Raw genomic sequence first — 57,671 nt, forward strand, 5'->3', positions numbered from 1 at the left:
CATTTAACTAAACTCGTTTATTTTTCATGCATTATTACCACTATTTTTTAATTTTTCAATAAAAAACCCACCTTACGGTGGGTTCCTTCAAATCAGCTCAATCTCTTATAGACGAACCAATTCAACAATTTTATCAGCTAGCTCTTCAACCGCATCTTGAGTGAATGCGACATCTGTACCGTCGACAAGGTCAGTCACCACAACCACACCTGTTTCACGTACTAGTGCAACCTGATCAGCAGTTAGACCCGCTTTCGCAATCGCAACTACACCTTGTTGAATCAACAAGTTTTCAAGTGCTTGTGCATTTTCTAGAGCTTTCGCAGAGACAGTTACCGCAGCAGGTTTTTGACCTAAACGTGCAGCACGGTCTTCCGCTGTGACAGGGTTGCTATGCGCAGACCATTCCACAGACTCTTCCACCATACCCGCACCAATCGTCACGTTGTTTAAACGGTCGATGAAGATAAACGAACCTGTATAACGGCTGTCTTGGTAGCGATCAAATACCACAGGCGCATCAAACTCAACCGTGACATTAGCAATCGCGTTCAGCTCAAGACTATCGACTTGTACTTTTTCCAATGTATTCACATTGGTACGGTAGTTAATTGCAGTCACTTTTGCAGGAACAGTTTGCGTGCCCACTTTTAAGTTATACAACTTACCAATCACCAGCGGTTGATCTGCCATCCAAACCACAGTGGCATTGACCGAACGTGAAATTTCTGGCGCAGCTTGATCCGCACGCACAAGTACGTTACCACGCGAAATATCAATTTCGTCATTCAGCGTCAACGTTACGGCTTGACCTGCAACGGCACGCTCTAAGTTCCCATCATAAGTAACGATTTCTTTAACCGTCGACGACTTGCCTGATGGTAAAGCCACGATTTTGTCACCTACCGATACATCACCCAACGCAACCGTGCCACAGAAACCGCGGAAGTCGAGGTTTGGACGGTTTACATATTGCACAGGGAAACGGAAATCATTGGTCACTGAACTGCGGTTAATTTCCACAGACTCAAGCGTCCCCATCAAAGTCTCGCCTGTATACCATGGCGTATTTGGTGATTTATTGACAACGTTATCACCATTCAATGCTGAAATAGGCGTAAAGATAATGTTGTTTGGCTTACGGTCACCCAATTGCGCCACAAAACCTGCATACTCCGTCTGAATTTCATTGAAGCGTGCTTCAGAAAATTCAACTAAGTCCATTTTGTTAATCGCAACAATAATGTTCTTAATGCCAAGTAAGCTTGCAATATAAGTATGACGACGTGTCTGAGTTTGTACACCATAACGCGCATCAATCAAGATAATCGCAAGGTCACAAGTCGACGCACCCGTTGCCATGTTACGCGTGTATTGCTCATGTCCCGGTGTGTCAGCAATGATGAACTTACGTTTTTCAGTTGAGAAATAACGATAAGCAACATCAATGGTAATACCCTGCTCACGTTCAGCTTGTAGACCATCGACAAGGAGTGCTAAGTCAGGTGCATCGCCTGTCGTACCGACTTTTTTAGAGTCACGAGTTACCGCTTGCAATTGATCTTCATAAATCAATTTTGAATCGTAAAGCAAACGACCAATTAAAGTTGACTTACCATCATCGACGTTCCCGCAAGTCAGAAAACGTAATAGGTCTTTATTTTCATGTTGTTTTAGATAGCCCAAGATATCTTGGCTAATCAGTTCTGATTGATGAGACATTGCTCAAAACTCCACATATTCTTTAGAAATCGGTTTTAATCTCTTTAATCCCTCTAAATCTCCCTTTGATAAAGGAGGACTTTCCTCCATTTATTTCGGGAGTTCCCCCTCTTTTTTAAAGAGGGGCTAGGGGGAGATTTTAGAAATAACCTTCTTGCTTTTTCTTCTCCATCGAGCCCGCCTCATCATGGTCAATCATACGACCTTGACGTTCAGAGCTGGTTGCAAGCAACATTTCTTGGATAATTTCAGGTAAGGTATTTGCCGTTGACTCCACTGCACCCGTAAGTGGGTAACAACCAAGTGTACGGAAGCGTACCGATTTCATTTGTGGAACTTCACCTTCTTTTAAAGGCATACGTTCATCATCAACCATAATCAGGGTGCCACTACGCTCAACTACAGGACGTTCTGCCGCTAAGTAAAGTGGAACCAATGGAATGCTTTCCAAGTAGATGTATTGCCAAATATCAAGCTCAGTCCAGTTTGATAGTGGGAATACACGAATACTTTCACCTTTGTTCACTTTACCGTTGTAAAGATTCCAAAGTTCAGGACGTTGGTTTTTTGGGTCCCAACGGTGTTTGGAGTCACGGAATGAATAGACACGTTCTTTCGCACGTGATTTTTCTTCATCACGGCGTGCACCACCAAATGCCGCATCAAAACCGTATTTATCAAGTGCTTGTTTTAAGCCTTGAGTTTTCATGATGTCGGTATATTTTGAGCTACCATGATCAAATGGGTTAATGCCCGCATCTTTCCCTTCTTTGTTTTGATGTACGATCAAATCAAAGCCATGGGTTTTTGCCATGTTGTCGCGGAAAGCAATCATGTCTTTAAATTTCCAACCCGTGTCTACATGTAGAAGCGGAAATGGAAGCTTGGCAGGATAGAACGCTTTGAGCGCCAGATGCAGCATCACTGCTGAATCCTTACCAATAGAATAAAGCATCACTGGGTTTTCAAACTCAGCAGCTACTTCGCGGATAATATGAATACTCTCAGCTTCAAGCTGTTTAAGATGAGTAAGTCTTTCCTCATTTAATGACATTGACAGCACCAACTCACAAAAATCGTGTACTTATTACACTTTTAAAAATATATATTCATTATAAAGATTTAGTTATACACACTATTGCTTGTTTTATTATATTTATATGCAAAAACCTCATATAAAACAAAATTGATAAGCCCTATAAGTTTTATTCAACAATTAGATATCCCCAAATAAACTCAAATATTACATCAACTTCATTCAAAGCATTAAGCCTGCTCCCCCTCCACGCTTCGATTCTTCATCCATGTTTCTGCTTGGCAATACATCTACAAATACCTAAAGTCGGTTTCATTTAGGTTCTATGTATGTGACTCACCAAACTCACAACCTAGAAGACTAAAAATAACACTCTATACAGACCACCTTGTTGATTTTATATATCAACATGATAGCAAAGAAAGTTAAGCTAATTGCACGAACCATAAAAAACCCGCAATGAATGCGGGTTCTATCACTCTCAAATATTAATAATGAAAAACGCGTTTATCCAAAGGTATTTCTATACCAACCGATGCACCAGCATCATTACCATGTAAATCAGAATCACTGAACCAACCATTAATTTTGATTGGTACAAATGGTCTTAAGTAATGTGACCAAGTTAAATCGATAGCTTTAATATCATCTGTTTCAGGAAAGGCTGCATTGGTAATACGGCCAGATTGATTAATCTTTGCAAATAATAATCGACCATTTAAACGATTCATTGGATCGAATCGAATATCCCCACCTACAGAAATCATCTCACCATCACCACCCATAGCATGCCCCAATGGGAAACCATGTTGGTAATAACCATCTGTATAAGTTGAATGATTATATGAAACCCCTAACGCGTCACGGTTGGTACGAGTATCAGCCCATTCTGTATAAAGTTGATATGGCATGTTTTTAAAAGATGACGAATAATCTACGCCAGCAAGATACATTTTTTTAGAAGGTAATCCACCAGCTTCATCTTCACCTACATATTGTCCATACAGACTCATAGGTACACTCAACAACTGCTGAAAATTCAATCGAGCATCAAAACCAGCAACTTGGTTAGATGGATCCGGTTCCCCAGTTCCACCATTGTCTTTATTTCCGACAAAAGCATCCCATAATGAACTTAAACTTTCAGGACGACCTTCTCCGCCCCATTGAAAAGCACGGGAAGCGCCTAATTCTAAATAAGGTAAAGGTTGTGCTGTAAGACGTAAACCCACTAATTTAGCATCAGGCACAGCAGAATAATCATCTAATTGACCTGCAAATGCTTGATATTGCCACGGGCCAATCCATGACAACCATTTTGTTTCAAAAGCTGATTGATCTGCACGCTGAGCGGTAAAGCCATAGACTGGGCGACTCGCATCACCTCGTAAAAGGCTCCCATCATGACCTGGTCCCCAATATGTCGGTATCTGGCCAGCAATTAACCATTGATTCCACAATTTTCCAGCTATGTAAGATCCTTCAACATTAACGTCTTGATCGTTGTCAATTTGTGGGTCTTTTTCTCCATTCACTCTAAGGCGGACATCCCAATTTTCACCACCGGCATTAAATTCCAAACCTGCTTGGTACTGTGCCTTTTCTTGATCACCAAAAGCTTGCGGAATTTGTTTTTGATCACTCTCAGCAAATAAACGTGCTTTAAACATCGTGTTCTCACGATCGAGATGAGCTCGCACTGACTCAATAACTTTTTGCTGAGCAGGAGTCGCAACTTTAGCCTGAGACAATACTCTTTGAATTTCATCACCACTCATTGGCCATGTAGATGTGCTAATTTGAATCACACCCTGCTGATTTAACCAGTTTAGATCTGTTCTTAAATTTTGATCATTTAAAACGAGACCTTGAGCAAAGATACTCGTTGTTGCACCCATTAGCACAGCGATTGCAAGTGTTTTTTTTAGAAACATTCCGTTTTATTCTCAGGACTTAAAGCTAAGTGTTACCTTATTTTTTTTATCTCTTTTTTACAAGCTTTTCTATTTAGTAATGTTGTAAAGATCAAAAAAACCCGCAATGAATGCGGGCTTTTTATGTTCAGATCAAACTTAGTTTTTATGACGCATGTGTGGGAACAGGATTACATCACGAATACTTGCTGCATTAGCGAATAACATGACTAAACGGTCAATACCGATACCCTCACCCGCTGTCGGCGGTAAACCATACTCAAGTGCTTCAACAAAGTCTGCATCGTAGTGCATTGCTTCATCATCACCTGCGTCTTTTTCTGAAACCTGTGCTTGGAAACGTTCAGCTTGGTCAATCGGGTCATTCAACTCGGAGAAACCATTCGCAAGTTCACGACCACCAATAAAGAACTCAAAACGGTCCGTAATGTGTGGATTATGATCATTACGACGTGCCAATGGCGAAGTTTCAGCTGGATATTCTGTAATGAAAGTCGGTTGGCGTAGCTGAGTTTCAACAGTTTCTTCAAATACGATGGTTTGAAGTTTGCCCAAACCAAAACCTGGTTTCACCTGCTCTTTCAGTTCTTCTTGTACAAATTTTGCCAAGAATTCACGGTCATTGACATTTTCAGGCGTGAACTGTGGGTTGTGTGCAAGAATGGCATCAAACATTGAAATTTTCTTGAATGGGCCTTTGAAGCTATACACTTCTTCACCATAAGGCACATCAGTTGAACCCAAAATGTCCAGCGCTAAGCGTTCAAGCATATTTTCGGTAAGTTCCATCAAGTCTTTATAGTCTGCATAAGCTTGATAGAATTCAATCATGGTGAATTCTGGGTTGTGACGCGTCGAAACACCTTCGTTACGGAAGTTACGGTTAATTTCAAACACACGCTCAAAACCACCAACCACCAAACGTTTTAAGTAAAGCTCAGGCGCAATACGTAAGAAAAGCGGCATATCCAAAGCATTATGATGTGTTTCAAATGGACGCGCTGATGCTCCACCCGGAATCACATGCATCATCGGTGTTTCTACTTCCATGAAACGCTGCTCAGTCAAGAACGCGCGAATGCCTGAAACCACTTTGGCACGAATTTCAAAAGTCTTACGTGTTTCTTCGTTCACAATCAGGTCAAGATAACGCTTACGATATTTAACTTCAGTGTCGTTTAGACCATGAAATTTATCTGGAAGTGGACGAAGCGACTTGGTTAAAAGCTCAAAGTGTTCGATATGTACATAAAGGTCACCCTTACCTGAACGACCAATATAACCTTTCACCGCGATAATATCGCCAAGATCTAAACTCTTAATGGTTTCTAAAGTTTCTGGTGCTAACTCTTTACGCGCCACATATAACTGGATACGACCCGTCATATCTTGGATCACGATGAATGAACCACGGTTCAACATCACACGACCCGCTACAGACACATAAACATGCTCTGCTGCTTCAATTTCTTCTTTGCTTTTGTCTGCAAATTGATCTTGTAAGTCTTGCGCATAATGTTCACGTTTAAACGTGTTTGGCCATGGGCTAGTGCCCGTTTGTTTGGCTTGATCTTCAATCTGCTTTAACTTGGCATGACGCTGTGCAATTAAATCGTTTTCGGAAATGGTTTGTTCAGAAGTCGATTGAGCGTTTTGTTGCGTCATCTCTGCCTCGTATATGTATTAAAAAACGGAAGTTGCATAGCATAGCAGAATTCCAGACGAATGAGCATCATCAAAAACCACGCGGTATATAAAAAAGTATACATCCTGTTTATTTCAGAGCTAAGACACCCACCGTATAAAAGGTCTGTCTATTTCTTAGACCAAAAGCTAACTTCATTTCACGGTCAATCTCTCTACAATGGACATTATAAATCGTGGAAAAGTAAACTTTTCTCCACTCATAAAATAATTTAGTTTTTTAATTGAATGATAAATCATGAGCAGATGCGAATCTAAAATTTTGTTTTTGCATGGATTAGACTCCTCTCGCGAGTCCACTAAGTTCCATGCCATTGATGCAAAGCAGAAATTTTGTATCGATATCGATTATCGCTATCTCAATTTTTCTACCGTAGCCAGTTTCTACGACGATATTATTGAAAAAATAAAACCTGAGATTATTGTTGGGCATTGTATTGGTGCGTATTGGGCATTGAAAATGTCGCTGCTACATCAAATTCCATGTGTGATTGCCAACCCACGCTTAGCGCCTGACTTTCGCGATGATTACCCGAGCATTAATGAGACTGACTTAGACCACAATGTACCGCAAGTGGCCTACTTGGAGCTGGGAGATGAATTAATTGATATGTATGCAGCACAGGAAATTTTAGAAAATTATATGTTGATTCAAGCAGTTGAAGGTGGACATCACCGACTACTTAAACCAGAAAATATTAATCAACTGATTGAACATCTAGAACAACAATATTTATATAAATAAAAAAAGCCTTGGATGTCCCAAGGCTTTTTAATGTGCTTATGCAGCAACAGATTCTGGTTTCGATTTGTCATCTAATACTGACCAAATCTTTAAACCTAAGTCAGCATGCAAATCAGGCAAATCAAGAAAAATACTAGCACCGAGCACTTCATGATTACATTTTGCCACTAGCTTATTAACGGCTTTTAATGTCCCACCTGTCGCTAAAACATCATCCACAATAATCACTTTTTGCGACGGGGTATTGGCTGCCATTTCTAAACGGTCTAAACCGTATTCCAAACTATAACCCACACCCACGACTGGTGGTGGCAGCTTGCCTGCTTTGCGCACCAACAATAAACCTTTACCTAAACGCTGTGCCAATAAGCTCGCAAGGACAAAGCCACGCGCTTCTACAGCAACAAAACTGTCTACTTCCGCTAACTGCTCAGCAGGAATACTTGCAATTAACGCGTCGGTTAAAGGCTCAATATTGCTCATAAACAATGGTGTTAAATCGAAGAAACAAATCCCAGGTTTTGGAAAATCTTGGACCGTACGAATGTGCGACCACAACGTTGTAGACAAGTTGTTCATAGGAGATCAATAAAATTTGAAAAGGAATAGATGAATTTTACAGCTTTATCTGTGAAAAAAACAGTCAAGCACTGGCTATGCAGCCGACTGAACAACCAAAACATTTATGTAAGTTATTGTTTTTAATTAAATCATTTATTTAATAAATATTAGGTATAGATGTACTCAATATTAAAATAGCAATTTAACTTTGAGTTTACAGCACGACCTTAGTCTATACATCAATAATTTTATAAGGCTAGCTGACTGAAAAAACGCATCTTTTTTAGATGTAATCATCTATAACCTTCACACATTCGCAAAATACGATCTGGTTTTAAATGATACGTTTTGTCCTGATTATCGCTTTTAGCCGATAGATTCAATCATTAAACTCCGATATTTACTTTACATTCGTATTAGAACTGCGTAAAAATTTAGGTTAGCGAAGTATGCTAACCACTCAAATGAATAGCAGCTTGCGTAATGGATTATTTTGCTGAACCCTTTCTTGTTCAGCGTTTTGGAGAGTCAAATGAAGAAGTATCAATGCATCGTTTGTGGATGGATTTATGACGAAGCAGAAGGTTGGCCACAAGATGGCATCGTGGCGGGAACAAAATGGGATGATATCCCTGACGATTGGACTTGCCCAGATTGCGGCGTGTCAAAAATCGATTTTGAAATGGTTGAAATCTAATTCATAGTGTTAAAGACCATGCAGCATGGTCTTTTTTTACGTCTTTAAAATAATCTCTGGAGAACCTTATGTATCCCATCGTCATCATTGGCTCAGGTATGGCAGGCTATGCTGTAGCACGTGAATTTCGCAAGCTTAACCCTGAACAAGAGCTGCTTATGCTATGTGCAGATGATGCGACTAATTATGCCAAACCAACATTGTCCAATGCCTTTGTTGCCAACAAAGCGCCTGAACAGATTGCTTTGGGTGATGCAGAGAAAATGGCAACACAACTAAAAATGCAAATTGCCACGCGTACTTGGGTGAAAGAGATTCATGCTGAACAGCAACAGTTAACCGTTATTAAAGATGGCGCTGAATCTACACAGCCCTACTCTCAATTGGTTTTAGCGGTAGGAGCAAACCCAATTCGCTTAGCCATTGCAGGTGATGGAAGCAATGACATTCAAGTTGTAAACAATCTAGATGACTATAAAGCCTTCCGTGCAGAACTTGATAAGCGTGCAGATAAGCGTGTAGTCATTTTAGGTGCTGGTCTCATCGGCTGTGAATTTGCCAATGATTTACAACATACAGGCCATCAAGCTACCGTCATCGACTTGGCAAACCAGCCTTTGGGTCGTTTATTGCCAGCGCATGTTTCAAGTGCCTTTAAAGAAAACCTTGAAGCAACGGGTATTCATTTTGTCCTTGGCACCACAGTTGAAAAAGTGTCTAAAATTGAAAATGGTGACTATGTTGTGACCTTAGCCAATGGTCAGTCTTTGGTCGCAGATGTAGTGTTATCTGCGATTGGCTTACAACCAAGCATTTCCCTTGCAAAAGAAGCAGATATTCAAACTAGCCGTGGGATTTTGACCAATGCACAACTTGAGACCAATCAGCCGCATATCTACGCGGTCGGAGATTGTGCTGAAGTGAACGGACTCTTGCTGCCTTATGTCATGCCGATCATGCAGCAAGCACGCGCTTTAGCCAAAACCTTAAATGGCGAGACCACTGCGGTGCATTACCCTGCTATGCCTGTAGCAGTTAAAACACCGGCTGCGCCGCTCACTGTTTTGCCTGCGCCAATCGATGCAGAGGTGAACTGGGAAACTGAGGAATTAGACGATGGCATGATTGCCAAAGCCCTAGACAGTCAAGGTACACTTCGCGGTTTCGTACTGCTCGGTGCAACCGCAGCAAAACAACGTTTAGCATTAACAAAACTGGTTCCAGACTTGATTCCAGCACAGGTTTAGAGTTTAAATAAAAGGACATTTATAACAATAGATGTCCTTTATGTGAGGATTACAATAATGAATAGCGCACTCCAATATAATCTTTCACCCTATACCTCTTTCATGCGCGAAACTAAAGTCGACTTAGGCAATGGCATTGAACTCCATGTCGAAATCGGTGGCGAAGACCATCATCCGACCATTGTTTTGATCATGGGCTTAGGAGCGCAGCTGTTATTTTGGCCTGACTTCTTCTGTAAATCTCTGATTGATCAAGGGTTTCGTATCATTCGCTTTGATAACCGCGATATTGGTTTATCTTCAAAAATTAAACATCAAGGTCCCCGCTTAAACACCCTCAAACTGATGGGGCGTTTTGCTTTAGGTTTAGATAACCGTGGTGCACCTTATGACTTATACGACATGGCTGACGATGTAGCACTGCTTTTAGACCGTTTAGGTTTAGATGAAAGTTATGTGATTGGTGCATCCATGGGTGGTATGATTGGGCAAATTCTAGCAGCGCGTCATCCACAGAAGGTCAAAAAGCTCGGGCTAATGTTCACCAGTAACAACCAACCTTTACTGCCGCCGCCTTTTCCAAAGCAACTCTTTAGTCTAATTGGTCGACCTGAATCGACCGATGAAGAAGGAATTGTGAGCCACTCTTTGAAAGTGTTTAAGATCATTGGCTCGCCTGATTATCACAATCCAATCGAGTCAATTCAGACTTCTCGCAAATTATATCGCCGAAGTTATTACCCTGCGGGTGTACTTCAACAGTTTTTAGCAATATTATGTACAGGTTCTTTATTGCAACTGGACAAACAGATTCAACAACCGACCCTTGTGGTACACGGTTCGCGAGACCGTTTACTCCCGCCTAGTCACGGAAAGGCCGTTGCAAAGGCAATTATGGGCGCTAAATTTGAATTAATTGATGGAATGGGGCATGATATCCCACCGCACTTCATTCCAAATCTTAGCGAATTATTTGCACAACACTTTAAATCATAATCATTAGGACACTATGGCTGCATTACCATCCTTAAGACAGCTGTCATATCTCGTTACACTGTCAGAAACGCTGCATTTTACTGAAGCTGCACGACGTTCATTTGTAACCCAATCGACTTTGTCGGGCGGGATTATGGAGCTTGAACGCCTACTCGGTGGCGTACTTGTAGAGCGTGATCGCCAAAATGTGCGCTTAACTCCTCTAGGCGAGCAAGTCGTTGCTCGTGCTCGTGTTCTACTGGCAGATGCTCAAGACCTGATGCGTTTAAGCCGAGAAATGAGCGAGCCTTTAACTGGTGATTTACATCTAGGTGTTATTCCAACCATTGCGCCATTTATTTTGGCGCAATTGTTAGATGAAGTGCATAAGCAACTCCCTAAAATTCAACTACATTTACACGAAGCGCAAAGTGAGAAAATTGTAGAAAAACTCGAACATGGTAATTTAGACATGGTCGTTTTGGCTCTACCTTTTGATACACGTGGCTTAAAAGTTGCTGAAGTCGCAAAAGAAAGTTTGTTTTTGGTCTGTAATAAATCAGATATCGCAAGCCAAGCCAAATCGCTAGATGACTTAGACCTTTCGCGTTTAATGTTGCTTGAAGAAGGCCACTGCTTACGTGACCACACTCTAAGTGCCTGCCCTATTGGTGAACGTAAGAATGACCATCGTTTAAAAGCGAGTTCTTTACCGACCCTTGTAGAAATGGTATCGGCTGATCTTGGTTTTACCTTATTACCGGAAATCGCAATTCATACCAATATGATTAAAGCGAATCCAGATTTGATGGTCAAACAAATTGAAGCTGCTCCAAGCCGTATCTTGGCTTTGGTGACACGTAAAAGTACCCCGCTACAAAGCGAATTTGATGTGCTATTACAAATCCTGCAAAAAATTACTCAAGATCTGCACTAAGCTTATTTTAGTGCATAAAAAAGGAGTCAAACATGACTCCTTTTTTTTATGCCTGAATCTTTTTTAGACCCAAGCACCCCTCTAAAGTTATTTAATCACATCTAGCAAATAACGCTGCGCATTATGCTCGGTTTCGCCTTCAGCTGGTGTCGCACGAAGCCATGTTCCATCGCCCTGTAGTAACCAAGCTTGTTGATTATCCTGCAAATAGGTCAACAAACCTTGCTGATAAATACGTTTTTTCAAAGCAGGATCTTCAATTGGGAAACAGGCCTCAACACGATTAAATAGATTTCGGTCCATCCAATCGGCACTTGAGCCATAAATACGCGCATCGCCATTATTACTAAAATAGAAAACACGCGTATGTTCTAAGAAACGCCCCACGATCGAACGTACACGAATATTTTCCGAAAGCCCTAGCAAGCCCGGGCGTAGACAACAAATTGAACGAATAATGAGATCAATTTGTACACCTGCTTGTGATGCCTCATACAGCTTATTGATCAGTTGCACTTCAGTTAATGCATTCACTTTCACAATAATTTGTGCTTTCTTGCCCGCTTTGGCATTGGCAATTTCATCATCAATAAAATTGATCAGTTGTGCATGGAGCGTAAACGGCGCATGAAGTAGCTTTTTCAGCTTCGCCATTTTCCCCATACCTGTCAATTCTTGGAAAATACGGTGTACATCTTCACACAACTCTTTATCGGTCGTGAGCAAACCATAGTCGGTATAAATACGTGCATTACCCGCATGGTAGTTACCCGTTCCCAAGTGTACATAACGAACGAGTTTATTATTTTCACGGCGTACCACAAGAATCATTTTGGCATGGGTTTTATAGCCCACAATGCCATAAACAACCACAGCACCCGCTTCTTGTAGCACATTTGCCACTTCGATATTTGACTCTTCATCAAAACGCGCACGCAGCTCAATCACCGCGGTAACTTCTTTCCCATTACGCGCCGCTTCTGCTAGGACTTGTACAATTTCAGAGTCTGCACCACTACGGTATAGGGTTTGTTTAATCGCCAACACTTGTGGGTCACGTGCCGCTTCACGCAACAAGTTAATCACAGGTGCGAAAGACTCAAACGGATGATGTAGTAAAATATCCTGCTTCTGCATTGCAGAGAACATGCTTTCCGACTTTTTCAACACTTTAGGAATAACAGGAATATGTGCGTCATACCGTAGATGTGGACGTTTAAAATTGGACAATAAACGCGCCAAGTTCACAGGTCCTTCGACTTTATACAACTGCTCCTGATGCAGATCAAATTCATCTAGCAAGTAGTTATAAATATGTTCTGGACAGTTTTGTGTAACTTCCAAACGTACTGCTCGTCCAAAACGACGTGAACTTAACTCACCTTTCAGTGCTTTGGCTAAGTCTTCAACATCTTCGTTGAGCGCCAAATCAGCATTCCGTGTGACACGGAACTGATAACAGCCTGTTGCTGTCATCCCTGGGAACAAGTCAGAAACATGCTCATGGATGATAGCTGAAAGCATCACATGATGCTCTTTTCCACCTGTGAGTTCATCCGGTAGACGAACCACACGTGGCAATGAACGTGGTGCAGGAACAACGGCCAAATCAATCTGACGACCAAATGCGTCTTTCCCTTCCAAAGTCACAATAAAGTTGAGACTTTTATTCACTAAACGCGGAAATGGGTGCGCAGGGTCAAGGCTAATCGGTGTTAAGACAGGTGCAACCTGTTCTTGGAAATATTTCTTCACCCATGAAGACTGTGCAGGCGTCAGTTCCCCACGGCGTAAGAAGCAAATGTCTTCCTCACGTAGTTTCGGCAGAATTTCATCATTGAGAATACGATACTGACGTTCAATTGCAGCATGTGCAGTTTGCGAAATTTGGTCGAGTACTTGGCGTGGGGTTAAGCCATCGGGGCTACGACTTTCATTACCCAGATCCAACTGTTCCATGACGCCTGCAACACGAATTTCAAAGAACTCATCTAAGTTACGTGAAAAAATCAGTAAGAAATTCATCCGTTCTAACAGCGGATGTAAAGGATCTACGGCTTGTTCCAATACACGTAAATGGAAATCTAATATCGATAACTCACGGTTAATATAGCGATCGTTATACGCGTATTCAGGTTGTAGTATTGGAGATGTGCTTGCTGCCGTATTCATAGCTAACCTTTGATTATTTGAATGCGTTTTATCATGATAAGTATGCTTCAATTTTGTGACAATTTCATAAAAAAAAGCCCATAAATTTGGGCTTTTTCAGATCAATCAAATTAAGGGATATCGCTATAGCGCATATACTTTCGAATCATGCGCTCACGGTTTTGCAACTTACGGTCATTTTGATGGTCTTGATAGTATTTCGGATTGGGTAAAATGGCCGCTAAAAAGACTGCCTGCTCACGGCTTAAGCTACGTGAACTTTTACCAAAGTAGTGTTGGGTTGCAGCTTCCACGCCATAGATATTATCGCCAAACTCCACCGAGTTCAGATAAACCTCTAAAATACGTTCTTTGCTCCACATCCGCTCCATCATCCAAGTTGCAACAGCTTCCTGACCTTTACGAATGAATGAACGCTTGTTATATAAAAATAAGTTTTTTGCCAATTGCTGAGAAATTGTTGAACCGCCGGCAACCACTTTGCCCGTGTCATTATTACGTTCAAGCGCCGCTTGAATCCCATCCCAGTCAAAACCATGATGTTGCATAAATTTGCCATCTTCAGCCGCAACAATGGCTTTTTTCATGTACTCACTGATCTCATCATAATCACGCCATTCGTGTTGAATGGGTTTAGATGGCTCAGACCAATAATCAATCCGCATAAACATGGTGGTTTCCACTGGCTTGTAACGCCACCACACTAGGCTTGCAAAAACCCACAACTGTACCAAAAGCACGAAGCTGACAACGACTAACAAACTACGAACAATAAAAGCTTTCATGCCAGTGGCTTACTCCAAAAATCATTTTTATTCATGCTAAGCTTGGGCAAATATAGCAAAATTTTAGCAAGAATAGCATGACCGAGCTTACACCTCCGCAAATCAAAACAAAATTCGACGTACATTTATGGTGGATTACCGCCGTCATTATTGCCGTGAATGTTGGGCTGTTTTTTTGGCAAGTCCTGCATGGCATGGATGTCAGCAATCCAAGTACGGCTGATGCTATACGCTGGGGAGCAGACTATGCACCGCTCACCTTCTTGGCTGAACCGATGCGTTTATTGAGCAGTATGTTCTTTCATTTTGGCTTGGTTCACCTGATGTTGAACATGTGGGCGCTGTATATTTTTGGCAGTGTGTTGGAGCAAATGTTTGGACGTGTCTATTTTCTTGCGCTATATGTTCTTGCTGGTCTCATGGGTAGCTTGCTCAGTGGTTATATTGCCATTCAAGACAGTTATGAAATAATTCGTGAGGGTTTAGCAAACCCTGAACTATTGCCTCGTGTCGGTGCAGGCGCTTCAGGTGCCGTCATGGGGCTGGGTGCAGCGCTGACGGTTCTATCCCTTCTGCCGATGCTCCCACAGCAACGTTTTATTTTAGATAAAAAGACGTTGCTCATCGTGATGGGAATCAACTTAGCCATGGGCTTTATGATTTCAGGGATTAATAATGCCGCACATATTGGCGGCATGTTGATGGGTGCTGTTTTGGCGGCACTTTGGTATCTCTCCCAAAAGACACAACAGCGTTGGATTATGCCGCTGAGCCTTGTTTTGGCGGCCTGCGGTTCGTATTGGTTTTACTTACACTGCCAAAACCTTGTAACCCACATTCAACCCCTATGGTCTGAAGTGTTAATGATGATGCGTCAACAGCTCAACTTCTAAGATTCAACACTTAACGTATTAAGAGATCAATCACGATTGATTGATCTCTCTCAAACTTTGTAAAGGTGGAATATCACTGAGATAACTTAAGCGATAACGCCCAATCAGCGCGCAGAGTAAGGTCATGAACAGTGGTAAAATGAACCAGATTTCCCAGTGTGGCTGAATGACCAAGCCCATGCGATAGCATGCGACCGCACTTATCACTTCAGCAAATAAACAAGAAACTACACCTGCCATAAAACCAATAAAGCCAATTTCTAGACTGAGCATGGTTCTGAGTTTTTGCTTGGAACCCCCAAATGAACGTAATAACGCCACTTCACGTTTGCGCTCATCCATCAGTAAGTTCAGGCAAGCAATTAAAACCAGAATACCTGAAATACTCACTAAAACTGCAAGGATCGTGACAATCTGCACCAGCACCGTCACGATGCGCTTAATTTCATCTAAAATTAAACTGACATCAATAAAGACAGTATTGGAAAATTGTTGAATAATATTGACCAATTTCGCTTTGTCAGACTCAGGTACATAAAAACTGCCTAAATAACTGCCCGCATTTTCATCCATGGTCTGTGGCGCAAAAATAAAGAAGAAGTTTGGGCTAAAACTTTCCCATTCTACAGTTCGTAAGTTTGCCACTTTGGCGTGAATAACGCCCTCTGGTAAGCTAAAGGTCAGTTGATCCCCTACTTTTATCTCAAGCTCTGTTGCAGTATTGGCTTCTACCGAAACTTGTCCTTTTCCTGTCAGGTTTGATGCGCCAGAGATAATCACATTATCTTTAGGATAACTGTCAGCTTGTGTCAGATTTAACTCGCGGCGTAAGGAATTATTTTGCTTCACCAAATCCTCAGCAAAAGGCTGTCCATTTTTGGCAATCAGTCTACCTCGAATATTCGGATAGAGCGGCGTACTGTTCCAGTGATTCTGCTCAATTTGTGCTTTTAATTTAGGCATGTCAAAAGGCGGTAAACCATAGACAAACTGATTCGGGGTTCCCGCAGGAATTTGCTGCTGCCAACGCTCTAACAAATCGGTTCGTAATACAGCTAAGACTGTAATTAAACTAAGTCCCAAAGCCAAAGCGGTAATCTGAAATGCAGTCTGGTAAGGCGTGCGGACATAAGCAGAAATCGCATTTTTTAAGCCACGGATAAACTTCAAACTCAGCCAGACTACAGTGTATAACACTACACATAGAAGGATAATTGCACCAATTATCATGGCTGTCAGTACCATGTTTTCAGTCAGAACGATACTAAACAGAACTAGGCTAGCCGTTCCTGCGAGCAACATCCAAAACATAGCCGAAACCGATTTTTCTTGACTGCGAATGACACGGATCGGTGGAGTATTTAACAGTTCCCAAAAACTCGGTAAGACAAAACCCAGAAGCACTACGGCACTGGTCAACATGGCAATCGGAATCGGCCCGAGCAGCATATCCCAAGCTGAAAACGCAATACTTAAGTGTGGAATCAGTTGTAACATCAACTGTAACAGGCCATAACCCAGCCCTACCCCCACGGCACTCCCGACCAGCATCGCAAGCAAGAACACCACACCCAACAAGCTGAGATAAGCCCAGAGAATTTGTGACTTCGCCGCCCCCATACAACGCAATAGCGCAATGTGATCTTGATTTTGTTGTACAAAGCGCTGACTGGTCAAAGCAATCGCAATTCCACACAGCAAAATCGTTAAGATATTCGCCAACTGCAAAAAAGTGTCCAAATTTGCAATTGGTTTCATTAAACGGGTATTACCCTCACTGGCATTGCGTAGGCGTAAGCTGTTTTGTGGCTCTTCAGCATTGACACTTTGAGCTGCCGCATCTACGTCCATAGGTGCTGCATTTTGCTTCTTAAAATTTGCTTCAAACTGCTGGGTATTTTGTGCTGTACCTGCCATCAGTAAACGATAGTCAATGCGACTACCGACTTGTATGGCATTGGTCTTGGCAATATCTGCTTCAGAAATAATCACCGTTGGCGAGAACCCAGAAAAGCCTAACTCTTGATTGGAATCATGCTCAATCAAGCCTGTCACCTTAAAAGTACCATCTGCAATATTGAGTTGATCGCCCAGTTTAACCCGTAGCAAATCCATAGCACGCTGACTCAACCAAGCTTCACCTGAAGCAATATGCTTCGCAGCAGGCTGAATGCGTAAATCTCCACGCAGAGGGAAGGCTTGATCGATGGCTTTGACATTGACCATAACAAACTGATCATCGGTATATGCCATCGAACTAAAGACAGTGACTTCGGATTGTTTTAAATCGAGAGCTGCCGCTTGTGCTTTCCATTTCGGATCGAGTTTTTGACTGTCCGTTAGAACCAAATCCCCTGCTAGCATCTCAGCGGCTTGCAGCGCTACGGCATTTTGAATTTGCTCATTACTAAACTTCAGCGCGGTCGTTGCACTGATCGCGAGAATCAACGCAATAATCAATAAATACACACCGCTACTTTTAAAACTTTGCTTCAGCAATGGCTGAAATAGAGAATTCATTTTATCCTCCCGTTCGAGGATGTTCGATCAACTGACCATCGAGTAATTCAAAATGACGCTGGCACTGTTCTGCAAGCGTATGGTCATGCGTCACTAAAATGAGGGTCGTACCCAACTCACGGTTCAATTGAAATAATAGCTGCTCAATTTCTCGCGCAGTTTGACTGTCTAAGTTTCCTGTTGGCTCATCGGCAAAGATAATTTTTGGCTCAGCAATCAGCGCACGAGCAATTGCAACGCGCTGCTGCTCCCCGCCCGAAAGTACCTTCGGTGTTTGGGTGGCCTGTCGCTCTAATCCAACCTTTTGCAATAAACTCAAAGCGCGTTGCTCAGCTTCAGCGAAGTTAAATGATGCATGAAGCCGTAACGGCAGCATCACATTTTCAACAGCAGTCAGGTGTGGCAGCAGTTGAAAGGATTGAAACACAAAGCCAATATGCTTCAAACGCACATTCGCACGCTGTTCTTCGTTGAGCTTGGAAATACTTTCACCACAAACGATTAGCTCACCACCGCTAGCCTGATCTAAGGTCGCCAAAATACCCAGTAAGGTAGACTTTCCTGAGCCTGAACGTCCTGTAATCGCGACTTGTTCACCTGCTGCGATGCTCAGACTCAAATCTGAGAAAATGGTCAGTTCTTTTTGCGGAAGTTTAATCTTTTGTGTCAGTTGCTGGGCAGAAATAATCACTTGTGGCATGATGCTTACATCACTATGAACTTGGGTCATAACATCCCTATATGCAAATATTCGTGCAAAATCGCAAATTTAAAAAACGTATCAGTTCATACTTGGTTTTGCTTGCACTGTGCCTAAGCCCCACTTGGGTTTTTGCAAAAACCGTGATGGTTTTAGGAGATAGCATTAGTGCAGGTTATGGCATAGAACCACAGCAAGCATGGGTAAATTTACTGCAAAAACGGTTAGACCAACAGTATCCGAAACAGCATAAAGTGGTCAATGCCAGTGTGAGTGGTGAAACCACCAGTGGCGCTTTGGCTCGTTTACCCAAACTGTTGCAAACGCATAAGCCAAATGTGGTGGTGATTGAGCTTGGCGGGAATGATGGGCTGCGTGGTCAACCCCCTCAAATGATTCAAAAAAATTTAGCGCAATTGATTCAGCAGAGTCAAAAAGCCAATGCCACTGTGGTTGTCTTGGGAATGAAAATGCCACCAAACTATGGCACAGCCTATAGCAAGGCATTTGAAAATAATTACAAAGTGGTCAGTCAACAATACAAAGTTAAATTGCTGCCCTTCTTTTTGGAAGGTGTAGCGGGAAATAAAAGCTTGATGCAAAAAGATTTGGTTCATCCAAATGGCAAAGCACAGCCTATTTTATTAAATTTAGCTTATCCCTATATAAAAGGCGCTTTATAAAGCGCCTTTTACTCTGATCAGCACATAGGATCAGAAGTCAAAAAAAACCACTTCACCACTTTCAAGTGAGTACTCAGCGCCAACCACTTGTAACTTGCCTTTGGCAATTAAACTTTCAAGCACAGCTGATCCATGACGTAACTGATTTACAGAGGCAAATACATTTGAACGCACCGCGTGTTTAGACAGTTTGCATAAATCATGTTTCAGTTCAGTTTGCATCAAGGTTTCAACCGAAGGACGGACACGGTTTACAATCGACATCAAGTTTGCAGAAGGTGGGCTATCTGGGTTCATCAGGGTGTCAATGGTGGCTTGAATCGCACCGCAATGGCTATGACCAAGAACCACAACGACCGCGCAGTCATAACGCTCAGCCGCAAACTCAACACTGCCAACTTGCGAAGGTGCAACCACATTTCCTGCAACACGAATCACAAACAGATCACCCAAACCTTGGTCAAAGACCATTTCTGCAGGCACACGAGAATCAGAACATCCGAGTACAATGGCAAATGGATTTTGGTCTTCCGCCATCTCTGCTCGTGCTTGGTGAGACAATTGCTTATGGTGGGTTGTCTCACCCGCTACAAAACGTTGGTTACCTTGTTTTAGACGGCTTAAAGCTTCTTGAGCTGTTAGCATTCCCTTTCCCACTCGGTTGTTATTAAGTTGGACTAGTTTAATCCCAGCGAAATTGATTGTCACTTGCAAAAAACATAGCGTCTTATTTTTTTGCTTAATTTTAAAGTTGCATTTTATATCAATAAAACCATTACACAGTTCACACTTTATCCAAATGCAGTATATCCTTTCAAATAAATAATTAATGACATTTGCATGAAAGCGATTAGAATCAAACAGACCTATAAATAAACATAAAAACTATTCAAAATCAGAGCATTTTTATCTTATTCGGTCAGTTTTTTCATTCATCTCCGTTTAAGGATGAACCATGATGATACGCTCAAAATCCGTCTTGAAACAAAGTCTAAAGGCCAGTCTATTCGCCTTAGCTTTGTCATTTTCTTTCGCCAGCCATGCGGTCGAAAATACCATCATCAAAGACAAACTTAGTTTACAAAGCTACCTTCTACAAGAGCGAGTCACCGCCGGCTTAAAAACCAAAACACTTAAAGTGGATGACATCGTTTGGAGCTATAACGAAGGCGGTGCAGCCGATAAACCAACGATTTTGCTGATTCATGGTTTTGCTGGAAATCGAGACAATTGGAACCGTGTGGCACAGTTTCTAACCCCCTATTACCACGTAGTCATCCCTGACCTTCCAACCAACGGCGACACCAAAGTCCCTGATGATTTTGATCTCTCTATGCCAAATGTCACTGAGCGACTTCGTCGTTTTGTTGAAGCCATTCATATACAAGATAAGCTGAATGTTGCAGGACATTCTATCGGTGGTTCTATTGCAACCCTATATGCCGCGCAATACCCTTTTGACACACAAAGTTTGTTTTTATTAAACAGTGCAGGCATTTATAAAAACGCTAACACCAGCTATGCCAAAGACCCACAATATTTAAAGCACTTGATTGTAAGCAAGCCGGGCGATTTGGATGATGTGATGCAACGTGTCATGCAAACCCCAATCAAAATGCCCTATTATTTAAAACGCGCCCAAGAAAAACAGTTAATTACTCAGGCTGAAAAAAACAGCAAAGTGATTGATCAATTGGTGACCTTGAACCGAATTTATACCACTGACTCTTTTGCTCGAGTGACTCGTAATATTGAAGCACCCACCCTCATTTTATGGGGAAAGCAGGACAAAATTATTAATGTCGAAGTGGCGAATGAGCTCAAATCTTTATTGAAACGTGCTGAAGCTCCTGTCATCCTTAACAATGTTGGTCATATGCCACTTTTGGAGGCAGAACAAGCAGTTGCACAGCACTACCTGCCTTTTCTTGCAAAAACACAAAAGTTAAAAAATCCATTGGCTGATAAACTGATTCCACTAAATTAATTTTGTTGAGTACGTATGCAGAAACACCCGATGATTGAGCAGCTCATTGAAGCTCATCTTAATTTTTTAGATCATGAGTTTTCGCAAGCAAGTACCGTACAAAATGAATTCACCCTCTTTTATCACTGGTTTAGAAAACAAACTTTGCAGCAACTGTGGAGCTTTGAAGACATCAATGCGCTGTTGCAAAAACAAATCCTAGCCACACCTGCAACAGAACATCTGATTTCACAAATTGCAGAGCACATCAAATTTGCTTTGATTCACCCCATCAATGAATCAACAAAAATTGCCGATGTGATTCCAGTACTCACCATCGACAAAATTGCGCAGTATGTCGCGAGTAAAAGTGGGCATCGTCAACGCCTGATTAAAACTGTGGTAAATAACCCAGCTTTTTCAGCCATGATTACTCAGCTCATTCAGCACTCAATTCAAGACTATTTAAACAACTCCGTCATGACCAAACGTGTGCCGGGTGTCTCTAGTTTTATGAAAATGGGCAAGTCGGTACTTGAAACCGTCACGGACTCAAACCTAAATGACACCATCGGTCATTATTTGCAAAAGAACATCTTAAAACTCAGTCAAATGAGCGAACAAGTGTTAAATCAAAACTTTAATGATGAAAAGCTGTATCATTTTCAAGCCAATCTTTGGCATAAAATCAAAGACATGCCTTTATCAGTTTTAAAAAATTATGTAGAAGTGCAAGACTTGCCTCAAACCGTCGCTATGGGTCACGAAATTTGGGAACATATACGTCAAACTAACTATCTGCAGCAACAGCTGCATGATGGTGTTTATGCTTGGTACATTCGCAACCAAGAACGTCCTTTTGATTTACTCCTACGTGACTTAAATATCGACGAAGCTTTAATTCAAAATGAACTTCAAGATTTATTGAATCCTATTATTCAAGAGCTCATCCAATCACATTACTTGCGTGATCGAGCACGTTATTATTTAGAACAGTTTTATTATTCTGACCAAGCACAAGCGATTCTAAAACGATAAAAAAAGCCGCATTATGCGGCTTTTTTCTTTCATAATTTAGAATGCATACTTCAAGCTCGCATAATAAGCTCGACCTGGTTCGTTGTAGGTTTGGTTCAAGTCATTATTACGAACAAGTTGCTCATCAAATAAATTACTCACACCTAAACGACCGCTAAATTGATCTGTAAATTTGTATCCAACATTAATCCCTGCGATACCATAGCTTGGCACACTTTTCGTGTTCATCGTTGTATTACGCGTTTCAGCAAATTGACGTGGTTTTTGGCGACCATATTGGGTATAAACGAAATTCACATCAAATTGATCTGTAATATCATAGTTGAAAATCGAAAATCGAATTAATCGTGTAATTAGGTACAACTGACAAAGGATTTCCAGTGGTTTTATTCACTGAATCCATCATATAAGTAAAGTTGTTTGTCCAATTAATATTACCAAAATCTAAGCTAACACTTCCTTCTAGACCTTGAATTAAAGCCTTTGGAATATTGGTCCACTCTAATAAATGATATGTTGTTGAACCTACGGTTGTCGTTCCAACAACTTCGTCACCTGATGTGATTTTGTTTTTATAATCATTACGGAACCACGTTAAGCTTGCATTCACAATATCTTTTTCAAACTGGATACCCACTTCCTTGTTAATAGAAGTCTCAGGTTTTAAGTCTGCATTTCCAACTAAATAGCAACTTCCCGAAGCCGTTGCTGTGGTGTCAGGACAACCGTTCCCACGTGTAAAGAGTAAGTAGCCTTCTGCATTTTGATACATATTTGGCGCTTTATATGCTCTTGCTATACCACCTTTTAAAGTGAAGTAATCTCCAAGTTTTTGGGTAATGTTTAAACTTGGACTCCAGTTTGACCCAGACTTACTATGATCATCAAAACGAACTCCCAAGACCAAATCTGTTGCATCAGTTACTTTAAAGTTATCTTCAATGTATGCAGAAGCAATTCGTGATTTCATGTGAGTACGATCAGATGGCAACTGTACCAAACCAGAGGCATCTGCTTGTACTGTACTGGTTGCATCGCTAAACTTATCTTCAACCCACTCTGCGCCCAAGGTGAGTGCTTGAGGAAGAAATATATCCAATGGAATATTGGTTTCAGCATTAAAACGTGTGGTATCTAGCACCGACGTTTTTTTATCAAATGAATTTGGACTTCCTTCTGGCCCACCAGCTAGTGACTCAGGAATACGCTTATTTTTAGTTTTATCAAATTGAGCCAATAATTTTGTATCACCCCATGCCCATTTTCCTTCATGGGTTAAAGCATAACTGTCTCGGTACATCGTATTAGTTTCTTTACCTAACAATCCATTGACGTACGCAATGTTACTAAAGCTAGAATCTGGATTTGTTGCATCTGCATTACTGTTTTGAATATCACCTGTATATTCATTCCCTTGACGACCAAATGAAGTGTCAATAGTCAAGCTCTGTTGATCATTAATCTGCCAAGCTAAACGCCCTGAGATATCTTTATTCTCAACGCCTTCTCGACCTGCTGCACGACTACCACTTTCTGTCAGTGGGTTGATATCTGCAGCATCCGCATCTGTCTTGTTATAATTTCCATATAAACGATAAGACAATACGTCCTTAATAATTGGACCACTCAAGTTAAAACTTTCTCGATGGCTCGAACCTTCTTTTGAGTTCTCAGGTTGGTTAGTAAATACCTCAACCGAACCATGAACTTCGTTTGTGACTTTTTTAGTTTTAATATTAACAACACCACCCATGGCACCTGAGCCATAACGAGCAGCCGCAGGACCACGCAATACTTCAATAGATTCAATCGCATCTGCGGGCACCCAGTTTGAGTCACCGCGGGTATCACGTTCCCCTCTCCAGCCATAACGCACAGAATTTCTCGAATTCACAGGCTTACCATCAACCAAAATCAAGGTATTTTCTGGCCCCATACCGCGAATATCAATTTGGCGGTTATTACCACGTTGTCCCGTTGCACTATTGCCTGTTAAATTTACGCCAGGCATCCGACGTACATATTCAGAAATATCATTTACAACAGGTAATTTTTCTAAATCTTTATCCGTAATAATAGATGCGCCTAGAGACTGCTTAACCTGTTCCTCAGCCGTTAATACAATCGTTTGTAATTGTGTTGTATCTTTTTCTGCCCCAGTAGTCAGCGATTCATTCGCCATCGCGAATGAACTCATTGCCCCTACAACAGCCAAAGCCAAAGTTGATCTCGTCAGATTTTTACCCATAACGCATACACCCAAATACAAAAGAAGGAGAGATTGTGTAAATTTCGTAGGGTATCTTAACAAATGATAAACATATTGCAATAAATATTGATAATTATTCTCAATTATATTTTACCTTTAGATAAAATATAACCCCCTAATTTAAGGAGGTTATTTGGTAAAATGGTTTAAAAATTATTTGAAGTACGCGCCTTCTGCCTGCGTATGATCCGTCTGGTCAATAACACGACGTAACTCAGGAATGTGTTGTTGCAGAGTCGTTTCAACACCTTGTTTCAAGGTGACATCAATCGCTGAGCAACCTTGGCAACCACCACCAAATTTCAATACAGCCGTTAAACCATGCTCTTCATCTTCAACAACTTCAACCAATGCACAGTTACCGCCATGACCAGCTAGACCTGGGTTAATTTCAGACTGAAGAATATAAGTAATACGCTCTTCAATTGATGCATCAGGACCTACACGTGGCACTTTCGAATTCGGTGCGCGGAATGTCAATTGCCCACCAAAACGGTCTTTATTGTAATCAATCACCGCATCCAACAAATATGGAATAGACGGTGTGTCGATATATGCAGGAAAGTCTGGATAATCTTGACGGTAATCAGTTGGGATCACTTCTTCAGGCGCACTATATGCCATACAACATTCAGCACGTGGTGTACCCGGATTTTCAACAAATACACGTACAGCAATGCCCGGTGTATTTTGTTTTTCTAATAAATCACGTAAATACTCTTGTGCAGTCGGAGTAATCAATAAGTTTGGAATTTCCTCTGCAACTGCAGTGCTGCTGTTCTCAGTCGACATAACAATCATTTCCTCAAGCTGAAGTTACTATTTTAACTGAAGATGCGGGGTAATTAAAAAAAATCAACCAAAATTGTCGGATTTATTGTGAAAGTTCATCTTTTCGCTCAATTTAATGGCATTATGACCACAAGATAGTTATATGTAGAACATCTCAGAAATGTTGGATTTACCTTTTAATCATACAGTTACGATCATTATTATTACAGTCATTATTTCTATGGTGGCATTTTCAAATCAGAACGTGATGAACCGTCTGATTTTCTGGCCTCCTGCGATGCAACGTGGACAATACGATCGTTTTATTACACATGGCTTTATTCATGCCGATGGTATGCATCTCCTGTTCAATATGTTCACCTTGTTTTTCTTTGGTAGCATTATTGAAAGTTTTTACCGTCAATACTTCTATGAGTTAGGTTTTATTTTGTTTTATCTGGGTGGCTTAATTTTTGCCATTTTACCAAGTTATTTAAAACATAAGAATGATGTGCGCTGGGCAAGCCTTGGTGCTTCTGGTGCGGTCTCCGCGGTATTGTTTGCGTATGTGTTGTTTGAACCTTGGAAGCTGATTTTTGTATTTTTTATTCCCGTACCTGCGATTATTTTTGCAGTGTTGTACGTGGCATATAGCATCTGGTCAGGTAAAAAAGGCAACTCCAACATCAATCATAGCGCCCATCTTTGGGGAGCTGCTTATGGGGTCATCATGACCTTAATTTTAGAGCCGCGTCTTATCCCACACTTTCTGAACAAATTAACCCAGTTACCTATTTAAAACTAAACCCCTAGATTGCACATGGATTGCATCCATACGCATATAGAGGCTCAGTAACATTTTTTCACAGCAACGGGTGGTCCTAATTTTTACAATGAACATCAGGACCACAATAAACCAAGGAAATTGCGATGAAAATAATGTCTATATTTGCAGCCTTGATGATCAGCCTCAGTTTTACAGCCTGTGCGGTACACACCCCTGAAGGGAGTATCATCGTCGATCCTGATCGTTCTTATTATCCTCATGGCCAAGGCGATTTCTGCCCACCCGGACAGGCCAAAAAAGGTCGCTGCTAAACTCAAAAGCCTTCTATTCAGAAGGCTTTTTTATTACATATATTTTTACATAAATTTGGCATGAAATGCCAAGCAGGAATTTGATTTGGCATAGATAATGTTTACAACTGTATATAAATAGCAAATGCCAGTGAGATTTCTTGCATGTCCAATCCCTTAGATGGTCTTCAATTTCCAATTTACTCGAAAACACAAAAAGTTAGTACCTCACGTACAGGGCAAGAGATTATTGCAGAGGCCTTAGCCAATGTTGATCACCAAAGCTCTGTTACTGCACTTACAGAAAAGAACTGGCGTAAACAATATCCACGCTATTTTAAATCCTTAGTTGAATTTGGGATTCGTAATCAAATTGCACCGATTCAAATGGCACAAGATGGGCTCAACAAAGCACATAATGTGTTTGAGTTTTATCGCGATGGCCAAAAGCATCTCCTCAAAGATGTAATGTCACTTAAAACGACACCGCTACACACCATCAAACTCAAAGGTGAAAGTGATGCTGCACCTGAGTGGTCAGTGCCTTATCAAGGCCAACAACTCAAAGGAGGTGCTTTACTTGCACAAATCCAAACGTGGTTAGATGCAGGTGTGATTGAACCCAGTCATGCTGAAGCACTGATTGCCTGTGTGGAACATCCTGAATGGTTTGATTTATCTGACCGCACTATGGTTTTGTTCGGTGCGGCATCTGAAGCGGGTCCACTCACATGGTTAGCCCAATGGAAAGCCAATATTGTGGCAGTTGATTTACCCAATAGCCGTGTATGGGGCAAAATTTTAGACACCATTCAACACGGCAATGCCACGTTATATGCCCCATCTGTTGAAGCATTGAGTGCAGAAACACCTATCGCTGTTTTAAAAGAAAAACTCGGCGCGAACTTACTGACACAAGTGCGTGAAATTGCAGAATGGTTGGTACAAAACCCACATCAGTTAGATTTGGCCGCGATTGCGTATTTGGATGGTGAAAAACATGTCCGTGTTTCTGTTGCAATGGATGCGATTATGCAACATGTCAGTGCGCAAAAAGCAGATACCAGTTTGATGTATATGTGTACACCTACCGATGTCTATGCAGTTCCAGAGGAAGTCATTACAGCATCTGAGCAAAAGTTCAGTGGTCGTTCTAAAACGCAGCAGATGATCAGTAAAAGTATTTCAACCCTCAGCGGGCAACTTTTCTTTAAGAAAAACCTACATGACCTCGTCGAGTCAGATAATGACAAGTCTTACGGCATCGCCGACTGTTTAGTGATTGAACAAGGGCCGAACTATGCGTTGGCTAAACGTATTCAGCAGTGGCGTGCAACGCTTGCTCGCTCAGAAGGTCAGCGCGTCAGCATCAACATTGCGCCATCAACTACAACCCACTCTGTCACCAAAAATCCACTGCTCAAAGCCGCATTTAATGGGGCGAGCTTGTTTGATGTTGAAGCCTTTAAGCCTGAAACCACCAATGCCATCATGGCGGCTTTATGGATCCATGATCTGCGTAATCCTGCTTCTGTAGCCAATCCAGAGAACAAACTTGAACATCCTCTAGAACTAATGATGCACGGCGCCAATCACGGTGGCTTATGGCGTGTAGCTTATTTAGCACGTACTGCACTGCCCTTTGCAGCACTTTATGGCTTTGCCGCAGATAAACTACCTTTAGACAAAGTCTGGGCGAAGTTCAAAAAGTAAGGCCTTGAATACTGGCTTCAATAAAATACAGAGCTAAAAAAAACGCTACCTTGGGTAGCGTTTTTTTTATCATTGGTTTTTACACATCAGATTAAACGAACTGTAGGAACAACCAGAACAAACCACCTGATAAACAGATCGTGGCTGGCAAGGTAAATATCCAAGCCGAAAGAATGGTTCTCACTGTTGCAAAGTTTAGACCTGACTTGTTTGCCACCATGGTCCCTGCTACCGCAGAGTTCAATACGTGTGTGGTCGATACTGGCATACCAAAGCCATCAGCAGCTGCAATCGTGGTCATCGCCACCAATTCTGCTGACATGCCTTGACCATAAGTCATATGGTTTTTACCAATACGCTCACCTACAGTCACGACAATACGCTTCCAGCCCACCATCGTACCTAGACCTAAAGCCAATGCCACAGCCACTTTCACCCATGTTGGGATGTACTGTAAGAATGAATCTAAGTTACTACGATATTCTTTTACTGTCTTTTTGCCCGCTTCCGACATCGCTGGCAATTGATCCGCTTTATCCAAACGTTTGAATGCTGTCGTGCTTAAGTACATGTCATTACGTAGTGCAGAAACTTCAGCTTCAGGAATATCTTTAAGATCTCCATAATGGCCAACACGCTCACCCAAATGATCTGTCAAACTGGCTAAAGCAGGTACGACTTCTGGGGTCATTTCTTTGGTTTGAATATATTGCGTGATCACCGTACGGGCTTTTTCATCTGCAATATCGTTATGATTCGGATAAATCACAGCCGCAGTTTGATCTGAAAGTTGAGCAAATGACTGAATGTGCTGTGAATCTAAATTCTTATTTAAAGAATAAGCCAAAGGCACAATACCAATCAAAATCAGCATGATTAGACCCATACCTTTTTGACCGTCATTTGAACCGTGCGCAAAACTTACACCTGTGCAAGTAAAAATCAAAATGGCACGAATCAGTGGCGGTGGTGGTTTGTTGCCTTCAGGTGGTTGGAATAGTTCCAGTTGTTTCTTAAAGATTTTTTTCACCAATAAGAACAACACTGCTGCAAAAGCAAAACCGATCATAGGTGAAAACAGTAAAGCTTTACCGACTTTAATCACCTGATCCATATCGACACCCGAAGCACCGCTACCCGAATGCATCAGGTAGTTCATAATGCCCACACCCAAGATCGAACCAATCAAAGTGTGTGAACTTGATGCTGGAATACCCAAGAACCATGTGCCCAAGTTCCACAAAATCGCAGCAATCAACATGGCAAACACCATGGCAAAACCTGCACCTGAGCTGACATTCATAATCAACTCAACGGGCAGCAGCGCAATAATACCGTAAGCCACTGCACCACTTGCGACCATAACCCCAAGGAAGTTACAGAAACCAGCCCACATCACCGCAACAGGCGCAGACAGTGCATTGGTATAAATGACCGTTGCAACCGCATTGGCAGTATCGTGAAAGCCATTTACAAACTCAAAACCCAAAGCAATGAACAACGCCGTCGCTAAAAGGATTAAAGAGTAAAGATTCAGTGCAGGAACATGCGATAAGTCAGCAGAAAGCTGAAAGCCAATATAAATTAGCGTTGAAATAATGACCGTTAAAAACACCGGCATAAAAAATTTCGGTGTAGGTACGTGCACATTCGTCGACTTGACCTGTGTCACGTGCACCTGATCTTGGACGGGAGGAATATTAGAATTCATGCAGACGGCTAAAGAGGATATCAATATCCCCTATTGTTCAATTTAATTGTGACAATTATATGACAAATGCGTGTCACATGAAGCCAATTTTTTCATAATTGGCTTATTTTAGATCAGCAGTAAATCAGCTATAAGCCTTGAACACCCTGTGCTGGCTCAAAATTTAATTTCTCGGTGCGGATTACGCTGAATTATTTTCTTACATTTGGCTGTGCTATCTGTAACAATCTGCTCCAATAGATAGTTTCTCATCTCTAGTTATTCTGATCTATTAACATAACGGGTCTATATTTCACTTTCGTGAAAACTAAAGCTAAATCAGCCTTTTTTATTTGCCATATAGCCAATACCACTTGAATTAGGCATCAATCAACCTGCTTTTCTGCTAAAATATTGCACGTTTTGAAAACCTGTTTGTGAGTTTTGAATGTCTACACTTGTCACCTTAAAAGCACTTCTTGCCGAGCGCATCCTTATTATCGATGGTGCGATGGGTACCATGATTCAGCGTCACAAGCTCGAAGAAGAAGATTATCGTGGTGAACGTTTTGTAGATTGGGCTTCTGACCTCAAAGGCAACAACGACCTTTTGGTGCTGACTCAACCACAAATTATTCAAGGTATTCATGAAGCGTACCTCGATGCAGGTGCAGACATTATTGAAACCAATAGCTTTAACGGCACACGCGTTTCAATGTCGGATTACCACATGGAAGATCTCGTTCCCGAGATTAACCGCGAAGCGGCACGCTTAGCCAAAGCCGCTTGTGAAAAATATTCAACCCCAGACAAACCTCGTTTTGTTGCAGGCGTACTTGGTCCAACTTCACGTACTTGTTCAATTTCACCCAATGTAAATGACCCAGCCTTCCGTAACATTACTTTTGACGAACTTAAAGAAAACTACATTGAAGCAACGCATGCCTTAATCGAAGGTGGTGCAGACATCCTCTTGATTGAAACCGTATTCGATACCTTAAACTGTAAAGCTGCGATCTTTGCAGTCAAGGAAGTGTTCAAGCAACTTGGTCGTGAACTTCCACTCATGATCTCGGGCACCATTACCGATGCATCAGGTCGTACTCTTACAGGTCAAACCGCAGAAGCGTTCTGGAACTCGGTGCGTCATGGCGATTTACTCTCAATTGGTTTTAACTGTGCCTTGGGTGCAGACGCGATGCGCCCACACGTTAAAACTATTGCTGATGTTGCAGATACCTTTGTTTCTGCCCATCCAAACGCAGGTTTACCAAATGCCTTTGGTGAATATGATGAAACCCCAGAGCAAACCGCAGCCTTCATTAAAGAATTTGCAGAAAGTGGTTTGATCAATATTACAGGTGGTTGCTGTGGTACCACACCTGACCATATCCGTGCCATTTACAATGCTGTTAAAGACATTCAACCACGTCAGATTCCTGAAACCAGACCTGCATGTCGTCTCAGTGGTTTAGAACCATTTAATATTTATGATGATTCATTATTTGTTAATGTCGGTGAACGTACCAACGTTACAGGTTCAAAAAAGTTCCTACGTCTCATCCGTGAAGAAAAATTTGCTGAAGCCCTAGAGGTAGCACAGCAACAAGTCGTTGCAGGCGCACAAATTATTGATATCAACATGGATGAAGGGATGCTCGATTCGCAAAATGCAATGGTACATTTCCTCAATCTAGTGGCATCTGAACCTGATATTTCTCGTGTGCCAATCATGATTGACTCATCAAAATGGGAAATTATTGAAGCAGGCTTAAAATGCGTACAAGGTAAGCCTGTCGTGAACTCAATTTCCTTAAAAGAAGGTTATGACGAGTTTGTCGAAAAAGCACGTTTATGTCGCCAGTATGGTGCTGCGATTATTGTCATGGCATTTGATGAAACAGGTCAGGCAGATACGGCTGCACGCAAGCGTGAAATCTGTAAACGTTCTTATGATGTTTTAGTCAATGATGTTGGCTTCCCTGCCGAAGATATTATTTTTGACCCAAACGTGTTTGCCGTGGCAACAGGGATCGAAGAACATAATAACTATGGCGTCGATTTTATTGAAGCCACAGGTTGGATTAAGCAGAATTTACCGCATGCCATGATTTCAGGCGGTGTCTCTAACGTATCCTTCTCATTCCGTGGTAATGAACCTGTACGTGAAGCGATTCACTCTGTGTTCCTTTACTATGCCATCAAACAAGGCATGACTATGGGTATCGTTAACGCGGGTCAAATGGCGATTTATGACGATATTCCAAAAGAACTGAAAGATGCGGTTGAAGATGTTGTACTGAACCAAAACCAAGGTGAAACTGGTCAAAACGCCACAGAAAAACTGCTTGAAGTGGCAGAAAAATTCCGTGGTCATACTGGCGCTCAACGCGAAGCTGAAAACCTTGAATGGCGCAATGAGTCGGTAGAAAAGCGTCTCGAATATGCGTTGGTAAAAGGCATCACCACGTATATCGACGAAGATACTGAAGAAGCCCGTTTAAAAGCCAAACGTCCACTCGATGTCATTGAAGGTGCATTGATGGATGGCATGAACGTGGTCGGTGACTTGTTCGGTTCAGGCAAAATGTTCCTACCTCAAGTGGTCAAATCTGCGCGTGTGATGAAACAAGCCGTAGCATGGCTGAACCCGTACATCGAAGCTGAAAAAGGCAATGCACAATCCAAAGGTCGTGTTTTGATGGCAACCGTAAAAGGTGACGTTCATGATATTGGTAAGAATATTGTTGGTGTGGTTTTAGGCTGTAACGGTTATGACATTGTCGATTTGGGCGTGATGGTGCCTGCGGAAAAAATCTTGCAAACTGCGATTGATGAAAAATGTGACATCATCGGTTTATCAGGTTTAATCACCCCATCATTAGATGAAATGGTGTTTGTTGCGAAAGAAATGCAACGTAAAGGTTTTGACATTCCTTTATTGATTGGTGGTGCAACCACATCGAAAGCGCATACAGCCGTTAAAATTGATCCGCAATATTCAAATGATGCAGTGATTTATGTGGCTGATGCATCGCGTGCAGTCGGTGTGGCAACCACCCTACTATCAAAAGAAATGCGTGGTAATTTTATTGCTGAGCATCGTGCTGAATATGCCAAGATTCGTGAACGTTTAGCCAATAAGCAACCAAAAGCGGCCAAGCTGACTTATGCTGAATCTGTTGAAAATGGCCTGAAAATTGACTTTGCAGCCAATAAGCCTGCCAAGCCAAACTTTATCGGCACGCAGACCATCACCAATTATCCGCTGGAAACGTTGGTGGAATATTTTGACTGGACACCATTTTTTATTTCTTGGAGTTTGGCGGGTAAATTCCCAGCAATCTTAACAGATGAAGTGGTCGGTGAAGCAGCGACTGACTTGTATAATCAAGCGCAAGAGATGCTGAAAGACATCATTGAGAATAAACGCTTCGATGCGCGTGCAGTGTTTGGCATCTACCCTGCCAACCGTTCTGCGGCAGATTCTGTAGAAGTGTACGATGAAAATGGCGCTGCGGTGACGCATACTTTCCATCATATCCGTCAGCAGTCAGATAAAGTCACAGGCAAGCCAAACTTGTCATTGGCGGACTTTATTGCAAGCAAAGATCAGGCTGAAGATTGGCTGGGCGGGTTCACCGTGTCGATCTTTGGCGCGGAAGAATTGGCAAATGAATATAAAGCCAAAGGTGATGATTACTCTGCAATCTTGGTTCAGTCTCTCGCAGATCGTTTTGCTGAAGCTTTCGCTGAACATCTGCATGAACGTATCCGTAAAGAGTTCTGGGGCTATAAAGCCGATGAGACTTTGGGCAATGAAGAATTGATCAAAGAAAAGTATGTCGGTATTCGTCCTGCGCCAGGTTACCCTGCTTGCCCAGAGCATTCTGAAAAAGCGGTGTTATTTGACTGGTTAGGTTCTGAAGAAAAAATCGGTACGAAACTGACTGAACACTTTGCGATGATGCCGCCATCTTCTGTCAGTGGTTTCTATTATTCACACCCTGAAAGTGAATACTTTAATGTGGGCAAGATTTCTCAAGATCAGCTTGAGGATTATGCAAAGCGTAAGGGTTGGTCACTGGATGTAGCGAAGCGTTGGTTAGCACCGAATTTAGATGATTCGATTGGTTAATTGAATCCCCCTAAATCCCCCTTTGGCAAAGGGGAAAGAAAATCAATTCGTATCAAAAAAATCCCCTCAAAGTGAGGGGAACTTTTGCGTATCAAATGAATTAGGTGACAGCTCCTCCCTTTTTCAAAGGGAGGTTGGGAGGGATTAAATTGATATTCCCCAAGCATATACTTAGAATATATGAATCGTTAAAAATTAAAGTAAATGATGGCAATAATTAAAAATATTGATCTTGGTAGCCTAGAAAGTATTTGTAAAATTTTGGGTGATACAAATAATGGGATTTCAGGAACTGAAATTTCCAAATATCTTGCTGAAACAAGCATCAAAGACCCACAATTGAATTCTACAAAATGGAAACGTTTGTATGATGCTCTTAGTACCAAGCAAAGTGAAGATCGCTGTTCCAACAATATTCTAGCATTTATCAAATATGTTCTACGCCCATCCCGACACATCCATAGAAAAGAATGGTTTAAAAATATAAGAACCGAACTAAATTATGTATTGTCATTTGAGGGCTTTGAACTAACTGAAAGTGGTGATATCAGAGAAACAGATAAAGTAAAAACTTTTTCTGAAGCTGAAGAACGAGCTCAAAATTTAAGAAAAACATTATTAGACCGAAAAATTCATTCTGACATCCTCCTGATAGGATAAGGGTTCTGTGAAATTTGTCGTGTACAGAGCTGACATCCTTACTTTTTGCAAAGCTGAATTACTTGTCGATAATTATTTTCATGCTGTATTTGAAGCAACTAAAAGTATTGCAGAAAAAATTAGAATAAAAACTAACTTAACTGCTGACGGTTCAGAATTAGTTGATCAAGCTTTCTCATATAAAGGTAAAATTCCTTATTTAGCATTAAATAACTTAACAACTGAAAGCCATGAAAGTGAACAAAAAGGGTTTATGAATTTACTCAAAGGTGTATTTGGAACTTTCAGAAATACTACTGCACACGCACCTAAAATAACTTGGGAAGTCAATGAACAAGATGCTCTCGATACTTTATCAATGATATCTCTTATTCATAGGAAACTTGATAAAGCCATAGAAGCTAAAAAAATATATGAAGGAGACCTTTAATCCCTCCCAACCTCCCTTTAGAAAAGGGAGGAGCCTCACGAATCAAAAACTATCATCAAATTCACGGAAAGTCCCACTTTCTAAAGGTGAGAAACTATGTTTCGCAAGAGGGGGATTCCAATCTTAGGTTAACAACACAATAAATCTTCTCAACCACCCCATCAATCTTAGTCAAAATCTGCCTATTATCAAACCTCAGCACGTTCAACCCCAACTGCGCCAAAGCTTGATCCCTCGCCCGATCAGCCTCCAACCCTTCTGCTGTGTAATGCTGCCCACCATCACACTCAATCACCAAATTTGCAGCAGGACAATAAAAATCTACGATAAAATTAAGAATCGGTTTTTGTCGATAAAACTGTAATCCTAAAATTTGTTTACGGCGTAATCTATGCCATAACAGTTGTTCAGCATCGGTCATATTGTTTCGCAAATCACGCGAGGCTTGTTTTAAGTTCTTATTGTAAGGTTGCATCTAAATTCTCTTTATTTTTAAATATAGGAAATACATGCCTAGTCTAAACATATCGCTTGGAATAAATACTGCTCTATACGCCCTAAAGAATAATCTTTATTTTTATCATCTTCTTTTAAGAATATTGGCATAATACTGCCAGAGAATAACAATGCACGAAACATCATCATGAACTCAACCCAACTTTTTCTCGGCGTGATCTTTAGCTCAATTGGTTTAGGCTATTTTCTCTATGGCAAAAAACAAAAAATGACCGTACCTTTGACTGTAGGTCTAGTTTTAATGATCTTCCCTTATTTTATTGAAAGTAACGCATTACTAGGCGGTATCGGCTTACTTTTATCTGCTGTTCCCTACTTTTTACGTTTTTAAAGTGATCAAGCCTTTTCAAGCAATTCAAATTTAATCTCTACCACATTCCAGTGATGCATCATCTCCCGTAGCACGATAAAGTAAATCAAACTAGAAAGACCGTCATCAGCCACCTTAGACACATAGTATTCCCTGCGCTCAACAAAGGTATTGAAAGCACTTTCAAGTTGCACACGGTCAAGTTGCTGCTGATCTGGAAAAAATAATGCTAAAACCTTTTGGAATATTACATCTGAAGTCATGGCGGTCTTAGGTTGGGCATACTTCATTTGAACGGATTCTAACAACTCTTCAATCACATAAATCATCGACTCAATCGCAAGCTCATCCAGCAACCCATGACGCATACTGTTTGACTGTATAAAGCTTAAGCCTTGGTCCAGCTGTATATGCTGTCCATCCATTTCAAATGAAAGCTGGTCTATGCCCAAGGAAAATTTGAGTACACCATCAAGATCAGTCATCGCTTCAATCCTCTAAAATCAAAACACACAACCCTAGTGCATTTATACATAACAATAATCATCAGGCCAAAATGCAATCGCGCCATCTTCGTTTGATAAGATAGCGCGATTGAAACTGAAGGTCAGCAGTATTCAGTTAGTTTGCTTGCGTCTTCGGTAAAAAGAAGGTCGCCAAACCGAGTAAAGGCAATAACGAACACACGCCAAATACCCATTGAATGCCTTTGACGTCGGCCAAATATCCTAAACCTGCTGCGGCAATACCACTTACACCGAACATTAAACCAAACATCAAACCTGCAATCATGCCAACTCGTCCCGGGACGGCTTCTTGAGCATAGACCACCATAGCGGCAAAGGCAGAGGAAAGTACTAAACCTGAGATAATCGAAAGTACTGTCGTCCAAAATAGATTGGCATGTGGCATCATCAACGCAAACGGCGCCATGCCGACAAAAGACACCCAAATCACTGCTTTACGCCCAATTCGGTCTCCAATCGGCCCACCTGCAAATGTACCCAGAGCTACCGCAGCCAAAAAGGCAAAGAGATGTAACTGCACACTTTGCAAACTGAGCTGAAACTTGTGCATTAAATAAAAAGTGAAATAGTTACTGATGCTGGCGATGTAAGTAAATTTGGCAAACATCAACACGCAAATGGTCGACAGCGCGATGACGAGTTGACGCCCATGTAGTTTGCTTTGCACTTGATGCGCACGTGCTGCCAACTGTTTTTTACTGTGGCTGATGCTCCAACCGCTGACACCGAACAGAACCCAAATCGCAAGTAAAGCAAATACAATCAACCATGCCACGGCATGCTGTCCAAACGGTACAATGATCAACGCTGCCAATAAAGGCCCAATGGCTGTACCAGTATTGCCACCGACCTGAAAGGTCGATTGTGCTGTACCAAAGCGCCCACCTGAAGCCATTCGCACCACACGAGAGGCTTCAGGGTGAAAGGTTGAAGATCCCACACCAATCAATGCCGAAGCCATAAGCAGTACAATAAAATTTGGTGAAAATGCCAACAGTAAAATGCCGCTAAAAGTCACCACCATGCCGAGTGGCAGCAGATAAGGTTTCGGATGTTTGTCGGTATACAGTCCAATCCAAGGTTGCATTAGCGATGCCGTAATTTGATACACCAATGAAATCAGTCCCACTTGCGCAAAGCTTAAGGAAAAATTGGTTTTCAGCATCGGGTAAATGGCTGGCAAAACGGCTTGAATCAAGTCATTCAGTAGATGTGCAACCGCCACAGCTCCCACCACTTTTATAATCATACCTTGCGGTTGCTCATTGATTGTAGCTTGACCCATACCCTCTTTCATTTGAATTGAAGACGACATCCCTCGCAAACTCCATGTATTTTTCATCAGGCATTGATTGTAAAATGTCATTCATAAGACTATCTTCCAATAATCATTGTATAACTGACAACTTAAAGACACACATGCCAAATTCTCTGATTCAAACCGAAATGTCCGAATTGGTGATTGGACTTTCTTCTGAGCATACTTATCGAGAGATTACCCCTGCGCATACCCATTCGCGGGCACAGTTTCTGTATGCTTCGACAGGGATGATTCAAGTGTTCACCCCAAACCACGTTTGGATCGTGCCGCCGATGTGCGCACTATGGATTCCGACCCATGTTGAACACAGTGTGATTTCATTAAGTCGAGTTAAACTCAATACCGCATTGGTTCAGGCAGATGCAGCTGCACTGCTGGGGCAACATTGTTTTATTATTCGGGTCAGTAAGTTATTGCATGAACTGCTCATTCGGCTCAATGCGATTGAACACATTCCACCTTCCGAGCTGATCAGTTCAGATGAATTGTCTCGATCTTTACAGATTTTAATTTTTGATGAAATTCATAAAGCCAATCTGCTGCCCATCCAAATTCCGTGGCCGCAAGATCGACGCTTAATGAATATTTGCCAAGCGCTGTTAAGTACACCAGATCAGTTAAAAGATTTAAGCACGTGGGCAGATGAAATTGGCACCAGCTCCAGAACCTTGATGCGCATGTTTCAAAAGGAAACCGGGCTGTCTTATCGCGCATGGGTTCAGCAAATGCATATTGCCCATGCCTTAAGTAAAATTGCCAGTGGTGAATCTGTTGCGCAGATTGCAAGATCTCTTGGCTATAGCAATCCGAGTGCGTTTAGCACCATGTTTAAACGTCATTTGGGGCAGACCCCACAACAGTTTAAATATAAAGATGAATAAAATGACACTCGCGACTAAGCACTCAGGCGATCGACAAATAAAATACCATTTAGATGATCGATTTCATGTTGCACAATGCGTGCAGGAAAACCTTCAAAAGTACTTTCCATTACCTCACCAGTCAAAGTGTGATACAGCACCTTAATGCTTTGCGCACGCTGTACCTGACCACGCTCATTCGGTACGCTTAAACAGCCTTCTTCACCTAAGGTCGTTGCTTGCGAAAACTCTAAAATTTCAGGATTGACCATCACCACGGCGTCCATTTCAGGCGCATCGGGATAGCGTAAATTTGGCCGTGAAGCCACAATAATGACCCGCTTTGAAATATAGACTTGTGGTGCAGCAATGCCTATACCACTCCGCTCCAACATGGTCGCAATCATGGCAGAGGCCAACTGCATGAGCCAGTCGCTATTAAATTCTGCATCTGCGACGCGAGCGGCTTTGAGTCTTAAAATATCTTCACCACGTTGTGCAACAGGTAAAATGACACTCATACACAAATCCTCATTTTTATACCTATTTATTCTTTTTATATCATAAGCTTTTTATCTCACCTGCGTTATATGTTTACGTTGACCATCAAATCAACGATGTTGATTCATGTATAATTTTTAGTTCACTCCCAGTAAAGAAAGATTGATTATTCATTCAAAAAAGACTTCTTTAAAATCAAATATAAACCTTTATTCAGCTTTGGAAATATACGCATGGATGCAACACCACGTTTGACCAGAGAAGACAAACGTACCCTTGGGCTGTCATCACTCGGTGGTGCACTTGAGTTCTATGACTTTGTTATTTATGTTTTTTACGCCAAAATTATTTCTGAGCTGTTCTTTCCCGCAGGGCTCAGCCCATTTTGGGCTATGCTGAATACTTACGGTATTTTTGCCGCAGGTTACTTCTTCCGTCCACTTGGCGGTGTAGTCATGGCGCACTTTGGCGACCTCATCGGGCGCAAGCGTCTATTTAGCTTATCTATTTTGCTCATGGCTTTGCCTACCCTCATGATCGGGGTTATGCCGACCTTTGAAACGATTGGTTATGCCGCACCTTTACTCTTACTCCTTATGCGGGTGGTACAAGGCATTGCAATTGGTGGAGAAATTCCAGCGGCATGGACCTTTGTTTCTGAACATGTCCCATCTGAAAAAATTGGTTTTGCCAATGGCTTACTTACGGCTGGTTTGTCACTCGGCATCTTGCTCGGTGCTTTAATGTCACTGTTCATTTCTCTTCAGTTTAGTGAAGCAGCTATACATGATTGGGCATGGCGCATTCCCTTTATTGTGGGCGGTATTTTTGGCTTAGTGGCCTTGTATTTACGTAGTTATTTGAAAGAGACCCCAGTATTCAAAGCCATGCAAGCACGTAAAGAGCTGTCTAAAGAAATACCAGTGAAACAAGTCTTAGCCAACCATAAAACCGCCGTGGTGATTGGTATGCTCTTGACTTGGTTCTTAACTGCTTGTGTGGTGGTACTGATTTTAGCCATGCCAAACTTACTGACGGGTGCCTTTGGCTTTGAACGTAGCGATGCTTTTCAAATGCAAAGTGCTGCGATCATCATGCAAATGCTAGGATGTATACTCGCTGGGACATTGGCAGATCGCTTTGGTGCAGCCAAGGTCTTGATTGTTGGCTCGCTCGGTGTCGCCGCTATCGCAACCATTTTCTATCACAGTTTAGGTGCGGTCAGTCCAACTACGGTGTTTGCACTGTATATGCTTTTGGGATTCTTTTCAGGCACGGTTGGGCTTGTGTCCTATAGCATGGTCAAGATGTTCCCTGCTTCGATCCGCTTTTCGGGCATTTCGTTTTCCTACAATGTCGCCTATGCCATTGCAGGAGGCATCACACTGCCTCTGGTTCAATGGCTCAGTCTCTATAGCAACATTGGCGCGATGTATTATATTTGGCTGGTCTGTTTGGTTTGCTTCTTCACAGCTTTGGTTTATCGAACTCGGTTCGAGACGAAGCACTAAAATGACAAAACCCTTCAATCGAAGGGTTTCTTTTTATGCAAGCTACTTTGAAAACATGAGGTCAAAGCCTTTAGCTTAAAGTTTCTGCATGCAGATTTTGGCGCAGTTCATCTTCCACAATATCAAGCTCGATTTGGCTAAACTTACGAATTTCGCCTTCAGCATGTTTTTCTAGCATACCGCCAATTAATGGCACTTTCACTTTTACCGTCCATTCCAGTTGAAAGTGAATCTGCTTATCATTACCCGATACACTACGTTGGCACACAGCTTCTAAAGGTAGGTTAGGGTCTAAACGGACTTCCGAGCTGAGCACAACTAAATTGCTGACGTCGGTACGTTGTAAACGAAATGCATCTTTTAGAAATTTCTTCGCAATATCGGGAATATTGACATCCAAATTATACGCGCGCTTAAGGGTATAAATATCGCCAACTTTATTCGACTCCAAAATTTCCAACTTCTCCCCAGGAATACGACGGCAAACCTTTTCATGTAAGCTGATATTGGCTGCGAGTCGACGGAAGTCATCCAACGAAACACCGTTGATGGTGGCATTGACTACAAACTGATGTGCCATAACATTAAATCCTTTATTTTTTGTTTTTTGTAAACATCCATGCCCTGATCAGGACTGAAAACTGGATCTCGTCATCCTGTAAAAAGGTCAAATATAGACGATGCTCCAGCACAGACTATACCGTGATCTAGATTTCAATGTGTGCCATTCTGTATGACAATATCATCTGCAATATAAATAAAAACCACGCGCTCAAAACAGGCCAAGCGAATATCAAAATGCTCGGCCCCATCATCCAGTCCTGTGACCGCCCAACTTGCACTACTGGGTAAGTCATCCAGCCAAGTGGCCTGATAAAAATCCGCAACCGAAGCAAAGTCCAAATATTGCTGTGGACTTCCCTTTAACCGTTCGACGACCGACTCAAATTGAGCCAATTGTATTTGTTTAAAGTCAATCAACACTGCCTAGCCTAAACACTTTTCAGCTGTTGTTTATGGCGTACCTGTGTCCATTGCCACCAGCCAAAAGCCGCCAAGCCAACAAAGCCTGCATATAAAGCCGCGGTTAGGAACAAATCTTTATAGATAAACATACCGACATAAACAATATCGACAAATACCCACAGCACCCATGTCGCAATATGTTTACGACTGGTCCAATAAGTCGCCAACAGGCTAAACGCTGCGAGCTGGGCATCCAATAGCGGTACAGCAGCATCGGTCAAATACTTTAAGCTCAGACCAAATACTGCACCAGCCGCAGCGGCAAGCAGCATTTGCAAAATCACTTGCCGAGCTGTAATCGGTTCAATTCGAATCTCATGATCTTGTTGTTTACCTTTGAGCCAGTGATAAAAACCGTAAAAGTTCACCACCACAAAGAAAAACTGCAAAATGGTTTCGCCATATAGCTTATAGGTATAAAACAAATAGGCATATAACAAGAAAGCAGCGAAGTTAAACCACCAACACCACATATTGCGCTTAATGGTCAACGTCACCCCAATTAAGCTAATGATGACTGCAAATATTTCAAGGCTAGACATGGTTCAACTGGTATTCAAAGAAGTGCTGCTATTATGAAAAAAAACTCAATAAAGGCAAGACAATTCCGCTCAATCTAAACGTCGTTTTTTTCGGTGAATCGGATCAAACTGTCGAGTCACAGAATGAATACGCATAAGTTTTGACAGTTTTCTAACAATCGTTTAAAAACTTATAAAACGATGCAGGAATAATCAAAATGTCAGAACAACAAGGTCGTGTCAGTCGCGAAGTTCGCGGTTCGTTATTTTTAATTGGTTTAGATCGCGCAGCCAAGCGCAATGCTTTCGATAGTCATATGATTCATGACTTATCACTGGCCCTTACCGAATATGAGGATGATCCTTCACTGCGCTGTGCTGTAATTTTTGCGCACGGAGAACATTTTACTGCTGGGCTTGATTTGGTTGAGTTGCAACCCAAACTCACTGCAGGCGTTTTCGACTTTCCCACGACACAAATTAACCCTTGGGGCACCAGCTCCAGACCTCGTACCAAACCCGTGGTTGTGGCAGTCAAAGGCTTTTGCTTTACCGCGGGAATTGAACTGATGCTCAATGCCGATGTGGTTATTGCCGATGCCAATACACAATTTGCCCAAATGGAAGTACAGCGCGGTATTTTACCCTTTGGCGGTGCAACGGTTCGTTTTGTACAAGCGGCGGGTTGGAACAAAGCTATGCGCTATCTACTCACAGGTGACAGCTTCAATGCACAAGTAGCTCTCGACCTCAATTTAATTACCGAGGTCGTAGAAGCATCCACGCCAAATGCTGCATTAGAGCGAGCATTGAGCCTTGCAGAATCAATTGCACAAGCTGCACCACTTGCCGTTCAAGCCACGCTGGCTTCTGCACAACAAGCAGTACAACACGGCGCAGACTATGCCTTTGCACATTTACAAGAGCACCTCAGCCCACTACTCAAAACCCAAGATGTCCAAGAAGGTGTCATGGCGATGCTACAACGCCGCCCTGCTCAGTTTAAAGGACAGTAAAGCCCAAAAGTCTGGAACCGACTTTAGTATTTAACAAAAAAGAAGAAACGATAATGCAAGCCACAGCCCATTTAGATTCGCCCCAAATTGAGAAACAAACTGTAAAATTTTCAGCAACCGATGGTTATGTACTCGTTGGCACACGTTATTCCTCATCTGAGCCGATCAAAGCCAACATCATTGTTGCCAGTGCAACAGGTGTACCACAGCAGTTCTATCGCCGCTTTGCCGAGTATGCAGTAGCTCTAGGTTATCAAGTCCTAACTTTTGATTATCGTGGTGTGGGACTTTCTGCACCGAAGCAACTCAAAGGTTTCGGCATGTCCTATTTGGACTGGGGGCAGCTAGACTTGTCGGCTGCCATTGACTCTATCCTCAAAGATGGCAAACCTATTTTTGTGGTTGGACACTCTTATGGAGGCCAATCACTCGGTTTAACCCACAACCATGGCCAAGTCACTGCGATGTATTGCTTTGGCACGGGTGCGGGCTGGCATGGCTATATGCCGTTTCGGGAGAAAATGAAAGTACATGTCATGTGGAATCTTATTTTCCCACCGATGGTTGCACTAAAGGGCTATCTGCCTTGGAGCCTATTGAAAATGGGTACCGATTTACCTGTCGATGTCTACACACAGTGGCGAAAATGGTGTAAAAATCCGACCTACTTTTTTGCAGATCCCGAGCAACAACACTTACTGGAACAATATGCACAGGTCAAAACTCCAATCTATGCTGTTTCAGCACTGGATGATGACTGGGCTTTACCCAACTCAAGGCACGCATTTATGCAGCATTATCGGAATGCGAACATGCATTATCGCAATATTGAAGCCAGTGACTATGGCTTGAAAGAAATTGGACACATGGGATATTTCCGCCAAGGGGCCGAAGCCATCTGGGAAGATATGCTGAACACTTTCGATGGCTATTTATCCTCACCAACCACTACGGAACGTTAAAGCTCTATGCGCCCACAAAAACTGAGTAAAGAACAAATCCAGTTGCATTGCATGCAAACCTTTAAAACCCATGGTTATGCAGGCACCAGTATGGATTTACTAGCAAAGTCTTGTGGGCTCAGTAAAGCAGCATTTTATTATTATTATCCCAATAAAGAAGCTTTGGTTTTAGATATTTTGCAAGTCAGCCAGCAATACTTAAACCATAAATTGTTCAGCATTTTGTGTGATACGCACTTAGCGTATTGCGTTCGCTTTGAACACTTGCACCAGCAATCTGTCAGCTTTTTTAGTGTTGGTGTTCAAGGCTGCTTAGTCGGGATGCTGTCATTGGAAATCCCACATTTATCCGAACAAATTGATCTCAAAATTCAATCGATTTTCCAAGATTGGGAATTGGCGTTGTTGCACTACTTTCAGCAAGTCATGCCTATTGCTCAAGCTGAGGCACTGGCTAAAATCAGTGTTGCCGATTATGAGGGGGCAATCTTAATGACACGCTTAAAACAGGATGACTTCTATCTAACTCATGTTGCAGAACGAATTCTTAAACAGTTATCCATGGCTGTGATGGAAGCTGCGGAGGCTTAAGCGAGGAGATCAATCACGAGTACGATGGCTTTTTTTATGCTCGCGTCCACTGCGGTCAATATGCGTATAAAACATGCCATAACGACTTACATAATATTCAAGCGACTGATCATAGAAGCTCCAAAAAATAGACCATTCATTTAAATCCATTTTGCGGATTTGCGTCTGGGTTTTCGCAGGCATTTTGACCAATAAGGTACTTTGCATCAGCGTTGCATCTTCTTCAGCCGTGAGCAATATCGCTTGATCTAGAAATAGAGTCGCCACGTCATCGAACAGCTCTTGTTCATAAGCATCAACTTCAATAACACGCTCAACCTGAGGTGCTCTATTGGTATGCGTTGTCATTTGAGAAGATGCTGCTTCCGATTCAACCACTTTTTTTTGTCGATTCAAAAAACGTTGCTTTTTTTGAATTTTGATTACAATAATAGATGTCGCAACCAAAGCAATGACTATGCAAATCATTAATAAAAATGTCGCCATGCTCTGCTCTCGTAAAAAATATTCCCTTTTAAAATACAGCATTACCGCTCAAATAAACACCAAATTAATTAAACAGAGTACGTATGAACTCAAATGCTCAATTCGATGACTTGTAATTGGGTGTTGATTCTCAGACCAATTCAAGTGATTCAACACATATTCTCACAAACGTGAAAGGCATCACGATATGTGATTTTCCACTCACAAAATCACTATAAAAAGTAATTAACTTAGTGCGATTGAACAACAAAGTTACATCCGTACTAACAGTAATTCAATTTAATAAATACAGTCACTAGCATGAAATAGCTGCTTCTATAGCTCTAAGAACAAAAGATGATACGGGCAGCCCAACTTCAGGACATTTCTGAAATTTTAGATGTCGTGCACGACAGTATTCGATCATGTATCAAAGACCACCATCGCCATGAAAGTACGATTCAAATTTGGCTAGAAAATAAAACCCAATCCAACCTGATTATGTGGATGCACTATAACGACAGCTGGGTCTATGTACTCAATCAGCACGTAGTGGGTTTTATTATGGTCAGTGACCAAGGGCGTATTTTACTCAATTATATTTCATCCGCTGAACAACAGCGCGGCATTGGAAAAGCTTTATTAGAAACTGTTATTGAACATCTTAAACGTAAAAAAATTCACCAAATTAGTTTAGAAAGCACCCAAACAGCATGCTCTTTTTATCAAAAACATGGCTTTCAAATCCATGCCCAAGACATCCCAAATCCCAAAATGGTGCCTATGATTAAACTCTTATCCTAAGGTTTATTAACAGAAGTATGACTCAACTAAATTCACTCATTTTCATAGGATTCATTGGGCATTTTCATCTGATCACGGCCCGCTTCTTTGGCTTGATAAAGCTTTAAATCGGCCGCTTTCATAAGGTCATGAATATTGGCATAAATCGTTTCATGATCCATCCACGACACCCCCATACTCAAAGTTACATAATCTTTGCCATCTAGGCGGTTATGATGCTCAAAGCGCGCACTACGCACTGCATCTAAAACGGTTTGCATAATCTGACTAATAATCGCAATTGGGACATTATATAAAACAATGGCAAACTCTTCCCCACCATAGCGTGCTAAGTAGGCATTATGTGGCAGTACTGCACCAATCACTTTGACCAGATTTTGCAGAACTTCATCGCCCTTTAGGTGCCCATAGAAATCATTATAATTTTTGAAATAATCGACATCCATCATGGCAAAAACCAAAGTTGCATGACTATTTTGTTGTGTTTCAATAAAGCGCTGGTGAATTTCCTGATTCAATGCACGCCGATTATAGGCGCCTGTTAAGGCATCAATTTGAATTTGATATTCGAGTTTTTCATTTAAGTCATGTAATTGAGAGGTGCGCTGTTGCACTTTTTGCTCTAAAGAATCATTCAATTCAATTAAATTATTATTTAAACGTTCGGTATGGTAAGTCTGATAAGCATAGTTACGTGATTGTCGGAACATCACCAAAAGTGCATACAGACTGGTAGAGATAAAAGATAGATGAATAGAATCAATCACATGTAGCGTTAGTAAAAAGTCATGAATGACCGATATACACAGCAATACCACGGCGTATAAATTGATTTTCGAATATTTTTGTTTGGTCTTTAAAGTAAGGTAAAAACCATAGGCAAAATTAAGCAAAATAACAATACTGAAAAATGCGCTATAAAAAGCCAGCTGCTCAAAAACAACTTGCTCGGATAACAAGGTAATGACGATATTCAAGGTCAAAACCAAAATGGAAACGGTATAAATCCAACGCTGTAAATAGTACTGATTGAGCAAATACATATAGCTCAAAAAAAACATGACCGCTAAATAGATAAATAAATATTCTAAACGTATGCCCCACAACCAGTTGATATCTAGGAAGGTCGTATAAGCATATGGCGCAGTAAAAAGATTATGTAAGGCAAGAAATAAAATAAAAATACCAAAAACAAAAAAACTTTTACTATTTCGTTTATCTGAACCATGGAACATCGAGAACATCGAGAACATCGAGAACATCGAGAACATCGAGAACATGGTGGTGAACATTCCTACACCAAACACCACGCCACAGATCATGGCGATACTCATCATCAGTTGCTGATAATGTCGATTAATCGTTTTAGCAATGCCAATATGCATGGGGCTTTCAAGGCCGCCGCGTAAATTGTTAAAGTTTGAGGCTTGTATACTTAAAGTAAAATAGGGGCTGTCAGGGACAAAATAAGCAATCCGCGGTGCATTTTCTGTTTGCTGTGCTCCCGCATTATCCGCGACATCCCCTAAACGAACTAAAAAATCGCCATTGAGATAAACCCGATAAGCACAATTTTGATTGGGGATATGAATGGCTAGCCTTCGGCCAATAAATTCATCCGGAATTTTGAAATGACCTATAAAAGTCCCATACCCAGTATTACTGCCTGTAAGTTTTTGAAATGAAATTGGCAATTCTGTAGTTTTAGAAGGAAGTTGATGATTAGGCTGAGAAATCAGCTCTTGGTCATAATAAGACCATGTACCTTTTAAATAACTGGTGGTTTGTTCGGTGAATTGAATGTCATTGACATTTTTTTGATGCAAATAATACTGCGTGGGCTCAGCTTCATATTGTGCCCACGTCGAAGGTATCAAACTTAAAACCAGCAAACAGCCTAAAATAAGCCCAAACAAAGACTGTTTGCTCAATGAGCTATACAAAAGCGACTCTTCCCTTAAATACGCTCTGCCTAGTAATTAATCTACAAATGTTTTTCTTAAAAACCAAGTGTTTTTACAAATTAATCAAATACATCCTTGTAATTGACTCTTTTATTTATCACTATTTTTGATTAATCACGTGTTTTTACATCATACAATTCAATTTCAAAAATCAAATTTGAATTGGCAGGAATAATATTGCCCATTTTACGCTCACCATAAGCCAAATGTGATGGCACGATGAGTTTACGTTTACCACCCACTTTCATGCCCATAATCCCTTGGTCCCAACCTTTAATGACACGGCCTGTACCAATCACGGTTTCAAAGTAGTTTCCACGGTCTAAAGATGAGTCAAATTTGGTTCCATCTTCTAACCAGCCCGTATAATGCGTAGTGATTAAAGCACCTTTGACTGCTTCTTTGCCTTCACCGACAACCAAATCAATAATTTCTAATTCTGCGCTCATGTTCTCGCTCCAACCTGTTCAATCAATAAATCTAGTTAAACTGCATGCTTATTGCAATTTCGTCCATTCAATAATGGCTTGAGCATGGTCCCCAATTAAAGTCCACTCACCATCCATCACATTCAACTGAAGTTGCATGGTACGTTCACACAGTGCTTGAACCGCTTCAGTACTTGCAGTCGACAACTGCCAGATTTCTACATTGTTCAATGTCTTCAACTTACTGTTGCGCTTATACCATTCATCGACCGCTGTGCCATAAGTGACAATCGCCACTTGCTTACAACGTGCACTGGCTTTTTTCACTTTATCTTCGTCTGGGCTGCCCACTTCAATCCATTTCACCAACTGACCCGTGAGGTCTTTTTCCCACAGTGCAGGCTCATTGGTTTCAAATAAGTCTTTGGTAAACTCTAAAGCTTCATCCGCAAAACGTGCAAATGCCAACAAACGCACCATCAAACGCTCAATGGTTTCTGAAGGATGCAATGCCAAAGTCAGTTGATAGTCCCCATATTGGTGGACATCCATATTGGCAATATTCAAATCTGCCTTATAAATTGTAGCTTTAAGCGCCATACATACCATCCTCAAATTTGCCGACTAGCATATAAGATTTCGGCTTTTTTTGCTTAAAACAATTTAAGTCATTGCTCTATGAGACATTCAAAAAGTGCGCTTTCAAAATCCATCCAATCTCTTTCATTTTGAACAATCAATTCAACTCGATTATCAATCCCTTCTTCCACATCTTGATAGTTAAATTGTTCAGGATTGAAATTAAATGCCTTCCATCCCTGATTGGTATGGAAAATTCCTTTAATCCGTCGCCAATCTTGCTGTTCACAAAGCAAATCTAATAAATCGTAAAAGTTGAAAACCCAACGCTTCGGCATTTTCCAACCAGCAACACTATAACCTTGTGCCGTTTCTACATAGTGATACGGCAACTGTTTAATCTCGGGAAAATCTTGTTGAGTCGCTTTCAACTGTTGCTGAATGTTCAGTAAAGGCTGCTTTAGTCGTTTTGCTCCGATGTACTCAAAATCCATTTGCGCAAGCTCAATCTTGCCCTGCTCTGTCATAAGCCACTGCTGAGCATAAGGCTTATATTCGGTTTGCAGTTTTTCAAGAGCATCTTGATCTGCTTTTTGCATATGAGCTTGATGCGAAACCACCACAATCTGCGCCGCTTTTAATTGATCCTGATAAAGATTTTGTGCTGTCCAAGCATGATCATGTAAACGCGAACCATCCAGCACCGTGATCGGTGCACGCATGTGCAGGGTCGAGTGCCAATGTGGCTCGGTCAGTTGCTCCAGTAACTGTGCTGGATGTCCCAAGCCTGTGGGTTCAATAAACAACCGATCAGGCTTTTGTTCTGAGAGCAAACGAGACAGTGCTATTTGCATCGGTAGTTGGCTGCTACAACATAAACAACCACCGAGTAATTCTTTCACCGCATAGCCTTCCGTTTGTGGCATGAGCTGTTGATCTACGCCAATTTGCCCAAACTCATTCATCAGTACCGCCCAAACTTCATGTTCCGGTTTCTGACCTAACAAATGCATGAGCAAAGTAGTTTTACCCGCGCCAAGAAAGCCTGAAATAATATGCGTAGGAACCGCCTGCGGCATCGACATCAGTTTCAAAATTTTATACCTAGCATGGAATATGATAAAAACAACACAATAAAATAAGCCATCATCTTAATTTAAATAACCAATTTTCTCATCTCAAATCCATGGCATCGAACACTCAGCATTCAATTGGCTGACATTCCATTCATCGATACCCGTATTAGACAAACTTCCTTACATTTTACTCAGGACCAAAATTAAGCTTCCGCACTTAATTCGCATGCTTTGTACAGTTTATGTGAGTTTTCAAACATCCGCACTGATCATTAATTCTTCATTCCCTCTCAATCTATTCACAAAAAGCTTCTACTTGTTACTCAAAGCCCACCATTTTTTCATCATCTGTAGTTTTAGGTAATGTGCACTTTTCACATTGTTGCTTCGATTGAACCGTAGATATTCAGGCGATAGCATGAAGCTCAGTTCAAATTGATGTGATGATCAGTCTGAACTATTTTTATCTATAAAATATAAGGATGCCAAAACCATGAAACTTTCACACTTAATTATTGCAACATCTTTAACAGCTGCGAGCTTTGCAACTTTTGCTGCACCTCAACAAGCACCAGCTCAAGAAGACAAAGTTGTGGTATCAACCCAAGAAAAAGCTGAAACTACAGACTTAAGTGCAAATGCACCTGCTTCGGAAGCATCAGCAGAACAACCGAATCAAGAAAAAGCCGCTAAATAATTGAAATATTGAGAGATCCAGTGGCTTTACTCTCCTGCTGGATCGCAACAACTTTTTAGCGTCACTTGAAACCAAGATATATCCTGTCTTGGTTTCTTTTTATTTATGCGCATGGACTATAGCAGTTCGAGATCAACAGGTGCAAAAAGCCAAATTTGCGTAGTTTTCCCATATAAGCTTCTATTCAAAACATCAACGTCAGACATAAAAAAAGATCCCCTATACAGGAGATCGTTTTTTAAAACTTAACTATGCGATGCTTTTTTATAAATACTGCACGAAGGATGGTGGTTTTCTTGTAAGCGCGCGACTTTACGTTGTTCTGCCGCTTCAAAACGACAACGCTTCCAGTCATTGTCCAAATTCAATGCAGGAATTTGTTTTGGCTTACCATTTTCATCTACCGCGACCATGGTGAAGTAACAACTATTGGTATGGCGTACCGTACGCTTTTGAATATTTTGTGCTTCAACACGAATACCAATTTCCATCGAAGTACGACCGACATGGTTCACACTTGCCAAGAAAGTCACTAACTCGCCGACATGAATCGGCTCTTTAAAATTAACTTTATCAACCGATAAGGTCACCACATAACTTCCTGAAAAACGACTTGCACACGCATATGCCACTTGGTCTAACAGTTTCAAAATGGTGCCACCATGCACATTTCCTGAAAAATTCGCCATATCAGGTGTCATTAAGACCGACATAGTGAGTTCAGACTGGTCATCCGCAGCCGCAGCAATTTGATCTAATGGGGACATCGCGTTCTCTAATTGGTAAGATAATAGGATATGTGACATTTATTATATCGGTTTTGAACGCTAAATTTGGTAACAAAACCATCATTATTATTTATAGTGATTTGACTATCATTCAAAAAAATATATATAAAGAAGACTAAGCTTTTGAATCTATAAGCCTTCTTTAAATTTTAATTTATTCAAAAACATTGTCGCTGTGATATTTTCACAGCATATAAATGGCTTTTTAGCCTGATTGACTGTATTTCGAGTTATAGAGATGTATAAAAGCCCATTCAGGCTTTTATTTCTACATCACGCGTGATCAATGCGTTCTTACTTGAATACTTTGAATATTCAATTTTTGCTTATAATTTTTCTGCGCAAAAACTTTTTGAATCTGTCCTAACTGCGCAACGGTTGCATCGACCCCAGCTTGCATGGTCAACTCACGGCCGCTGACATCAAAAATATGTACTTTCTCGCGCAGGTCTGGCTGAATCACAATATCAGCATTTTTCAGCTCAATTTGTGCAAGGTTCTTTTGCATGATATTGATATTTTGGTTGAACAGTCCCCAGACATTTGAGGTTTCGGTATACATCGGCTGCGCCAGAATATCGACCGCGATAATAATATCTGCCCCTAACTTACGTGCGACATCAACAGGTACTGGGCTGACTAAACCACCATCTACATATTCATCAGTACCAATCTTGGTTGGAATAAACATACTCGGGATCGATACCGATGCCCGAACCGCTTGCCCAGTATTGCCATAGTTAAAGACAACTTTTTTACCTTCTTTTAATTGCGTCGCCACTACATACATCGGGATAGGTAAGCTTTGAAGTGGCATATCGCTCACTTGTTCATTGACATAGTCTTCAACTTTTTGACCATCAAAGAAACCTTTCATGTCCAAACGAATATCGCGCACATCACTGGCTTTCATATTCAGCGCAATATCACGAATTTGATTGGCATTTTTACCGCTTGCATACAGCGATCCGACGATACTGCCGGCACTGGTTCCCACGATAAAGTCGGGACGAATCCCCGACTGCTCTAAAACTTGAATTGCGCCAATATGTGCATAACCACGTGCACCACCACTCCCCAACACCAAGGCAATAATTGGACGGTTCTGTTCTTTTTTGAGCTGTTTAAAATTGATCTGGTTGAGTCGCTCTTGGGCTTCCCCTGACTCAGTTTCGGTTAAAAACGCCTGATTTGGCGTTTCTTGAGCAACTTTGGGCATGCTTTGACAGCCAGCTAAAGCGAGCAATGTAAACGACATAAGGCTAAGTTTAATGTTTAACATGATTCACCGAAGTTGAGATAGAGCGAAATTTTCCAGCAGCATAGTGTATGAAAATCAGCAGTCCAAGTACTGTTGTTTTTCGTAAAAGCGTCATATTCCAGCATTATAATCTGTTTCAATTTTTCAGCATAACTCAACATGCACACTCAGCAGCTCACTCGCATCTTTCTGCATTTTTTAAAATTGGGCTGCTTGTCTTTTGGTGGGCCTGCTGCACATTTGGTGTTTTTTCACCGACATTTTGTACAACAACTTCGGTGGTTGAGTGATGCTGAATACACCCAACTGGTTGCTCTCGCACAATTGCTCCCTGGGCCGACCAGCAGCCAAGTGGGTATTGCCATTGGTTATCAACTCCAAGGCTACCGCGGTGCGTGCGCGGCTTGGCTCGGTTTTACTTTGCCGTCTATGCTCCTCATGGCATGTTTCGCGGTACTGGGTCAGCAGTATTTCAATCAACTCAGTGCGATGACACTACATAGCATTCAGTTGATCGTTTTTGCTGTGGTGGTCTGGGCCTTTTGGCAAATGTTGACAAGTTTCTGCAACACTATTTGGCAATATGTGCTGATGCTACTTAGCACCTTGTTTCTTTACTTTGTGCCATGGTCATTCAGCCAAGTTATCGTCATCTTTGTTGCTGCTCTGGTCGGTATTTATTTCGCATCAGATTCGACATCAAAGCTCCAAGACAGCAGCTTAAAAGCAAAAGTCCAAGCAAAGCAGGCTTATCTTTGGCTGATTGCCTTTGTTTTGCCCTTCATACTTTTTATTGTGTGGCATTCATCTTCTTCACTCTTCTCACAGAGCCTGTTCAGTTTTTACCAAGCCGCATCTTTGGTTTTTGGCGGCGGGCATATTATTTTGCCACTTCTACATCAGGACTTCGTCGCCAGCCATATTTTATCTGCCGAACAATTTGACTTAGGCTATGCGTTGGCTCAACTCATGCCTGGCCCCTTATTTAGTTTCGCCAGTTACTTAGGTGCTTTACTGCCTTTAACACCCTTTGTTTGGCTGAATGCGATTCTAGCCACTTTAGCAATCTTTCTGCCCTCATTCTTTTTAATCTTTGCTACTTTGCCTTATTGGTCTTGGCTTATGCAGCAAGCTGCGATCCGAAAAGCAGTGATTGGGATCAATGCTGCAGTGGTAAGTTTACTGCTGTGTTTAGTGATACAAATGGGACAAAGTTATTTCAAGCATTGGACTGACTTAGTTTTTGTGATCGCTGTTATTTTACTGCTTCGAACCAAACTCCCGATTTGGCTAAGCCTGATTTTAAGTTTTGCACTCTATCAGCTGTTGTTTTACTTTAGCGGTTAAATAGCCATAAAAAAGCCCCTATCAATGTAGAGGCTTTTTTAATGTGCTAAAAGATTACCAAATGTCTGATTTCACTTTGTCTTTAAATTTAGGATGGTTATCCAACTTAAATACTGGCTCTTTCACACCTTGTTTCAGCTGTGCCAAATAGTCTTTTAACAGCATCAATAAGAATGGTGTTAACAGCAAAATAGCAAACAAGTTAATAGTGGCCATGATACCCATGAACAAATCCGCAGTGTTCCAAATGAGAGGCACACTCATCACTGAGCCGAGATACACCATAATCAAAACAAAGATACGGAAGACGAACATCACCTTGGCATTGTTATTGATAAATTGCACATTACCTTCTGCATAGGCATAGTTACCAATGACTGATGAAAAGGCAAACATGAACAAAATCGTTGCAAGGAAATCATCACCCCAAGAACCAATTTGGCTCTCTAAAGCCATTTGGGTGAGCGCTACGCCTTCAAAGCCCGCATCATGATAAAGTCCTGAGGCCAAAATAATAATCGCTGTACATGAACACACCACGAAGGTATCCACAAATACACCGAGCATTTGTACCAAACCTTGGTTTACAGGGTGCTTTACATCCGATGCAGCTGCCGCATTCGGTGCTGAACCCATACCGGCTTCATTAGAGAATAAACCACGTTTAATCCCCATCATCATTGCCATAGAAACCATCGCACCGAAGAAACCGCCAGCAGCAGCTTCAAACTCAAAAGCTTTCGAGAAAATGAGCTGGAAGATATCGGGTAAAATAGCGTAATTAATTACGGCGATATATAAAGCAACAGCCAAATACAACAAAGCCATCAATGGCACAAAACTTTCTGCCACTTTGGCAATACGTTTAATCCCACCAAAGATAATCATTGCGGTCAGCAAGACTAGACCTAGTCCAACCCAAGACACCACAATATGAATGCCACCGAGCTCAAATGCCAAATTAGCTTTATCCCATCCCCATGCATGTGCTGTCGCACCCGTAATCGCATTGGCCTGTACTGCGTTAAACACAAAACCATAGGTTGAAATAAGCGCAACAGCAAAGACTACACCCAACCATTTTTGTTTCAGGCCTTGGGTAATATAGTAGGCAGGTCCACCACGGAACTGTTTATTTTCTTGGTCGCGCACCTTGAACAACTGTGCGAGAGATGACTCAACAAAAGCCGAACTCATGCCTAAAAATGCAGTGACCCACATCCAAAATACTGCACCCGGCCCACCAATCGCAATTGCGATCGCAACACCCGCAACATTGCCTACACCTACACGACTTGCAAGCCCAGTGACAAAAGCCTGAAAAGGTGTAATACCATGATCATCATCACATTCCTTACGGCTTGATTTCATGACCTTGATGCTGTGAAAGAATAAACGAATCTGTACCGCACCTGTAATGAGTGTATAAAATAGACCCACTGCAACCAGAAAAATGACCAAAAAGTCCCATAGAGGTCCATTCAGCTTATTCACCCATTCGAGTAATGTTTCATTTAATTGAGCATTCATCCCGATATCCTAATTATTGTGAGGAACCTGAAAGCAAAAAAAGCCCTAGTCTCCTAGGGCAGTTTGCATTTTCAATTAGTTAAAAAATTGCAAAATAGACTGAATGACAGCCACGTTAATCAAGTCTACAAAGAATGCGCCACATAAAGGCACAATCAAGAATGCCTTGTGCGAAGGACCATACATGTTGGTAATCGCCTGCATGTTTGCAACCGCAGTCGGGGTTGCACCCATACCAAATCCACAGTGACCCGCAGATAACACCGCAGCATCGTAGTTTTTACCCATCACACGGAATGTCACAAATGCAGCATATAAGCCCATCGTAATTGTTTGCGCACCTAAAATCACCACAAGCGGACCTGCAAGGTCAGCCAATTGCCATAATTTCAACGAAAGCAAAGCCATCGCAAGGTACAACGACAATGATGCATTACCAAATACATCAATCGCACGGTCAAAGATTTGAACTTTGAAAATACCTTCCAACACATTACGTAAAATCACACCACCTGCAATCGCCCAAACAAAAGTCGGTAACTCAAGCATTGTGCCTTTCATATGGCCGGTCATAAAGTCAGCAAAAGCCAAACAGCCTGCAAACAAACCTAATGTGGTAATCGCATTATCCGCAGTGATTAAACGCACACGATGTGGATATTCAAACGGTACATATTCTGTTGAATTAATATCAGTCAGTGGAGTGTTATCACTCTTTTCAATTTGTTCATTGGTACGTGGTGTCGCCAATTGATAGCGGTTAATAAGTAACTTCGCTAGAGGACCACCAATCAAACCACCAATAATCAAACCAAATGTCGCACTCGCCATACCCAAAGCTAATGCACCTTGGATACCATGTTTAACTTCTAGAATTTCACCCCAAGCACCCGCAGTACCATGACCACCAGTTAAGGTAATTGAACCTGCAATCAAACCAATAAGTGGGTCAATACCCAATAAAGTTGCAAGGCTAATGCCGACAAAGTTTTGCACCACAATAAATGAAGCGACAGCCATCAAGAAAATAACCAGACCGATCCCGCCCTCACGCAATTTGGCAAAGTTTGCACTTAAACCAATTGAGGCGAAGAAAATCAGCATAAAACTTGTTTGCAATTCGCTACTGGTCGTGATGCTATAGCCCCAAAGACTATGCACAACCAAGGAGATAATCGCTGCAACTAAACCACCTGCGACAGGTTCAGGAATGTTGTAGCGTTTCAAGAAACCAATTTTATTCACCAAGAAGCGGCCAAGTAACAAAACGATGACGGCAGCAATCAAGGTATAAAAAGCGTTAAAAGTAAATTCCATGACAATTGTCCATAAAGCGGATGCTTAGATTTTGTTAGCTGGCTAATAAGCCACCGAATCCATTGATACTTCAAGAGATATTTCGTAAATCTGAGACAAACTCAGTCTTGCGTATGGAAATTCAGGCAATGGGTAAATTGGTAACAAACTAAGCGATCTGATGCATAACATGTTCAGTTCTACACGATGAGTAAACTGAAATAACGTAATGCCCAATAATGTTTGGACACAGATACGGTTTTTTGAACGGAGTCACAAAAACCGCCCCATATTGCTTTAAAAACAAGCAATAAATACACAATATGGGCGAAAGACGGACATTATGCAGATTTTTTATAGATAATCTTTATTTTTTTACAATAATTTCCAACTATTTCACTTATTCTTTTCTGGCTTAATACTTAAGGCTATATTCAAAATGTATTTAGTCTGTATAAATTTCCCTACTCAAACAAAACAGGAGCCTAAAGCTCCTGTTTTTTTAAATCGCAACTATTTCATTATATGATTAGAAGCTGTATTTCGCCATTAAGCCAACGCGGTTGTCTTTGTAGCTATCCCCAGCAAAGGTATCACGTTTACCATTGATATATTCAACACCTAAATCCAAAGGTTTAACTGGTGAATAAATGAAGTTAATCCATGCTTGGTAAACTTCTTCATTTGCAGCTTTGTTTAAACGTGCGTAAT

General features: G+C 41.5%; 54 protein-coding genes and 1 pseudogene (1 of these 55 running past the window's edge). 24 read left to right on the forward strand and 31 right to left on the reverse strand.

Annotated features, from left to right (window positions below):
- Window positions 1-105: 105 nt before the first annotated feature.
- The 4 genes from cysN to lysS form a co-directional block, all read right to left on the reverse strand.
- Complete coding sequence (cysN, locus tag ACY3FQ_RS11235; protein ID WP_005399866.1) at window positions 106-1,722, reverse strand: sulfate adenylyltransferase subunit CysN; 1,617 nt, start codon at window positions 1,720-1,722, stop codon at window positions 106-108.
- Window positions 1,723-1,861: 139 nt separating this feature from the next.
- Window positions 1,862-2,776: a sulfate adenylyltransferase subunit CysD gene (gene cysD / locus ACY3FQ_RS11240; protein ID WP_004694369.1), complete on the reverse strand. Its 915-nt coding sequence runs from the start codon at window positions 2,774-2,776 to the stop codon at window positions 1,862-1,864.
- Window positions 2,777-3,246: 470 nt separating this feature from the next.
- Entirely contained in the window at window positions 3,247-4,692 is a 1,446-nt protein-coding gene (locus tag ACY3FQ_RS11245; protein ID WP_126035846.1) for a capsule assembly Wzi family protein, read from the reverse strand.
- Window positions 4,693-4,830: 138 nt separating this feature from the next.
- A complete protein-coding gene (lysS, locus tag ACY3FQ_RS11250) occupies window positions 4,831-6,357 on the reverse strand; it encodes a lysine--tRNA ligase (RefSeq protein ID WP_279698546.1) in 1,527 nt (508 codons plus the stop codon).
- Window positions 6,358-6,634: 277 nt separating this feature from the next.
- Here lysS and ACY3FQ_RS11255 point away from each other — a divergent pair, with 277 nt between their 5' ends.
- Window positions 6,635-7,141, forward strand: a complete 507-nt coding sequence (locus tag ACY3FQ_RS11255; protein ID WP_004981014.1) for a YqiA/YcfP family alpha/beta fold hydrolase — start codon at window positions 6,635-6,637, stop codon at window positions 7,139-7,141.
- 36 nt (window positions 7,142-7,177) lie between these two features.
- Here ACY3FQ_RS11255 and ACY3FQ_RS11260 read toward each other — a convergent pair whose 3' ends face one another.
- Entirely contained in the window at window positions 7,178-7,720 is a 543-nt protein-coding gene (locus ACY3FQ_RS11260) for an adenine phosphoribosyltransferase (RefSeq protein ID WP_489774055.1), read from the reverse strand.
- 514 nt (window positions 7,721-8,234) lie between these two features.
- Between ACY3FQ_RS11260 and rubA the strand changes: the two genes are divergently transcribed.
- The 4 genes from rubA to oxyR all read left to right on the forward strand — a co-directional run bounded on the left by rubA (window position 8,235) and on the right by oxyR (window position 11,558).
- Entirely contained in the window at window positions 8,235-8,399 is a 165-nt protein-coding gene (gene rubA / locus ACY3FQ_RS11265) for a rubredoxin RubA (RefSeq protein WP_004694381.1), read from the forward strand.
- Window positions 8,400-8,467: 68 nt separating this feature from the next.
- A complete protein-coding gene (locus ACY3FQ_RS11270) occupies window positions 8,468-9,646 on the forward strand; it encodes an NAD(P)/FAD-dependent oxidoreductase (protein ID WP_489774057.1) in 1,179 nt (392 codons plus the stop codon).
- A gap of 57 nt (window positions 9,647-9,703) precedes the next feature.
- Window positions 9,704-10,642, forward strand: a complete 939-nt coding sequence (locus ACY3FQ_RS11275; protein ID WP_004694383.1) for an alpha/beta fold hydrolase — start codon at window positions 9,704-9,706, stop codon at window positions 10,640-10,642.
- A gap of 13 nt (window positions 10,643-10,655) precedes the next feature.
- Complete coding sequence (gene oxyR / locus ACY3FQ_RS11280) at window positions 10,656-11,558, forward strand: LysR family transcriptional regulator OxyR (RefSeq protein ID WP_004981021.1); 903 nt, start codon at window positions 10,656-10,658, stop codon at window positions 11,556-11,558.
- Window positions 11,559-11,645: 87 nt separating this feature from the next.
- On the opposite strand, the gene ppk1 is transcribed toward oxyR, so the two are convergent.
- Both ppk1 and mtgA read right to left on the reverse strand, forming a co-directional pair.
- Window positions 11,646-13,730 (reverse strand): polyphosphate kinase 1, encoded by a 2,085-nt coding sequence (ppk1, locus tag ACY3FQ_RS11285; protein ID WP_148826451.1) that lies wholly within the window; start codon window positions 13,728-13,730, stop codon window positions 11,646-11,648.
- A gap of 110 nt (window positions 13,731-13,840) precedes the next feature.
- Window positions 13,841-14,515, reverse strand: a complete 675-nt coding sequence (gene mtgA / locus ACY3FQ_RS11290; protein ID WP_148826452.1) for a monofunctional biosynthetic peptidoglycan transglycosylase — start codon at window positions 14,513-14,515, stop codon at window positions 13,841-13,843.
- 77 nt (window positions 14,516-14,592) lie between these two features.
- On the opposite strand from mtgA, the gene ACY3FQ_RS11295 reads away from it, so the two are divergent.
- Entirely contained in the window at window positions 14,593-15,408 is an 816-nt protein-coding gene (locus ACY3FQ_RS11295) for a rhomboid family intramembrane serine protease (RefSeq protein WP_148826453.1), read from the forward strand.
- 30 nt (window positions 15,409-15,438) lie between these two features.
- Here ACY3FQ_RS11295 and ACY3FQ_RS11300 read toward each other — a convergent pair whose 3' ends face one another.
- The gene (locus tag ACY3FQ_RS11300; protein ID WP_489774058.1) at window positions 15,439-17,928 is read right to left on the reverse strand and encodes an ABC transporter permease; all 2,490 of its coding nucleotides are present in this window, start codon (window positions 17,926-17,928) and stop codon (window positions 15,439-15,441) included.
- Window position 17,929: 1 nt separating this feature from the next.
- Window positions 17,930-18,658: an ABC transporter ATP-binding protein gene (locus ACY3FQ_RS11305; protein WP_151835833.1), complete on the reverse strand. Its 729-nt coding sequence runs from the start codon at window positions 18,656-18,658 to the stop codon at window positions 17,930-17,932.
- 11 nt (window positions 18,659-18,669) lie between these two features.
- On the opposite strand from ACY3FQ_RS11305, the gene ACY3FQ_RS11310 reads away from it, so the two are divergent.
- Window positions 18,670-19,311, forward strand: coding sequence for an arylesterase (locus ACY3FQ_RS11310; RefSeq protein WP_176537387.1), 642 nt, complete (start codon window positions 18,670-18,672; stop codon window positions 19,309-19,311).
- Between the two features lie 30 nt (window positions 19,312-19,341).
- Here the strand turns inward: ACY3FQ_RS11310 and ACY3FQ_RS11315 are convergent, their stop codons facing one another.
- Window positions 19,342-19,956 (reverse strand): carbonic anhydrase, encoded by a 615-nt coding sequence (locus ACY3FQ_RS11315; RefSeq protein WP_004981036.1) that lies wholly within the window; start codon window positions 19,954-19,956, stop codon window positions 19,342-19,344.
- Between the two features lie 310 nt (window positions 19,957-20,266).
- Here ACY3FQ_RS11315 and ACY3FQ_RS11320 point away from each other — a divergent pair, with 310 nt between their 5' ends.
- The gene (locus ACY3FQ_RS11320) at window positions 20,267-21,298 is read left to right on the forward strand and encodes an alpha/beta fold hydrolase (protein WP_010326260.1); all 1,032 of its coding nucleotides are present in this window, start codon (window positions 20,267-20,269) and stop codon (window positions 21,296-21,298) included.
- Window positions 21,299-21,313: 15 nt separating this feature from the next.
- Complete coding sequence (locus ACY3FQ_RS11325) at window positions 21,314-22,315, forward strand: hypothetical protein (RefSeq protein ID WP_005399880.1); 1,002 nt, start codon at window positions 21,314-21,316, stop codon at window positions 22,313-22,315.
- A gap of 36 nt (window positions 22,316-22,351) precedes the next feature.
- Here the strand turns inward: ACY3FQ_RS11325 and ACY3FQ_RS11330 are convergent.
- Together ACY3FQ_RS11330 and nfuA are read right to left on the reverse strand one after the other, a co-directional pair.
- A pseudogene (locus ACY3FQ_RS11330) lies at window positions 22,352-24,563 on the reverse strand (FepA family TonB-dependent siderophore receptor).
- A 174-nt stretch (window positions 24,564-24,737) separates the two neighbouring features.
- Window positions 24,738-25,376, reverse strand: a complete 639-nt coding sequence (gene nfuA / locus ACY3FQ_RS11335) for a Fe-S biogenesis protein NfuA (protein WP_004981041.1) — start codon at window positions 25,374-25,376, stop codon at window positions 24,738-24,740.
- Window positions 25,377-25,536: 160 nt separating this feature from the next.
- On the opposite strand from nfuA, the gene ACY3FQ_RS11340 reads away from it, so the two are divergent.
- The 3 genes from ACY3FQ_RS11340 to ACY3FQ_RS11350 all read left to right on the forward strand — a co-directional run bounded on the left by ACY3FQ_RS11340 (window position 25,537) and on the right by ACY3FQ_RS11350 (window position 28,145).
- A complete protein-coding gene (locus ACY3FQ_RS11340) occupies window positions 25,537-26,154 on the forward strand; it encodes a rhomboid family intramembrane serine protease (RefSeq protein ID WP_004981045.1) in 618 nt (205 codons plus the stop codon).
- A 131-nt stretch (window positions 26,155-26,285) separates the two neighbouring features.
- Window positions 26,286-26,453, forward strand: coding sequence for a hypothetical protein (locus tag ACY3FQ_RS11345; protein WP_004694400.1), 168 nt, complete (start codon window positions 26,286-26,288; stop codon window positions 26,451-26,453).
- Window positions 26,454-26,597: 144 nt separating this feature from the next.
- Window positions 26,598-28,145 (forward strand): hypothetical protein, encoded by a 1,548-nt coding sequence (locus tag ACY3FQ_RS11350; RefSeq protein WP_489774059.1) that lies wholly within the window; start codon window positions 26,598-26,600, stop codon window positions 28,143-28,145.
- A gap of 91 nt (window positions 28,146-28,236) precedes the next feature.
- Here the strand turns inward: ACY3FQ_RS11350 and ACY3FQ_RS11355 are convergent, their stop codons facing one another.
- Window positions 28,237-29,856, reverse strand: coding sequence for an inorganic phosphate transporter (locus ACY3FQ_RS11355; RefSeq protein ID WP_005399885.1), 1,620 nt, complete (start codon window positions 29,854-29,856; stop codon window positions 28,237-28,239).
- A 427-nt stretch (window positions 29,857-30,283) separates the two neighbouring features.
- Here ACY3FQ_RS11355 and metH point away from each other — a divergent pair, with 427 nt between their 5' ends.
- The 3 genes from metH (at window position 30,284) to ACY3FQ_RS11370 (ending at window position 35,063) form a co-directional block, all read left to right on the forward strand.
- The gene (gene metH, locus ACY3FQ_RS11360) at window positions 30,284-33,973 is read left to right on the forward strand and encodes a methionine synthase (protein ID WP_489774061.1); all 3,690 of its coding nucleotides are present in this window, start codon (window positions 30,284-30,286) and stop codon (window positions 33,971-33,973) included.
- Window positions 33,974-34,177: 204 nt separating this feature from the next.
- Window positions 34,178-34,633, forward strand: a complete 456-nt coding sequence (locus ACY3FQ_RS11365; protein WP_489774062.1) for a hypothetical protein — start codon at window positions 34,178-34,180, stop codon at window positions 34,631-34,633.
- A 7-nt stretch (window positions 34,634-34,640) separates the two neighbouring features.
- Window positions 34,641-35,063: a TIGR02391 family protein gene (locus ACY3FQ_RS11370; RefSeq protein ID WP_489774063.1), complete on the forward strand. Its 423-nt coding sequence runs from the start codon at window positions 34,641-34,643 to the stop codon at window positions 35,061-35,063.
- 94 nt (window positions 35,064-35,157) lie between these two features.
- On the opposite strand, the gene ACY3FQ_RS11375 is transcribed toward ACY3FQ_RS11370, so the two are convergent.
- Window positions 35,158-35,538, reverse strand: coding sequence for an endonuclease domain-containing protein (locus ACY3FQ_RS11375; RefSeq protein WP_489774064.1), 381 nt, complete (start codon window positions 35,536-35,538; stop codon window positions 35,158-35,160).
- 38 nt (window positions 35,539-35,576) lie between these two features.
- On the reverse strand, window positions 35,577-35,708 hold the full coding sequence (locus ACY3FQ_RS11380) for a hypothetical protein (protein WP_489774065.1): 132 nt from the start codon (window positions 35,706-35,708) through the stop codon (window positions 35,577-35,579).
- On the opposite strand from ACY3FQ_RS11380, the gene ACY3FQ_RS11385 reads away from it, so the two are divergent.
- Window positions 35,707-35,910, forward strand: coding sequence for an amino acid transport protein (locus ACY3FQ_RS11385; RefSeq protein WP_489774066.1), 204 nt, complete (start codon window positions 35,707-35,709; stop codon window positions 35,908-35,910). The genes ACY3FQ_RS11380 and ACY3FQ_RS11385 overlap by 2 nt on opposite strands.
- A 5-nt stretch (window positions 35,911-35,915) precedes the next feature.
- Here the strand turns inward: ACY3FQ_RS11385 and ACY3FQ_RS11390 are convergent, their stop codons facing one another.
- Both ACY3FQ_RS11390 and ACY3FQ_RS11395 read right to left on the reverse strand, forming a co-directional pair.
- On the reverse strand, window positions 35,916-36,374 hold the full coding sequence (locus tag ACY3FQ_RS11390; protein WP_489774067.1) for a hypothetical protein: 459 nt from the start codon (window positions 36,372-36,374) through the stop codon (window positions 35,916-35,918).
- A gap of 136 nt (window positions 36,375-36,510) precedes the next feature.
- On the reverse strand, window positions 36,511-37,731 hold the full coding sequence (locus ACY3FQ_RS11395; RefSeq protein ID WP_489774068.1) for an MFS transporter: 1,221 nt from the start codon (window positions 37,729-37,731) through the stop codon (window positions 36,511-36,513).
- A 104-nt stretch (window positions 37,732-37,835) separates the two neighbouring features.
- On the opposite strand from ACY3FQ_RS11395, the gene ACY3FQ_RS11400 reads away from it, so the two are divergent.
- The gene (locus ACY3FQ_RS11400; protein WP_259233401.1) at window positions 37,836-38,618 is read left to right on the forward strand and encodes an AraC family transcriptional regulator; all 783 of its coding nucleotides are present in this window, start codon (window positions 37,836-37,838) and stop codon (window positions 38,616-38,618) included.
- A 14-nt stretch (window positions 38,619-38,632) separates the two neighbouring features.
- On the opposite strand, the gene def is transcribed toward ACY3FQ_RS11400, so the two are convergent.
- A complete protein-coding gene (def, locus tag ACY3FQ_RS11405; RefSeq protein ID WP_279670480.1) occupies window positions 38,633-39,118 on the reverse strand; it encodes a peptide deformylase in 486 nt (161 codons plus the stop codon).
- A gap of 213 nt (window positions 39,119-39,331) precedes the next feature.
- On the opposite strand from def, the gene ACY3FQ_RS11410 reads away from it, so the two are divergent.
- Window positions 39,332-40,609 carry an MFS transporter gene (locus ACY3FQ_RS11410; protein ID WP_489774070.1) on the forward strand — a complete coding sequence of 426 codons (1,278 nt, stop codon included), beginning with the start codon at window positions 39,332-39,334 and terminating at the stop codon, window positions 40,607-40,609.
- Window positions 40,610-40,679: 70 nt separating this feature from the next.
- Here the strand turns inward: ACY3FQ_RS11410 and ACY3FQ_RS11415 are convergent, their stop codons facing one another.
- From ACY3FQ_RS11415 to pnuC, 3 genes are all read right to left on the reverse strand, one after another.
- Window positions 40,680-41,189, reverse strand: coding sequence for a DUF2505 family protein (locus tag ACY3FQ_RS11415; protein ID WP_489774072.1), 510 nt, complete (start codon window positions 41,187-41,189; stop codon window positions 40,680-40,682).
- Window positions 41,190-41,323: 134 nt separating this feature from the next.
- Window positions 41,324-41,593, reverse strand: a complete 270-nt coding sequence (locus ACY3FQ_RS11420) for a hypothetical protein (protein WP_176537372.1) — start codon at window positions 41,591-41,593, stop codon at window positions 41,324-41,326.
- 8 nt (window positions 41,594-41,601) lie between these two features.
- On the reverse strand, window positions 41,602-42,177 hold the full coding sequence (gene pnuC, locus ACY3FQ_RS11425) for a nicotinamide riboside transporter PnuC (protein ID WP_005399896.1): 576 nt from the start codon (window positions 42,175-42,177) through the stop codon (window positions 41,602-41,604).
- Between the two features lie 197 nt (window positions 42,178-42,374).
- Here pnuC and ACY3FQ_RS11430 point away from each other — a divergent pair, with 197 nt between their 5' ends.
- From ACY3FQ_RS11430 to ACY3FQ_RS11440, 3 genes are read left to right on the forward strand one after another with little or no spacing between them, the layout of a single operon-like run.
- Window positions 42,375-43,172: a crotonase/enoyl-CoA hydratase family protein gene (locus ACY3FQ_RS11430; protein ID WP_438331075.1), complete on the forward strand. Its 798-nt coding sequence runs from the start codon at window positions 42,375-42,377 to the stop codon at window positions 43,170-43,172.
- A gap of 53 nt (window positions 43,173-43,225) precedes the next feature.
- Complete coding sequence (locus tag ACY3FQ_RS11435) at window positions 43,226-44,134, forward strand: alpha/beta hydrolase family protein (protein ID WP_489774074.1); 909 nt, start codon at window positions 43,226-43,228, stop codon at window positions 44,132-44,134.
- Window positions 44,135-44,140: 6 nt separating this feature from the next.
- Complete coding sequence (locus tag ACY3FQ_RS11440) at window positions 44,141-44,725, forward strand: TetR/AcrR family transcriptional regulator (RefSeq protein WP_176537369.1); 585 nt, start codon at window positions 44,141-44,143, stop codon at window positions 44,723-44,725.
- A gap of 9 nt (window positions 44,726-44,734) precedes the next feature.
- Here ACY3FQ_RS11440 and ACY3FQ_RS11445 read toward each other — a convergent pair whose 3' ends face one another.
- Window positions 44,735-45,211: a hypothetical protein gene (locus ACY3FQ_RS11445; RefSeq protein ID WP_058869184.1), complete on the reverse strand. Its 477-nt coding sequence runs from the start codon at window positions 45,209-45,211 to the stop codon at window positions 44,735-44,737.
- Window positions 45,212-45,547: 336 nt separating this feature from the next.
- Here ACY3FQ_RS11445 and ACY3FQ_RS11450 point away from each other — a divergent pair, with 336 nt between their 5' ends.
- Entirely contained in the window at window positions 45,548-45,994 is a 447-nt protein-coding gene (locus ACY3FQ_RS11450) for a GNAT family N-acetyltransferase (protein WP_489774075.1), read from the forward strand.
- Between the two features lie 32 nt (window positions 45,995-46,026).
- On the opposite strand, the gene ACY3FQ_RS11455 is transcribed toward ACY3FQ_RS11450, so the two are convergent.
- The 4 genes from ACY3FQ_RS11455 to ACY3FQ_RS11470 form a co-directional block, all read right to left on the reverse strand.
- Entirely contained in the window at window positions 46,027-47,937 is a 1,911-nt protein-coding gene (locus ACY3FQ_RS11455) for a sensor domain-containing diguanylate cyclase (RefSeq protein WP_489774077.1), read from the reverse strand.
- A 131-nt stretch (window positions 47,938-48,068) separates the two neighbouring features.
- The gene (locus tag ACY3FQ_RS11460; protein WP_004981094.1) at window positions 48,069-48,407 is read right to left on the reverse strand and encodes an FKBP-type peptidyl-prolyl cis-trans isomerase; all 339 of its coding nucleotides are present in this window, start codon (window positions 48,405-48,407) and stop codon (window positions 48,069-48,071) included.
- Between the two features lie 48 nt (window positions 48,408-48,455).
- Window positions 48,456-48,986, reverse strand: a complete 531-nt coding sequence (locus ACY3FQ_RS11465; protein WP_004694442.1) for a YaeQ family protein — start codon at window positions 48,984-48,986, stop codon at window positions 48,456-48,458.
- Between the two features lie 68 nt (window positions 48,987-49,054).
- Entirely contained in the window at window positions 49,055-50,059 is a 1,005-nt protein-coding gene (locus ACY3FQ_RS11470; protein WP_489774078.1) for a CobW family GTP-binding protein, read from the reverse strand.
- Between the two features lie 475 nt (window positions 50,060-50,534).
- Here ACY3FQ_RS11470 and ACY3FQ_RS11475 point away from each other — a divergent pair, with 475 nt between their 5' ends.
- A complete protein-coding gene (locus ACY3FQ_RS11475; protein ID WP_078425411.1) occupies window positions 50,535-50,738 on the forward strand; it encodes a hypothetical protein in 204 nt (67 codons plus the stop codon).
- A 245-nt stretch (window positions 50,739-50,983) separates the two neighbouring features.
- Here ACY3FQ_RS11475 and ACY3FQ_RS11480 read toward each other — a convergent pair whose 3' ends face one another.
- Together ACY3FQ_RS11480 and ACY3FQ_RS11485 are read right to left on the reverse strand one after the other, a co-directional pair.
- Window positions 50,984-51,505 (reverse strand): acyl-CoA thioesterase, encoded by a 522-nt coding sequence (locus ACY3FQ_RS11480; protein ID WP_004694449.1) that lies wholly within the window; start codon window positions 51,503-51,505, stop codon window positions 50,984-50,986.
- Between the two features lie 304 nt (window positions 51,506-51,809).
- Window positions 51,810-52,808: a patatin-like phospholipase family protein gene (locus tag ACY3FQ_RS11485; protein WP_201950713.1), complete on the reverse strand. Its 999-nt coding sequence runs from the start codon at window positions 52,806-52,808 to the stop codon at window positions 51,810-51,812.
- A gap of 138 nt (window positions 52,809-52,946) precedes the next feature.
- Between ACY3FQ_RS11485 and chrA the strand changes: the two genes are divergently transcribed.
- Complete coding sequence (gene chrA / locus ACY3FQ_RS11490) at window positions 52,947-54,134, forward strand: chromate efflux transporter (protein ID WP_201950711.1); 1,188 nt, start codon at window positions 52,947-52,949, stop codon at window positions 54,132-54,134.
- A gap of 54 nt (window positions 54,135-54,188) precedes the next feature.
- Here the strand turns inward: chrA and ACY3FQ_RS11495 are convergent, their stop codons facing one another.
- The 3 genes from ACY3FQ_RS11495 to ACY3FQ_RS11505 all read right to left on the reverse strand — a co-directional run.
- A complete protein-coding gene (locus ACY3FQ_RS11495) occupies window positions 54,189-55,664 on the reverse strand; it encodes an alanine/glycine:cation symporter family protein (RefSeq protein WP_201950709.1) in 1,476 nt (491 codons plus the stop codon).
- A 75-nt stretch (window positions 55,665-55,739) separates the two neighbouring features.
- Window positions 55,740-56,981 carry a sodium/glutamate symporter gene (gene gltS / locus ACY3FQ_RS11500; RefSeq protein ID WP_489774079.1) on the reverse strand — a complete coding sequence of 414 codons (1,242 nt, stop codon included), beginning with the start codon at window positions 56,979-56,981 and terminating at the stop codon, window positions 55,740-55,742.
- Between the two features lie 508 nt (window positions 56,982-57,489).
- Window positions 57,490-57,671 carry the 3' portion of a DcaP family trimeric outer membrane transporter gene (locus tag ACY3FQ_RS11505; protein WP_201950703.1) on the reverse strand. It continues 1,141 nt past the right edge of the window, so 182 of the gene's 1,323 nt are visible here — the last part of the coding sequence; the start codon falls outside the window, past its right edge; the stop codon is at window positions 57,490-57,492.

Source organism: Acinetobacter sp. AB03 (assembly GCF_058107045.1).

Coding starts and splice junctions, on each gene's coding strand:
- ACY3FQ_RS11350 (WP_489774059.1), top strand. CDS start 26,598: ATGTCCAATCCCTTAGATGGTCTTCAATTTCCAATTTACTCGAAAACA.
- ACY3FQ_RS11495 (WP_201950709.1), bottom strand. CDS start 55,664: ATGAATGCTCAATTAAATGAAACATTACTCGAATGGGTGAATAAGCTG.
- ACY3FQ_RS11400 (WP_259233401.1), top strand. CDS start 37,836: ATGCCAAATTCTCTGATTCAAACCGAAATGTCCGAATTGGTGATTGGA.
- metH (WP_489774061.1), top strand. CDS start 30,284: ATGTCTACACTTGTCACCTTAAAAGCACTTCTTGCCGAGCGCATCCTT.
- ACY3FQ_RS11430 (WP_438331075.1), top strand. CDS start 42,375: ATGTCAGAACAACAAGGTCGTGTCAGTCGCGAAGTTCGCGGTTCGTTA.
- ACY3FQ_RS11485 (WP_201950713.1), bottom strand. CDS start 52,808: ATGTTAAACATTAAACTTAGCCTTATGTCGTTTACATTGCTCGCTTTA.
- oxyR (WP_004981021.1), top strand. CDS start 10,656: ATGGCTGCATTACCATCCTTAAGACAGCTGTCATATCTCGTTACACTG.
- ACY3FQ_RS11480 (WP_004694449.1), bottom strand. CDS start 51,505: ATGTCCCCATTAGATCAAATTGCTGCGGCTGCGGATGACCAGTCTGAA.
- ACY3FQ_RS11275 (WP_004694383.1), top strand. CDS start 9,704: ATGAATAGCGCACTCCAATATAATCTTTCACCCTATACCTCTTTCATG.
- ACY3FQ_RS11355 (WP_005399885.1), bottom strand. CDS start 29,856: ATGAATTCTAATATTCCTCCCGTCCAAGATCAGGTGCACGTGACACAG.
- ACY3FQ_RS11260 (WP_489774055.1), bottom strand. CDS start 7,720: ATGAACAACTTGTCTACAACGTTGTGGTCGCACATTCGTACGGTCCAA.
- ACY3FQ_RS11305 (WP_151835833.1), bottom strand. CDS start 18,658: ATGACCCAAGTTCATAGTGATGTAAGCATCATGCCACAAGTGATTATT.
- ACY3FQ_RS11460 (WP_004981094.1), bottom strand. CDS start 48,407: ATGAGCGCAGAATTAGAAATTATTGATTTGGTTGTCGGTGAAGGCAAA.
- ACY3FQ_RS11300 (WP_489774058.1), bottom strand. CDS start 17,928: ATGAATTCTCTATTTCAGCCATTGCTGAAGCAAAGTTTTAAAAGTAGC.
- ACY3FQ_RS11320 (WP_010326260.1), top strand. CDS start 20,267: ATGATGATACGCTCAAAATCCGTCTTGAAACAAAGTCTAAAGGCCAGT.
- ACY3FQ_RS11270 (WP_489774057.1), top strand. CDS start 8,468: ATGTATCCCATCGTCATCATTGGCTCAGGTATGGCAGGCTATGCTGTA.
- ACY3FQ_RS11325 (WP_005399880.1), top strand. CDS start 21,314: ATGCAGAAACACCCGATGATTGAGCAGCTCATTGAAGCTCATCTTAAT.
- mtgA (WP_148826452.1), bottom strand. CDS start 14,515: ATGAAAGCTTTTATTGTTCGTAGTTTGTTAGTCGTTGTCAGCTTCGTG.
- def (WP_279670480.1), bottom strand. CDS start 39,118: ATGAGTGTCATTTTACCTGTTGCACAACGTGGTGAAGATATTTTAAGA.
- lysS (WP_279698546.1), bottom strand. CDS start 6,357: ATGACGCAACAAAACGCTCAATCGACTTCTGAACAAACCATTTCCGAA.
- ACY3FQ_RS11315 (WP_004981036.1), bottom strand. CDS start 19,956: ATGCTAACAGCTCAAGAAGCTTTAAGCCGTCTAAAACAAGGTAACCAA.
- gltS (WP_489774079.1), bottom strand. CDS start 56,981: ATGGAATTTACTTTTAACGCTTTTTATACCTTGATTGCTGCCGTCATC.
- ACY3FQ_RS11475 (WP_078425411.1), top strand. CDS start 50,535: ATGAAACTTTCACACTTAATTATTGCAACATCTTTAACAGCTGCGAGC.
- ACY3FQ_RS11365 (WP_489774062.1), top strand. CDS start 34,178: ATGATGGCAATAATTAAAAATATTGATCTTGGTAGCCTAGAAAGTATT.
- ACY3FQ_RS11295 (WP_148826453.1), top strand. CDS start 14,593: ATGACCGAGCTTACACCTCCGCAAATCAAAACAAAATTCGACGTACAT.
- ACY3FQ_RS11245 (WP_126035846.1), bottom strand. CDS start 4,692: ATGTTTCTAAAAAAAACACTTGCAATCGCTGTGCTAATGGGTGCAACA.
- pnuC (WP_005399896.1), bottom strand. CDS start 42,177: ATGTCTAGCCTTGAAATATTTGCAGTCATCATTAGCTTAATTGGGGTG.
- ACY3FQ_RS11415 (WP_489774072.1), bottom strand. CDS start 41,189: ATGGCACATCAGTTTGTAGTCAATGCCACCATCAACGGTGTTTCGTTG.
- ppk1 (WP_148826451.1), bottom strand. CDS start 13,730: ATGAATACGGCAGCAAGCACATCTCCAATACTACAACCTGAATACGCG.
- ACY3FQ_RS11410 (WP_489774070.1), top strand. CDS start 39,332: ATGGATGCAACACCACGTTTGACCAGAGAAGACAAACGTACCCTTGGG.
- ACY3FQ_RS11440 (WP_176537369.1), top strand. CDS start 44,141: ATGCGCCCACAAAAACTGAGTAAAGAACAAATCCAGTTGCATTGCATG.
- ACY3FQ_RS11385 (WP_489774066.1), top strand. CDS start 35,707: ATGAACTCAACCCAACTTTTTCTCGGCGTGATCTTTAGCTCAATTGGT.
- ACY3FQ_RS11375 (WP_489774064.1), bottom strand. CDS start 35,538: ATGCAACCTTACAATAAGAACTTAAAACAAGCCTCGCGTGATTTGCGA.
- ACY3FQ_RS11340 (WP_004981045.1), top strand. CDS start 25,537: ATGTTGGATTTACCTTTTAATCATACAGTTACGATCATTATTATTACA.
- ACY3FQ_RS11380 (WP_489774065.1), bottom strand. CDS start 35,708: ATGATGATGTTTCGTGCATTGTTATTCTCTGGCAGTATTATGCCAATA.
- ACY3FQ_RS11310 (WP_176537387.1), top strand. CDS start 18,670: ATGCAAATATTCGTGCAAAATCGCAAATTTAAAAAACGTATCAGTTCA.
- ACY3FQ_RS11450 (WP_489774075.1), top strand. CDS start 45,548: ATGATACGGGCAGCCCAACTTCAGGACATTTCTGAAATTTTAGATGTC.
- ACY3FQ_RS11255 (WP_004981014.1), top strand. CDS start 6,635: ATGAGCAGATGCGAATCTAAAATTTTGTTTTTGCATGGATTAGACTCC.
- ACY3FQ_RS11465 (WP_004694442.1), bottom strand. CDS start 48,986: ATGGCGCTTAAAGCTACAATTTATAAGGCAGATTTGAATATTGCCAAT.
- nfuA (WP_004981041.1), bottom strand. CDS start 25,376: ATGTCGACTGAGAACAGCAGCACTGCAGTTGCAGAGGAAATTCCAAAC.
- cysN (WP_005399866.1), bottom strand. CDS start 1,722: ATGTCTCATCAATCAGAACTGATTAGCCAAGATATCTTGGGCTATCTA.
- ACY3FQ_RS11435 (WP_489774074.1), top strand. CDS start 43,226: ATGCAAGCCACAGCCCATTTAGATTCGCCCCAAATTGAGAAACAAACT.
- cysD (WP_004694369.1), bottom strand. CDS start 2,776: ATGTCATTAAATGAGGAAAGACTTACTCATCTTAAACAGCTTGAAGCT.
- ACY3FQ_RS11345 (WP_004694400.1), top strand. CDS start 26,286: ATGAAAATAATGTCTATATTTGCAGCCTTGATGATCAGCCTCAGTTTT.
- ACY3FQ_RS11395 (WP_489774068.1), bottom strand. CDS start 37,731: ATGTCGTCTTCAATTCAAATGAAAGAGGGTATGGGTCAAGCTACAATC.
- rubA (WP_004694381.1), top strand. CDS start 8,235: ATGAAGAAGTATCAATGCATCGTTTGTGGATGGATTTATGACGAAGCA.
- ACY3FQ_RS11390 (WP_489774067.1), bottom strand. CDS start 36,374: ATGACTGATCTTGATGGTGTACTCAAATTTTCCTTGGGCATAGACCAG.
- chrA (WP_201950711.1), top strand. CDS start 52,947: ATGCACACTCAGCAGCTCACTCGCATCTTTCTGCATTTTTTAAAATTG.
- ACY3FQ_RS11445 (WP_058869184.1), bottom strand. CDS start 45,211: ATGGCGACATTTTTATTAATGATTTGCATAGTCATTGCTTTGGTTGCG.